52 protein-coding genes and 5 tRNA genes (2 of these 57 cut by a window edge) are annotated in these 55561 nt (G+C 66.8%); 43 read left to right on the forward strand and 14 right to left on the reverse strand.

Annotated features, from left to right (window positions below):
- From AC6CH2_RS10865 to AC6CH2_RS10875, 3 genes are all read left to right on the forward strand, one after another.
- Window positions 1-768, forward strand: the 3' end of a protein-coding gene (locus tag AC6CH2_RS10865; RefSeq protein ID WP_498269265.1) for a proprotein convertase P-domain-containing protein. The gene continues 1248 nt to the left of window position 1, outside the view; only the last 768 of its 2016 coding nucleotides appear in the window; the start codon falls outside the window, past its left edge; it ends in the stop codon at window positions 766-768.
- Window positions 769-1071: 303 nt separating this feature from the next.
- The gene (locus tag AC6CH2_RS10870) at window positions 1072-3354 is read left to right on the forward strand and encodes a M14 family zinc carboxypeptidase (RefSeq protein ID WP_498269266.1); all 2283 of its coding nucleotides are present in this window, start codon (window positions 1072-1074) and stop codon (window positions 3352-3354) included.
- A 485-nt stretch (window positions 3355-3839) separates the two neighbouring features.
- A complete protein-coding gene (locus tag AC6CH2_RS10875) occupies window positions 3840-5486 on the forward strand; it encodes a M20/M25/M40 family metallo-hydrolase (protein WP_498269267.1) in 1647 nt (548 codons plus the stop codon).
- 167 nt (window positions 5487-5653) lie between these two features.
- Here AC6CH2_RS10875 and AC6CH2_RS10880 read toward each other — a convergent pair whose 3' ends face one another.
- The 4 genes from AC6CH2_RS10880 to wrbA form a co-directional block, all read right to left on the reverse strand.
- The gene (locus AC6CH2_RS10880; protein ID WP_498269268.1) at window positions 5654-6304 is read right to left on the reverse strand and encodes a hypothetical protein; all 651 of its coding nucleotides are present in this window, start codon (window positions 6302-6304) and stop codon (window positions 5654-5656) included.
- A 179-nt stretch (window positions 6305-6483) separates the two neighbouring features.
- A complete protein-coding gene (locus AC6CH2_RS10885) occupies window positions 6484-6969 on the reverse strand; it encodes an asparaginase domain-containing protein (protein ID WP_498269269.1) in 486 nt (161 codons plus the stop codon).
- A gap of 131 nt (window positions 6970-7100) precedes the next feature.
- A complete protein-coding gene (locus tag AC6CH2_RS10890; RefSeq protein ID WP_498269270.1) occupies window positions 7101-7454 on the reverse strand; it encodes a DUF2069 domain-containing protein in 354 nt (117 codons plus the stop codon).
- Complete coding sequence (wrbA, locus tag AC6CH2_RS10895) at window positions 7451-8044, reverse strand: NAD(P)H:quinone oxidoreductase (RefSeq protein ID WP_435395316.1); 594 nt, start codon at window positions 8042-8044, stop codon at window positions 7451-7453. The genes AC6CH2_RS10890 and wrbA overlap by 4 nt, the downstream gene beginning before the upstream one ends.
- A gap of 344 nt (window positions 8045-8388) precedes the next feature.
- On the opposite strand from wrbA, the gene AC6CH2_RS10900 reads away from it, so the two are divergent.
- Genes AC6CH2_RS10900 through AC6CH2_RS10910 form a run of 3 tightly spaced genes read left to right on the forward strand, consistent with a single transcriptional unit; the run spans window position 8389 to window position 10561 of the window.
- The gene (locus tag AC6CH2_RS10900; protein WP_498269271.1) at window positions 8389-9660 is read left to right on the forward strand and encodes a YihY family inner membrane protein; all 1272 of its coding nucleotides are present in this window, start codon (window positions 8389-8391) and stop codon (window positions 9658-9660) included.
- Entirely contained in the window at window positions 9657-10295 is a 639-nt protein-coding gene (locus AC6CH2_RS10905; protein ID WP_498269272.1) for a TlpA family protein disulfide reductase, read from the forward strand. Before AC6CH2_RS10900 ends, AC6CH2_RS10905 begins: the two co-directional genes overlap by 4 nt.
- Window positions 10292-10561, forward strand: coding sequence for an acylphosphatase (locus AC6CH2_RS10910; RefSeq protein ID WP_498269273.1), 270 nt, complete (start codon window positions 10292-10294; stop codon window positions 10559-10561). Before AC6CH2_RS10905 ends, AC6CH2_RS10910 begins: the two co-directional genes overlap by 4 nt.
- A gap of 41 nt (window positions 10562-10602) precedes the next feature.
- On the opposite strand, the gene AC6CH2_RS10915 is transcribed toward AC6CH2_RS10910, so the two are convergent.
- Complete coding sequence (locus AC6CH2_RS10915; RefSeq protein ID WP_498269274.1) at window positions 10603-11469, reverse strand: DUF2145 domain-containing protein; 867 nt, start codon at window positions 11467-11469, stop codon at window positions 10603-10605.
- Window positions 11466-11909, reverse strand: a complete 444-nt coding sequence (locus AC6CH2_RS10920; RefSeq protein WP_498269275.1) for an AbrB/MazE/SpoVT family DNA-binding domain-containing protein — start codon at window positions 11907-11909, stop codon at window positions 11466-11468. Before AC6CH2_RS10920 ends, AC6CH2_RS10915 begins: the two co-directional genes overlap by 4 nt.
- A 113-nt stretch (window positions 11910-12022) precedes the next feature.
- Between AC6CH2_RS10920 and AC6CH2_RS10925 the strand changes: the two genes are divergently transcribed.
- Entirely contained in the window at window positions 12023-12766 is a 744-nt protein-coding gene (locus AC6CH2_RS10925; protein ID WP_498269276.1) for a helix-turn-helix domain-containing protein, read from the forward strand.
- Window positions 12767-14253: 1487 nt separating this feature from the next.
- On the opposite strand, the gene AC6CH2_RS10930 is transcribed toward AC6CH2_RS10925, so the two are convergent.
- The 8 genes from AC6CH2_RS10930 to hemA all read right to left on the reverse strand — a co-directional run bounded on the left by AC6CH2_RS10930 (window position 14254) and on the right by hemA (window position 21357).
- Window positions 14254-14466, reverse strand: coding sequence for a hypothetical protein (locus AC6CH2_RS10930; protein ID WP_498269277.1), 213 nt, complete (start codon window positions 14464-14466; stop codon window positions 14254-14256).
- Window positions 14467-14612: 146 nt separating this feature from the next.
- Entirely contained in the window at window positions 14613-15392 is a 780-nt protein-coding gene (ppk2, locus tag AC6CH2_RS10935) for a polyphosphate kinase 2 (protein WP_498269278.1), read from the reverse strand.
- Window positions 15389-15769: a helix-turn-helix domain-containing protein gene (locus tag AC6CH2_RS10940; protein ID WP_498269279.1), complete on the reverse strand. Its 381-nt coding sequence runs from the start codon at window positions 15767-15769 to the stop codon at window positions 15389-15391. Before AC6CH2_RS10940 ends, ppk2 begins: the two co-directional genes overlap by 4 nt.
- Window positions 15770-15774: 5 nt before the next feature.
- A complete protein-coding gene (gene moaB, locus AC6CH2_RS10945; RefSeq protein WP_498269280.1) occupies window positions 15775-16293 on the reverse strand; it encodes a molybdenum cofactor biosynthesis protein B in 519 nt (172 codons plus the stop codon).
- Between the two features lie 94 nt (window positions 16294-16387).
- Window positions 16388-18112: an O-linked N-acetylglucosamine transferase, SPINDLY family protein gene (locus AC6CH2_RS10950; RefSeq protein ID WP_498269281.1), complete on the reverse strand. Its 1725-nt coding sequence runs from the start codon at window positions 18110-18112 to the stop codon at window positions 16388-16390.
- A 66-nt stretch (window positions 18113-18178) separates the two neighbouring features.
- Complete coding sequence (locus AC6CH2_RS10955; protein WP_498269282.1) at window positions 18179-18637, reverse strand: GNAT family N-acetyltransferase; 459 nt, start codon at window positions 18635-18637, stop codon at window positions 18179-18181.
- A gap of 243 nt (window positions 18638-18880) precedes the next feature.
- Entirely contained in the window at window positions 18881-19963 is a 1083-nt protein-coding gene (gene prfA / locus AC6CH2_RS10960) for a peptide chain release factor 1 (RefSeq protein ID WP_435395304.1), read from the reverse strand.
- A 68-nt stretch (window positions 19964-20031) separates the two neighbouring features.
- Complete coding sequence (hemA, locus tag AC6CH2_RS10965; protein WP_498269283.1) at window positions 20032-21357, reverse strand: glutamyl-tRNA reductase; 1326 nt, start codon at window positions 21355-21357, stop codon at window positions 20032-20034.
- Window positions 21358-21689: 332 nt separating this feature from the next.
- Here hemA and AC6CH2_RS10970 point away from each other — a divergent pair, with 332 nt between their 5' ends.
- The 36 genes from AC6CH2_RS10970 to rplP all read left to right on the forward strand — a co-directional run.
- Window positions 21690-23354, forward strand: a complete 1665-nt coding sequence (locus AC6CH2_RS10970; protein WP_498269529.1) for a tetratricopeptide repeat protein — start codon at window positions 21690-21692, stop codon at window positions 23352-23354.
- Window positions 23355-23359: 5 nt separating this feature from the next.
- Window positions 23360-24043 carry a lipoprotein insertase outer membrane protein LolB gene (gene lolB, locus AC6CH2_RS10975; RefSeq protein WP_498269530.1) on the forward strand — a complete coding sequence of 228 codons (684 nt, stop codon included), beginning with the start codon at window positions 23360-23362 and terminating at the stop codon, window positions 24041-24043.
- 76 nt (window positions 24044-24119) lie between these two features.
- On the forward strand, window positions 24120-25058 hold the full coding sequence (gene ispE / locus AC6CH2_RS10980; protein ID WP_498269284.1) for a 4-(cytidine 5'-diphospho)-2-C-methyl-D-erythritol kinase: 939 nt from the start codon (window positions 24120-24122) through the stop codon (window positions 25056-25058).
- Window positions 25021-25097 (forward strand) — tRNA-Gln (locus AC6CH2_RS10985). Before ispE ends, AC6CH2_RS10985 begins: the two co-directional genes overlap by 38 nt.
- An 84-nt stretch (window positions 25098-25181) precedes the next feature.
- Window positions 25182-26141: a ribose-phosphate diphosphokinase gene (locus AC6CH2_RS10990; RefSeq protein ID WP_057918906.1), complete on the forward strand. Its 960-nt coding sequence runs from the start codon at window positions 25182-25184 to the stop codon at window positions 26139-26141.
- Between the two features lie 171 nt (window positions 26142-26312).
- The gene (locus AC6CH2_RS10995) at window positions 26313-26972 is read left to right on the forward strand and encodes a 50S ribosomal protein L25/general stress protein Ctc (RefSeq protein ID WP_498269285.1); all 660 of its coding nucleotides are present in this window, start codon (window positions 26313-26315) and stop codon (window positions 26970-26972) included.
- 59 nt (window positions 26973-27031) lie between these two features.
- On the forward strand, window positions 27032-27613 hold the full coding sequence (pth, locus tag AC6CH2_RS11000) for an aminoacyl-tRNA hydrolase (RefSeq protein ID WP_498269286.1): 582 nt from the start codon (window positions 27032-27034) through the stop codon (window positions 27611-27613).
- A gap of 85 nt (window positions 27614-27698) precedes the next feature.
- Window positions 27699-28790: a redox-regulated ATPase YchF gene (ychF, locus tag AC6CH2_RS11005; RefSeq protein ID WP_498269287.1), complete on the forward strand. Its 1092-nt coding sequence runs from the start codon at window positions 27699-27701 to the stop codon at window positions 28788-28790.
- Window positions 28791-28917: 127 nt separating this feature from the next.
- Window positions 28918-29003, forward strand: a tRNA-Tyr gene (locus AC6CH2_RS11010).
- 184 nt (window positions 29004-29187) lie between these two features.
- A tRNA-Gly gene (locus AC6CH2_RS11015) sits at window positions 29188-29262 on the forward strand.
- 95 nt (window positions 29263-29357) lie between these two features.
- A tRNA-Thr gene (locus AC6CH2_RS11020) sits at window positions 29358-29433 on the forward strand.
- Window positions 29434-29506: 73 nt separating this feature from the next.
- The gene (tuf, locus tag AC6CH2_RS11025; protein WP_498269288.1) at window positions 29507-30697 is read left to right on the forward strand and encodes an elongation factor Tu; all 1191 of its coding nucleotides are present in this window, start codon (window positions 29507-29509) and stop codon (window positions 30695-30697) included.
- Window positions 30698-30847: 150 nt separating this feature from the next.
- Window positions 30848-30923: transfer RNA gene (locus AC6CH2_RS11030), tRNA-Trp, on the forward strand.
- 96 nt (window positions 30924-31019) lie between these two features.
- On the forward strand, window positions 31020-31397 hold the full coding sequence (secE, locus tag AC6CH2_RS11035; RefSeq protein ID WP_435395130.1) for a preprotein translocase subunit SecE: 378 nt from the start codon (window positions 31020-31022) through the stop codon (window positions 31395-31397).
- A 13-nt stretch (window positions 31398-31410) separates the two neighbouring features.
- Window positions 31411-31986, forward strand: coding sequence for a transcription termination/antitermination protein NusG (gene nusG, locus AC6CH2_RS11040; RefSeq protein WP_031373755.1), 576 nt, complete (start codon window positions 31411-31413; stop codon window positions 31984-31986).
- Window positions 31987-32235: 249 nt separating this feature from the next.
- Entirely contained in the window at window positions 32236-32664 is a 429-nt protein-coding gene (gene rplK / locus AC6CH2_RS11045) for a 50S ribosomal protein L11 (protein ID WP_031373756.1), read from the forward strand.
- 2 nt (window positions 32665-32666) lie between these two features.
- A complete protein-coding gene (gene rplA / locus AC6CH2_RS11050; protein WP_435395129.1) occupies window positions 32667-33365 on the forward strand; it encodes a 50S ribosomal protein L1 in 699 nt (232 codons plus the stop codon).
- A 483-nt stretch (window positions 33366-33848) separates the two neighbouring features.
- The gene (rplJ, locus tag AC6CH2_RS11055) at window positions 33849-34382 is read left to right on the forward strand and encodes a 50S ribosomal protein L10 (RefSeq protein WP_031373758.1); all 534 of its coding nucleotides are present in this window, start codon (window positions 33849-33851) and stop codon (window positions 34380-34382) included.
- Window positions 34383-34453: 71 nt separating this feature from the next.
- The gene (rplL, locus tag AC6CH2_RS11060; protein ID WP_435395128.1) at window positions 34454-34825 is read left to right on the forward strand and encodes a 50S ribosomal protein L7/L12; all 372 of its coding nucleotides are present in this window, start codon (window positions 34454-34456) and stop codon (window positions 34823-34825) included.
- 274 nt (window positions 34826-35099) lie between these two features.
- A complete protein-coding gene (rpoB, locus tag AC6CH2_RS11065) occupies window positions 35100-39263 on the forward strand; it encodes a DNA-directed RNA polymerase subunit beta (protein WP_435395127.1) in 4164 nt (1387 codons plus the stop codon).
- 118 nt (window positions 39264-39381) lie between these two features.
- Entirely contained in the window at window positions 39382-43620 is a 4239-nt protein-coding gene (rpoC, locus tag AC6CH2_RS11070; RefSeq protein WP_435395126.1) for a DNA-directed RNA polymerase subunit beta', read from the forward strand.
- Between the two features lie 306 nt (window positions 43621-43926).
- A complete protein-coding gene (gene rpsL / locus AC6CH2_RS11075) occupies window positions 43927-44301 on the forward strand; it encodes a 30S ribosomal protein S12 (RefSeq protein ID WP_031373762.1) in 375 nt (124 codons plus the stop codon).
- Between the two features lie 85 nt (window positions 44302-44386).
- Window positions 44387-44854: a 30S ribosomal protein S7 gene (gene rpsG, locus AC6CH2_RS11080; RefSeq protein WP_036115439.1), complete on the forward strand. Its 468-nt coding sequence runs from the start codon at window positions 44387-44389 to the stop codon at window positions 44852-44854.
- Window positions 44855-44997: 143 nt separating this feature from the next.
- Window positions 44998-47118 (forward strand): elongation factor G, encoded by a 2121-nt coding sequence (gene fusA / locus AC6CH2_RS11085; protein WP_498269289.1) that lies wholly within the window; start codon window positions 44998-45000, stop codon window positions 47116-47118.
- Between the two features lie 169 nt (window positions 47119-47287).
- A complete protein-coding gene (gene tuf / locus AC6CH2_RS11090; protein ID WP_498269290.1) occupies window positions 47288-48478 on the forward strand; it encodes an elongation factor Tu in 1191 nt (396 codons plus the stop codon).
- Window positions 48479-49404: 926 nt separating this feature from the next.
- Window positions 49405-50091 carry a hypothetical protein gene (locus AC6CH2_RS11095; RefSeq protein WP_498269291.1) on the forward strand — a complete coding sequence of 229 codons (687 nt, stop codon included), beginning with the start codon at window positions 49405-49407 and terminating at the stop codon, window positions 50089-50091.
- Between the two features lie 20 nt (window positions 50092-50111).
- Window positions 50112-50702: a papain-like cysteine protease family protein gene (locus AC6CH2_RS11100; RefSeq protein ID WP_498269292.1), complete on the forward strand. Its 591-nt coding sequence runs from the start codon at window positions 50112-50114 to the stop codon at window positions 50700-50702.
- 686 nt (window positions 50703-51388) lie between these two features.
- Window positions 51389-51700 (forward strand): 30S ribosomal protein S10, encoded by a 312-nt coding sequence (rpsJ, locus tag AC6CH2_RS11105; protein WP_031373837.1) that lies wholly within the window; start codon window positions 51389-51391, stop codon window positions 51698-51700.
- 10 nt (window positions 51701-51710) lie between these two features.
- On the forward strand, window positions 51711-52367 hold the full coding sequence (gene rplC / locus AC6CH2_RS11110) for a 50S ribosomal protein L3 (RefSeq protein WP_435395122.1): 657 nt from the start codon (window positions 51711-51713) through the stop codon (window positions 52365-52367).
- A 2-nt stretch (window positions 52368-52369) separates the two neighbouring features.
- On the forward strand, window positions 52370-52975 hold the full coding sequence (rplD, locus tag AC6CH2_RS11115) for a 50S ribosomal protein L4 (protein ID WP_435395121.1): 606 nt from the start codon (window positions 52370-52372) through the stop codon (window positions 52973-52975).
- A complete protein-coding gene (gene rplW, locus AC6CH2_RS11120; protein WP_031373834.1) occupies window positions 52972-53268 on the forward strand; it encodes a 50S ribosomal protein L23 in 297 nt (98 codons plus the stop codon). The genes rplD and rplW overlap by 4 nt, the downstream gene beginning before the upstream one ends.
- Window positions 53269-53278: 10 nt before the next feature.
- A complete protein-coding gene (rplB, locus tag AC6CH2_RS11125; RefSeq protein WP_031373833.1) occupies window positions 53279-54106 on the forward strand; it encodes a 50S ribosomal protein L2 in 828 nt (275 codons plus the stop codon).
- Window positions 54107-54112: 6 nt separating this feature from the next.
- Window positions 54113-54382, forward strand: coding sequence for a 30S ribosomal protein S19 (gene rpsS / locus AC6CH2_RS11130; protein ID WP_031373832.1), 270 nt, complete (start codon window positions 54113-54115; stop codon window positions 54380-54382).
- A gap of 10 nt (window positions 54383-54392) precedes the next feature.
- A complete protein-coding gene (rplV, locus tag AC6CH2_RS11135) occupies window positions 54393-54728 on the forward strand; it encodes a 50S ribosomal protein L22 (protein ID WP_036149638.1) in 336 nt (111 codons plus the stop codon).
- Window positions 54729-54742: 14 nt separating this feature from the next.
- The gene (rpsC, locus tag AC6CH2_RS11140) at window positions 54743-55486 is read left to right on the forward strand and encodes a 30S ribosomal protein S3 (protein WP_031373830.1); all 744 of its coding nucleotides are present in this window, start codon (window positions 54743-54745) and stop codon (window positions 55484-55486) included.
- Between the two features lie 6 nt (window positions 55487-55492).
- A protein-coding gene (gene rplP / locus AC6CH2_RS11145; protein ID WP_031373829.1) for a 50S ribosomal protein L16 crosses the window boundary here: on the forward strand, window positions 55493-55561 show its 5' portion. The gene runs 345 nt beyond the window's last position; only the first 69 of its 414 coding nucleotides appear in the window; the start codon lies at window positions 55493-55495; the stop codon falls past the right edge of the window.

Raw genomic sequence — 55561 nt, forward strand, 5'->3', positions numbered from 1 at the left:
GGCCCGTCGAGCTGCAGCGCCACCGGCACCAACCGCAGCGACTACTACGGCCGCGTGTTCACCTCGTGGACCGGCGGCGGCACGGCGGATTCGCGCCTGAGCAACTGGCTCGACCCGGGCAACACCGGTGCGCAGTTCATCGACGGCCTGGATTCGGGCGGCGGCACGCCGAACAATCCGCCGGTAGCGAACTTCACCTCGTCGGTCAGCGGGCTCACCGCGACCTTTACCGACAGCTCCAGCGACAGCGACGGCAGCATCGCCTCGCGTAGCTGGAACTTCGGCGACGGCACCACCTCGACCGCGACCAACCCGTCCAAGACCTACAGCGCCGCCGGTACCTACACCGTCACGCTGACCGTCACCGACGACGATGGCGCAACCAACACCAAGACCGGTACGGTCACGGTGTCGGGCGGCCCGGGTGCGCAGACCTACACCAACGAGACCGACGTGGCGATCAGCGACAACGCCACCGTGGAAAGCTCGATCACCGTGTCCGGCCGCAGCGGCAACGGCTCGGCGACCACGCCGATCCAGGTGACGATCTACCACACCTACAAGAGCGACCTGAAAGTCGACCTGGTGGCGCCGGACGGCACGGTCTACAACATCCACAACCGCACCGGCGGCAGCGCCGACAACGTCATCGGCACCTTCACCAAGAACCTGTCGAGCGAGCCGCTCAACGGTACCTGGAAGCTGCGCGTCAACGACAATGCGAACCTGGACACCGGCCGCATCGACAAGTGGAGCATCACGTTCTGATCCGCCGACGCCGCGCGCCGTAACGGCGCGCGGCGTTTCTGCGCGAAAGCAGGCGCCGTCCGCGCAGACGTCGCCCGGCCGCGACGGCGGCGCAGCACGACGTTGCCGCATGCGCTACAAGCCATCGCCTCAACGACGCGCGATGCCTCGCCGCCGATCATTGCGCCGTTCTGCCGTACGCATCACGAAAGCGCGGCATCGCCGCGACAGGGGACGCTTGTCAGTCCGCGTGCCGCGTACCCAGCATGGTGGCCGCACCCACCGCTTCGCTGTCCAACGTACCGGTACATGGAGAGTTTCCCAATGCGCTTCCAATACGCCGCGCTGCCCTTGTTGCTGGCCCTGTCCGCCGGCGCCAAGGCGGCCGATGACCTGCCTGTGTTCGTCACCGCCAAATACACCAACAGCGCGCAGTTGCAACGCATCGCGTCGCGCTTCCAGCATCTGATCGTCGACCGCGAGGCCAAGACCGTCCGCGTCGAGGCCATGCCCGAGGACCTGGCCGCGCTGAGCCGCGCCGGCTTCAAGTACGAGGTCGACCGCGAGGCGACCGAAAAGCTGCGGCGGCTGCAGACTGCGCTGCAGAGTTCCTCGCTCGGCATCAAGAGCATTCCCGGCTACGCCTGCTACCGCACGGTCGAGGAAACCTATACGACCATGGACCAGCTGGCCGCGAGCAAGCCGCAGCTGGCGCGCGTGACCAACATCGGGCCCAGCTGGCAGAAGACCCAGAATGCCGGCACCGGCTACGAGATGAAGGTGCTCAAGCTGACCAACTCGGCGACCGACGCCGCGCTGCCGAACAAGCCGACCCTGGTGCTGTTCGGTTCGATCCACGCGCGCGAGTACACCCCCGCCGAGACCGTCACCCGTTTCGCCGAATGGCTGGCCAACGGCTACGGCAGCAGCGACGAGGCGACCTGGCTGCTCGACAATTTCGCCTTCCAGTTCGTGCTGCAGGCCAATCCCGACGGCCGCAAGAAGGCCGAAGCCGGCTCGTCCTGGCGCAAGAACGTCAACAACAGCAACGGCGCCTGCAGCGCCTCGTCGATCGGCGTCGACCTCAACCGCAACTTCCCCTATCACTGGAACAGCGCCGCCGGCGGCTCCAGCGGCAACGCCTGCGCCGAAACCTATCGCGGCCCGCTCGCCGCCTCGGAACCGGAAACCCAGAACCTGATGCGCCTGGTCGCCGGCACCCGCAACAGCAGCGGCGTGTACACCGGCGGCATCTTCCCCGACCGCCGCCCCGACGACGTCAACACCGCCGCGCCCGAGGATTACCAGGGCATCTTCATGGACATCCACAGCGCCGCCCAACTGGTGCTGTGGTCGTGGGGCGACACCAGCAACCCCGCGCCGAACAGCGCGGCGTTGCGCGCGCTCGGCCGGCGCATCGCCTTCCACAACAACTACCGTCCGCAGCAGTCCGACGAGCTCTATGCCACCGACGGCACCACCGACGACACCATGTACGGCCTGCTCGGCGTGCCGGCGTACACCATCGAGCTGGGCGTGTCGTTCTTCGAGAGCTGCAGCACCTTCCAGGGCACGACCCTGCCGGACAACCTGAAGTCGCTGCGCTACGCGGCGCGCAGCCTGTGGGCGCCGTACAAACTGCCGTCCGGGCCCGACACCACCGCGCTCAGCCTGTCGGCGACGACGGTGCCGGCCGGCACCCCGGTCACCCTGACCGCGACCGTCGACGACAGCGTGTTCAACCAGAGCAACGGCACCGAGCCGGTGCAGAACATCGCCTCGGCGCGGGCCTATCTGGACGCGCCGCCGTGGGCCGCCGGCGCGGTGTCGTATCCGCTCAGCGCCAGCGACGGCAGCTTCAACAGCAGCCGCGAAGTGGTGACCGCAAGCATCCCGACCGCCGGCCTGGCCGACGGCGTGCACACCTTGTACGTGCAGGGCACCGACGCCGCCGGCAAACCGGGCACTCCGAATGCGGTGCGCTTCACCGTCGGCGGCACCGGCCCGGGCAATACGCCGCCGGTGGCGAACTTCACCTCGTCGGTCAGCGGCCTCAGCGTCAACTTCACCGATGCTTCCAGCGACAGCGACGGCAGCATCGTCGCGCGCAGTTGGAACTTCGGCGACGGCACCACTTCGACCGCGACCAGCCCGAGCAAGACCTATGCCGCGTCCGGCACCTATACCGTCACCCTGACGGTCACCGACGACGACAACGCCAGCCACAGCAAGACCGCTTCGGTCACCGTCAGCGCAGGCGGCGGCACCCAGACCTACAGCAACGGCACCGACGTGCAGATCCCCGACAACGCCACCGTCGAAAGCAGCATCGTGGTGTCCGGCCGCACCGGCAACGCACCGAGCGACGCGTCGGTGGCGGTCAACATCCTGCACACCTACAAGAGCGATCTGAAGGTCGACCTGGTGGCGCCGGACGGCACCCTCTACAACATCCACAACCGCACCGGCGGCAGCGCCGACAACGTCGTCGGCACCTTCGTCAAGAACCTGTCGAGCGAGCCGCTCAACGGCACCTGGAAGCTTCGCGTCAACGACAACGCTACGCAGGACACCGGCCGCATCGACAGCTGGAGCATCACCTTCTGATCGTCGTAAGCGAGCAGCAAGGCGACATCGCGCATCCCCGGCTTCGGCCGGGGATGCGCGTTTGTGCGGACAGCGTTCATGCGGCGGATTACGGCGCAGTCGCGTGCCGCGTTGCACGGCGACGGTATCCGACCTGCGCGCCGGCGATGTTTCCATCGTCGAAACAGTGAAAATTCCGCGGTTTTCCTGTCGGATTCGCCGTGCGCACGTGCACGGTAAGCGGTTACTGCGCGTATGCATGACCGAAGTCACGAACGCGAATGTGCGCTCGAACAGGTTGTCGCTTGTCGGTCATGTCCGATCGCGCATAGGGTCGAATCCCGGGCGTATCGGAACGTTTCCCCCCGCACCGTTCGGCGCCGCTTTCACGCGCAGCAAACTCTCGCGACGTCCCGCATTCTGCGCGGCCGTCATCCCAGTCCATCGCGTCCCCGCGCCGATGCCGCCCGCATCCGGCCGGGCGGCGCCGAACAGGAGCGCCTTCCGTGAACAAGCACCTAGCCCCGTTGCCCGCCTTGCTCGCCCTCGCATTGTCCGCCGCCCTCGCACCGGCGATGGCGCAGACGCACAGTCACGACCACGCGCGTCCGGCCGATGCCACCGATAATCCGTTCCAGCCGGTGTTCATCGTCACCTCTCGCGAGACCTTCGATGCCGGCGTGCAGACCCTGGCGCGCAGCGCCACCGGCGTCAGCAACCCGGCCGGCGTCAAGCTGGTGGTGGCCGAACTCAAGACCCATCAGCTCGCCGACGTGACCCGGCACGTCCACGAGAAGGAAAAGCGCTGCGGCGGTTTCGTAGCGTTCGAAACCCGCGAAGAGGCCGAAGCCTTCGTGCGCAGCGAACGCAGCGTCGAAGCGATGAACACCAAGTTCGCCACCTACACCATCGATAACCAGGCCACGGTCACGCCGTGGCTGAGCCAGGTCGCCGAAGCCAACATCCGCGGCACCATCAATCACCTGTCCACGCAGTATCCGAACCGCTACTACGCCTCGACCCACGGCCGCACCTCGGCGACCTGGATCAAGGACACCTGGGCCGGCCTGGCCAACGGGCGCAGCGACGTCAGCGCCGAGCTCTACACCGGTTGCACCACCTGTTCGACCCAACCCTCGGCGATCCTGACCATCCAGGGCAGCGAGCTGCCGAACGAAGTGGTCGTGCTGGGCGCGCACCTGGACTCGATCTCCAGCAGCGGCAGCGGCGATTCGATGAACGCACCGGGCGCCGACGACGACGCCTCCGGTATCGCTACCCTGACCGAAGTGTTGCGCGTGGCGATGGCGAGCGGCTACAAGCCCAAGCGCACGATCAAGTTCATGGGCTATGCCGCCGAGGAAGTGGGCCTGCGCGGCTCCAAGGCGATCGCCACCGATTTCAAGAACCGTGGCGTCAACGTGGTCGGCGTGCTGCAGTTGGACATGACCAACTATCGCACCAGCGGCGCGCCGGCGGTGCGCCTGGTCAGCGACTACTCGAACTCCAGCCTGCAGCAGTTCCTGCGCGACCTGTACACGACCTACCTCGGAGGCACCGTGGGCAGCTACACCTGCGGCTACGGTTGCTCCGACCACGCCTCGTGGACCTCGGCCGGCTTCCCCGCGGCGATCTACTTCGAGGGCGGCAACTCCAGCGGCGGCTACTTCGGGTCCATCCACACGCCCAACGACACCCTCGCCAACATGGGCGGGTCGGCCGCCAACAGCGTGCCCTTCGCCAAGCTCGGCCTGGCCTTCCTCGGCGAACTGGGCAAGACCGCCGGCACCGGCCCGGGCCCGGGGCCGGGCACCCAGACCTATACCAACGGCACCGACTACGCGATCAACGACAACGCCACCGTCGACAGCCCGATCACCGTGTCCGGCCGCACCGGCAACGCACCGACCAGCGCCTCGGTGTCGGTCAACATCATCCACACCTATCGCGGCGACATTAAGGTCGACCTGGTCGCCCCGGACGGCTCGCTCTACAACATCAGCAACCGCGCCGGCGGCAGCGCCGACAACCTCAGCGGCACCTTCACCTTCAACCTCTCCAGCGAACCGCTCAACGGCACCTGGAAGCTGCGGGTGAACGACAATGCCAACAACGACGTCGGCCGCATCGACACCTGGAGCATCACCTTCTGACGATAGCCCCCGCACGAGGGAAGGGGACGGGTTCCGCGAGGGGCCCGTTTCCTTTTGCGGCGGCCGATAGCGAAGGCTGGTGAACAGTCCGCCGGCCCGGCACCGGCCGGCGCGCGTCGGCGCCGGAGGCCGGGCTGCGCCTCAGGCGGTTTTCGGGGAAGCGCGCTTCAGCGCGTGCAGCTCTCGCTGGCTTCGAGGGCGCCGCGTTGGCTGATGCGCCAATGGGTGACCGTGCCGAGCGCGTCGGTCTCGAAGGTCAACTGGCTGTGCTTGGCATGCGGCGCGGCGACTTCGATGAAGGCCGAGCCTTCGAAGGTCGGGTTCGGGACCTGTCTGGTCTGGCCGGCATAGGTCTGGTTGATCTCGGCGATGCTCATGCCGATGCGGCCGCCGCCCGGGGCGATGGCCTTCGGGTCGTAGACGTCGATGCCGGCCAGCTTGTCGCCGGCCATCAGGAAGGCGTACTGGTGGGTGACCGCGCCGCGCACCGGATAGAGCAGATGGCAGGCTGCGTCCGGGCGCTGACCGCGGTTGTCCTTCATCTCGCCGCCCCATGCCTGGCGGACGCTCGCGCCGTCGGCGCCGAACCTGGCGGTGACGGTGCCGGCCTGGTCGCTGCCGTTGAAGCCGTCGTAGCCGATCGCATCGCTGCGCAGTACGCGTTCGGGCGGCAACAGCGGGTTGGCCGACGCCGCGGGCGATGCGGCGGGGGCCTGGCCGGTGTCGTTCGTGGCCGCCGGGTTGGGGTCCGCGTTGCCGGCGGGTTGCTGACAAGCCGACAGGGCCGACACCGCCAAGGCCAGAACGAATACGCGCATCGCGATCACCATTGCTATCGGGCAGCCCCAATCCTAACTCGATCTAACTCGGTCCTGACCCGATCCTAATACATCGCGCTGATACACCGAACTGATACGCCGAACTGATACATCCAGCCGATGCATCGGCGGGCGGACGCCGCAATGCAGCAGGGCGCGCGCGGCGCACGGCTTCTCTCTCAGATCGCTTCGAAGCGGTTCGCGTCGACGTTCTTGCGCACCTTGCGCGGGTCCCAGATGCGGCCGTTCATGGCGATGTACACGCCCGGCGGCAGCGACTGCACCGCGCCGACCGCGGTGCCGATGTTGAACTCGGCGTCGGAACCGCGGAACCGCGCCGGGTTCAGCGCGCCGGTCATGACGATGGTCTTGTTCGGGATGGTCGCCAGCACCTTGGCCGTCTCGACCATGCTGTCGGTGCCGTGGGTCACCAACACGTGCTGCGCGTCCTGCGCGGCGATCGCGGCGCGGATCAGCTCGCGGTCGCCGGCGTTGATGTGCAGCGAGTCCTTGCGGATGATCGGGATCACGCTGTAACGGAAGGCCACGCCGAGCTCGTCGAGAATGCGGCCGATCTGCGGTTCGCCGATCTGGTAGTCCGACTTGTCGTCGAAGTAGATCTTGTCGATCGTGCCGCCGGTGGTGACGATGCAGAGCTGGTCCATCGTGGGTAAGGTCGCGAGGTCGGGGAGGCGAAGATTATAGGCCCAGCGCCGCGGCCGGGCTTGTGCGGCCTTGGCCGGGGCCCCGACTCAGGCGGCCCAAGCCCATGGTCAAGCGCCTCCTCAAGCGGCCTCTATCGAGACTTCCTGCCGAACCGCGCCTGGATGCCGGGCAGGTTGGCGGCGAACACGACGGTCACCGCCAGGGCGAGTTCGATCCAGCCCTGCAGGCGTTCCGGCGGCCGCGACCACGCGACCATGACCCCGTGGCTGAACCAGCCCAGCGCCAGCACGCCGGCCCAATAGGCAGCGTGGCGGTTCTGCCACCACACGCCGATCGCGAGCAGCAGCGGCGGCAGCACGAATACCACCACGGTCGCGGCCAGATGCCGCTGCGACAGCATCCACGCCGCGTACAGCGCGCTCAGGGCCAGCAAGGCCAGCAGCAGGACCAGATTGGAGCGGGGGCGCGGCGAAGCGACGCTCATCGGCTCACCTTGGCGACCAACTCGGCGACGCGGCGTCCGAGCGCACGCGCCAGTACGGCCTCGTCGTCGCTGAGCTGCGGGTCGTCCTGGGGCCCGGCGACGTGGCTGGCGCCATAGGGGCTGCCGCCGCCGCGGGTGGTGCTGAGCAAGGGCTCGGTATACGGAATGCCGACGATCACGCAGCCGTGGTGCAGCAGCGGCACCATCATCGTCAGCAGGGTCGACTCCTGACCGCCGTGCTGGCTCGCAGTGGAAGTGAACACGCCGGCCGGCTTGCCGACCAGGGCGCCGCTGGCCCATTCGGCGCCGAGCCCGTCGAGCCAGTGCTTGACCGGTGCGGCCATGTTGCCGAACCGGGTCGGGCTGCCGAGCACGAGCCCGGCGCATTCGGCCAGGTCGCGCGCTTCGACGTAGGGCGCGCCGTCCTCGGGCACCGGCGGCGCGGCGGTCTGGGTGATCGCGGCCACCGGCGGCACGCTGCGCACTCGCGCGACGATGCCGTCGACCTCGCCGATCCCGCGCGCGATCTGCCGCGCCAGCCGCGCCACCGACCCGCCGCGGCTGTAATAGAGCACCAGAACTTCGGTCATCGATCTCTCCTGTTGACGGCAAGGATAGAGGAAGAGGCGAGGGCGGTTGGGGGTTTGGCGAACCAGGGCGGCTGGGGGGCGTTGCGGGTGGGCGCCTTGTCTGGTGCCGCTCCGGCAAGCGCCCCTCGCCCCGAGCCTCTTCCACAAGGGGGAGGGGGATGCCCTGGATCCCCGCCTGCGTTGCGGGGACGACTGGCCATGGCGTGTGCAGGCCACCCCATCTCCACGGTTTCGCGGCGGTCGGTCGCTCCTGTGTCGCCTCGTGCGAACGCAGGTCACTCGATGCCCTGCGCTCAAGCTGATGCCCATGCCCCCGTGACGCCCCATCGGTTACCCTGCGCCGGATGGAACCTTTGGACTCGATCTATCGCTGGAGCGACCGGGTGCGCGACCGCGCCCGCGCCGGCACGTTCTTCCGCTTCCTGGCCCGCCGCTTTCTCGACGACAACCTGTTCCAGGCCGCCGGCGCGCTGTCCTACACCACCGTGTTCGCGCTGGTGCCGCTGTCGATGGTGGTGTTCGGGGTGTTGTCGGCGTTCCCGATGTTCGGCGAATGGAGCGACCGGCTCAGCGACTACATCTTCTCCAACTTCGTGCCCTCGGCGGCGCGCTCGGTGGAGAGCTACCTCAAGCAGTTCTCGGCCAATGCCGGCCAGCTGACCACCGCCGGCGTGATTGCCCTGGTGGTGTCGCTGCTGATCACCCTCAACGGTGTCGAGTCGGCGTTCAACCGGATCTGGCGCATCCATTCGCCGCGCCCGCGCCTGGGCCGTTTCCTGGTGTATTGGACGGTGCTGACGCTCGGCGCGCTGATCGCCGCGGCCAGCCTGGCGATTTCGGCGCGCTTCTTCGCCATGGACGTGTTCTCGACCCAGCCCGGGCGCTGGCTCGAAAGCCTGTTGCTGCGCGTCGCGCCGATGCTGCTGGAATGGCTGGCCTTCGCCGCGATCTACCGGGTCGTGCCGCACCGGACGATCAAATGGCGACACGCCGTCGCCGGCGCCTTCCTGGCGATGGTGCTGTTCGAGACGGTCAAGGGCGGCATCGGCCTGTACCTGGGCAATTTCGGTTCCTACTCGAAGATCTACGGCACCCTGGCGTTCGTGCCGATCTTCCTGTTGTGGATCTACCTGAGCTGGATCGCGGTGCTGCTCGGCGCGTCGCTGGCCTCGTCGATCTCGGCGTTCCGCTACCAGCCGGCGTCGATGCGCCTGCCGCTGGGCTTCGAGATATACGGCCTGCTGCGCCTGCTCGCCCGGTTCAACGAAGCGCGCAAGCGCGGCCGCGGCCTGCACATCGACGACATCCAGCAACTGGAGCCGATGCTGACCGATTCGCTGGTCCAGCAAATGCTCGAACAGCTCGGCGAGATCAGCGTGGTGCGCCGCGCCGAGGACGGCGAATGGTTGCTCGCGCGCGATCTCGATGAGCTGACCCTCGGCGAGCTGTACGAAGCCTGCAACCTGCGCATCCCGATCGCCGAGGCGATGCTGCCCTGCCGCGACGACTCGCTCGGCCAGTCCGCGGTCGCGGCGATGGACGAATTGCGCGTGCCCCTGCGCGCGCTGATGAAACGACGCGTGTCCAGTATTCACGCCGAAGAGGAAGGAACATGATCCCGAGTCATCCGAAACCCGCGTTGCGTCCGCTGTTGGCGCTGGCGCTCGCCGCCGCCATGGTGACGCTCGGCGCCTGCGATAGATCGCAGACGCCGGCCGCCGACACCACGCCGGCGACGACGAGCAGCGCCAAACCCGCACCGGCTGCAGACGCCAAGCCCGCCGACGCCGAGCCTGCCGCTGCCAAGCCGGCCGATGCCGCGACCGACACGCCCGAGCTGCGCATCGCGACCATCGACGGCAAGACCTACGACCTGGCCGAGCGCCGCGGCCGTTGGGTGGTGGTGAATTTCTGGGCGACCTGGTGCGCGCCCTGCATCAAGGAAATGCCCGAGTTGTCGGCGCTGGACACCATGCGCGACCACATCGAGGTGGTCGGCCTGGCTTACGAGGAAATCGAGCTCGCCGACATGCAGGCCTTCCTCGAGAAGCATCCGGTGTCGTACCCGATCGCGATCCTCGACGTGGCCGACCCGCCGAAGGCGTTCGACACCCCGCGCGGCTTGCCGATGACCTATCTGATCGGGCCCGACGGTAAGGTCGCAGAGAAATTCCTCGGCCCGGTCGACGCCAAGAAGATCGAGGCCGCGATTGCCAAGGCCTCGGCCCAGGTCGCCGTGCCGAAGGCGTGAGCGCGGCGCGTTTCTTTGTTGCCGGCAGGGTCCAGGGCGTGTGGTTCCGTGCCTCGGCCCGCGAGCAGGCGCTCGCGCTCGGCTTGCGCGGCTACGCCAATAATCTCGCCGACGGCCGGGTCGAAGTGCTCGCGGTCGGCGACGAGGCTGCCGTGGCGCGCCTGGCCGACTGGCTGGGCCACGGCCCGGCCCAGGCGCGCGTCGACCGCTTGATCCGCGAGCCGGCGCGCGAAGACGAAGCCGGCGACGGTTTCGTTTGCGGTTGAGCCGCGCCGACCGACGCTGAGCGATAGCCGGCCGGATCGGATTACAACGCGCCCGGCGTCGCCATCAAGCGGCCGTTGCGCCATTCGCGCTGCTCGCTGACGTGGCCGCTGCGCGCCAGGTATTCGACGATCGAACGCACCGTCACCACCGGGTAGTCGCCGGCGAGGCGGGTGCCGATCGGGTGATCGCCGAAAGCGATATTGGCGCTGAACAAGCCGCCGAGCACCCGCTTGGGGTAAGGGATCTGGATGCGATCCGGACGAAACCCGTCGTCGAGCGCGGCGCGATAGGCCTCGCGCCGATGCGCGGCCGCGGAGGCGTCCGCGAGGGTGGCGGCGAACAGCTCTAGCACCCAGGCGGTGGAGTTCTGGTAGTCGGCGCTGCCGGGCCGTGCGATCAGGTTGTAGCGGGGCTGATGCAGGCTGCGGTCCGGCAGGCCGTGCAGGCGCGCGGCGAGGCGTTCGGCTTGGGCCGGTTGCAGCCAGATGATGCGCGCGTCCTGGGTGACCAGGTCGTCGGCGAAGAAATTGACCAGGCCCTGCGCGTACAGGCTGGAGCGGTCGCTGCCGCATTCGTTGAGCAGATGCACTGCGGTCCAGCGGCCGGCGGCATGGTCGCGCACGACGAAACCGACATGGCTGTAGACCAGGCCCTGCGCCGACAGGTCGGTGCCGACCCGGGCCACCAGCGCGGCGGGCGCGTCGCGTTGCTCGAGCGCGGCGGCGACGGTCAGCGCGGTCTGCGCCGCCGCGGCCAGTTTCTGCGGGGTGACGGCCTGGCTCTCGCAGCGAGTGCCCGCACGTCCCTGTGCAGGCAACACTCCCAGCACCACCACCGCCAAGGCGACCATCAGCGTCCTGCAGGTCGCGAATCCGTAGGAGCCCATCACGGCGCGCTGAGCGCTCATGCGCCGATCCGTTCGCTGTGCAGCAGCGCGCGGGCGCGTTCGTTGGGGATGAAGCACAGCGCGCCGCCGTCGGCGCCGCTGAGCAGCCAGCCGCCGGCGACCGCCGACACGGTAAGGGCCTCGCCGACCCGGAGGCCGAGCCGCTTGGCCGCCTGCGCCGACAGCGTCACCGCGAACGAGGTGCCGATGCCGACCGCCGAGACGGTCAGCGTCACGCCCTCGGCGCTGGCCTCGACGCCGGCGACCGAGAAGGCCGCGCCGGCCGACAGGGCCCGTGCCGCCGCGGCCGGCACCTCGACCGAGGCGTTGAGGCTGAGCTCGGACTGACGGCTGAGGCCGTCGGACTGCACCGCAGCAAAGGCCGGCGTCCCTGCCGGCAGGCCAGCGGCGGCCGAAACGGACAGGGCGAGGGTCAGCAACCGGTTCGCAATCCTTGGCATCTCGCTCCGTCCCGTGAAGGTTCGGGGCCAGCCTCGGCGGGGTACACGGCGAATGCAATAATCATCGACAAAGTGTCTCGGAATTCGCCATGCAGTAGCGTATTTTGATACGCATGGCGATTTCCATCGAACTGATCGACGGCCTGAAGCGCTTCCTGCGCGCCCAGGACCTGACCTACCGCGACCTGGCCGTGCGCCTGAGGCTCAGCGAAGCGGCGGTCAAGCGGATGTTCTCGCGGCGGGCGATGAGCCTGCAGAGGCTGGAGCAGATCTGCGACGTGCTCGATATCGGCCTGGTCGAACTCAGCGCCGAGGCCGGCCGCGGCCGCGCGCCGATGGCCACGCTCAGCGAAGAGCAGGAGCAGGCCCTGGTCGACGATCCGGCCCTGCTGCTGGCCTTGTTCCTGACCCTGAACCGCTGGAAGCAGGCCGACGTGCAGGCGCATTTCACCTTCGACGACGTCAAGTGGACGGCCTTGCTGGTGCGGCTGGACCGCCTCGGCATCATCGAGCTGATGCCCGGCAACCGCGGCCGGCCGTTGACCGCGCGCAATTTCCGCTGGCGCGCCGACGGCCCGATGGAGCGGCACTTCCGCCTGCGCATGCTCGGCGACTATTTCGCCGACCCTTTCGACGGCGAACAGGACGTGCTGTTGCTACTGAGCGGCGCGCTCAGCATCGCCGGTATCCGCCAACTCAAGCAGCGCCTGGGCGAAGTCGCGCGCGAGTTCGACGCCCTGCTGGCGCGCGATGCCTCCCTGAGCGCGCAGGAGCGGGTCGGCGTGAGTCTGGTACTGGCGCAGAAGCCGTGGTTGCTGCAGTTGTTCCAGCCGTATCGGCGGTCGCAGGGCGATTGAGGAGTGGGGTGGCTGTGCATCGGCCTCGCGCAATCATCCGGTAGTCCCTTGTAGGAGCGGCGTAAGCCGCGACCGCTGGACGCGCATAGGTAGCCAGGCTGTCGTCAGCAGCCGAAGCGGCGTGTCATCGCCAGGGTAGGAGTGACGCAAGTCGCGACCACGCTGTCTACCGTTGCGGCGCTTCTTGCCGTCGGGCTTTGAAGCAACATCAACATCCAAAGCTTCCGTCCGCTGGCGCGGCCGGGTGACTTTCTTTTGCTGGCCCAAAAGAAAGCCAACCAAAGAAATGGCCTTCCTTGCCGGCAGTACCCCTGTAGGAGCGGCGTAAGCCGCGACCGCTGGACGCGCATGGGTAACCAGGCTGTCGTCAGCAGCCGAAGCGGCGTGTCATCGCCAGGGTAGGAGCGACGCAAGTCGCGACCACGCTGTCTACCGTTGCGGCGCTTCTTGTCGTCGGGCTTTGAAGCAACACCAACATCTAAAGCTTCCGTCCGCTGGCGCGGCTGGATGACTTTCTTTTGCTGGCCCAAAAGATAGCCAACCAAAGAAAAGGCCTTCCTTGACAGAGCTCTCCTGCGAGTTCGCAGCTGTCGCCGGGAGATTCCGATAAGACGTCCCTGCCTTATCGGAAAACGCCGCACGTCCTGCGCGGCGCCCTTTGGGCCTACGGTCGCATCGCGAGTTCGACATTGCGCCAAGCTTCAACAGCAACAGCAACAGCCGCCGCCGGAGGCTTCTACCCTGCGATAGGCGACGATTCGATCAGTGGCAGGCCCTGTCTCTCTGGGCGTTCCGTGGTCGCGGCTCACGCCGCTCCTACAGGGGATGGCGGCGACGTGCTGCTCACTTCGCCTTTTGCTGTTGCTGTTGCTGTGCGCCGCCGCGAACTAGCGAAGGCCAAAGAAGACCCGGAGGGCGGCCCGCAGGGATGCGGGCCGTTTTTCATCGGGACAGGGAGGTCCCGTATGAAAAAACACCGCGGATGCACCGCTCGTGCGGGCCTGTGATTCAAAACAAAGCATTTTTCTTTGGTTACCTTTCTTTTGTTGCTTTAGACAAAAGAAAGTAACCCGCCGCTTTAGTGGCGGAAGCTTTGGATTTTGATCTTGATCTTTGATCATCGTTCGATGAACGATGCGCCGCGAGACCGTAACGACGCGGTCGCGGCTTGCGCCGCTCCTACCCTGGCGAGAGTTCGCCGCTTCGATGGACGACATCCGCCCTGGCACCTCTGCGCGTCCCGTGGTCGCGGCTCACGCCGCTCCTACAGGGATGGTCTCGCCGCACCTGATTCCCCATGCCGGCTTTAGTCTTGGCCGCTGTTGCTGTGCGTAGCCGGGCATTCGCGAAGGCAATCGAAGACCCGGAGGGCGGCCCGCAGGGATGCGGGCCGTTTTTCATCGGGACAGGGATGTCCCGTATGAAAAATCCCTGCGTCGGCATCGCTCGTGCGGGCTTGTGATTCAAAACAAAGCATTTTTCTTTGGTTACCTTTCTTTTGTTGCTTTAGACAAAAGAAAGTAACCCGCCGCTTTAGTGGCGGAAGCTTTGGGTTTGATCTTGATCTTGATCTGATCCAGATCCAGATCCAGATCTTTCCTGAAAGATGCGCTGCAAGACTGTGGCGGCGATGTCGCGGCTTGCGCCGCTCCTACCCTGACCAGGCTGCGGCCAGAATCGGCGCGATAGTGCGAGGTCACGGTCGCGACTCACGTCGCTCCTGCAAAGAGCCCAAGTCGGCGAAGCGAGACCGTAGCACTGCGGTCGCGACTGCGTCGCTTCTACAGACGGAAGACTCGCATGGAATCGGGCTGCCGCGAGCGCCCGCCGCGCCCGCGCGAACGTCTCAGCCCTTCTTGGCCGCCCGAATCGGCTTCAGCATCCCGTATTTCTCTTTCGACGGCTTGCCCTTGAGCGGCTCGAACTCGAGCTCGGACGGCGGGAGATCGGTGTCCGGCAGGCGCGACAGCAGGTCGCGGATCAGAGTCAGCCGGCCCTGGCGCTGGTCGTTGAAATCGACCAGAGTCCACGGCGCATGACGGCTGTGGGTGGCCTTGAGCATGGCCTCGCGGGCACGGGTGTAGTCGTCGTAATGATGACGCGCCTGCAGATCGATCGGCGACAGCTTCCAGCGCTTGAGCGGGTCGTCGAGGCGTTCGGCGAAGCGTTCTTCCTGCTGTTCCTGGTCGCAGCACAGCCAGTACTTGAACAGCAGGATGCCGTCGTCGACCAGCAGTTTCTCGAACACCGGCGCCTGCCGCAGGAAAGCCTTGACCTGTTCGGGCTTGGCGAAGCCCATGACCTGCTCGACGCCGGCGCGGTTGTACCAGCTGCGGTCGAACAGGCTGATCTCGCCCGCGGCCGGCAGATGCGGCACGTAGCGCTGGAAATACCATTGGCCGCTTTCGCGCTCGCTGGGCTTGGACAGGGCGACGATGTGGCATTGGCGCGGATTGAGGTGCTCGGACAAGGCGCCGATCGCGCCGCCCTTGCCGGCGGTGTCCCGGCCTTCCAGCAGCACCACTACGCGGCGGCCGCTGTGTTGCAACCAGCGCGCCATGGCGACCAGTTCCAATTGCAGGGCTTCCAACTGCGCTTCGTAGTCCTTGCGCTTGAGCTTGCTCATCGCCTGGCCTTCTTTGCCGTGCCCGTGCCCGTGCCCGTGCGCGGTGCGGCGCTGCGCTTGGTGCCGGCCAGGCCGGTGGCGACTTCGAGCAAGGCGCTCTGCTGGCGTGTGTTGAGCGCGCGATACGCGGCGAGCAGGTCGTGCTCGCCCTGGGTGCGGGCCGGGTCGAGCGTGCTCGCGAGTTCCGACAGCAGCGCCCCGGCCGGCACGCCGAAGGCGCGCGCCAGGGCGTCGAGCTGGTCCTTGCCGGGCAGCTTGTCGCCGCGCAGCCAGGCGCTGACCGTGGCCACGCCGGCGCGCGGAATCGCGGTGGCGATGTCGGTGGCGTTGAGGCCGCGAGCCTTGGCCAACAGACGCAGGGTGGTGTCGAGCGGCATGCCGATCACTCCTTGAGGCGGGGACGCAGGGTGGCGAGGTTGCAGGGGCGGGTGCGTGCGTCGAGCTGGGCGCTGACGATCTTTTCCCAGGCGGTGCGGCAGGCCGAGGTCGAGCCCGGCAGGCAGAACACGAAGGTCGCGTTGGCCAAGCCGGCGAAGGCGCGCGATTGCAGGGTCGAGGTGCCGATTTCGTCGTAGCTGATCGCGCGGAACAGCTCGCCGAAGCCGGGCATTTCCTTGTCGAGCAAAGGCAGCAGGGCCTCGGGGGTGGAGTCGCGACCGGTGAAGCCGGTGCCGCCGGTGACCAGGATGCCGTCGATGCCGTCGTCGGCGATCCACTGCGACACCGCGGCGCGCAGTTTGTAGCGGTCGTCGGGCAGCAGCTTGCGCTCGGCGAGGCGATGGCCGGCCTGGGTGAGGGATTGGACGAGATAGTCGCCGGAACTGTCTTCGGCCAGGGTGCGCGAGTCCGAAACGGTCAGCACGCACAGCGAGAGGGGGATGAAATCGCGTTCTGCGGTCATGCGCGCAGCCTAGCGCAAAGCGGGTGGAGGTGGGGCGAGCCGACATCGGCGACGGAGCACCGGCGAGCCGGTCGAGCGCGCCGCATTCGCTGCGTCAGCGCGCCGGACCGCGCAGTGGCGCGGGCGCTTCGCCCTTGCGCTGCCTGCGCGCCATCGCCATGGTCATCGCGGCGAAATCGACGGCGAAGGCGTCCATGTCGAACAGGCCGCTGTCGCCGCGGCGCGCGGCGAGTTCGGCGCGCAGGGCCTGCAGCGCGGCCGGGTCGTTGCCGAGCGCGACCGCGCGGGCGACGAAGGCCCCGTCGTCGGCGACGTTCATCGATTCCAGGCCGAGGTGATGATTGAGGCTGCCGGCCACGCGCGCGGCGAAGGTCGCGCCGGGCCGGGTCAGCACCGGGCAGCCGGCCCAGATCGCATCGGAAGCGGTCGTGTGGGCGTTGTAGGGATCGGTGTCGAGGAACAGGTCGGCATGGCGCAGCCGCGCCAGATAGTCGGCATGCGGCTGTTTGCGCATGAACACCAGGCGCTCGGGCGCGATGCCCTGGCGGGTCGCGAAATCGCGCAGGCGCTGGTCGGCGCGGCCCGGGCCGGACAACAGCCACAGCACGCTGCCGGGCACGCCGCGCAGCACCGCCAGGGCGCGGGCGACGCTGCGCGGATTGAGCTTGTAGCTGTTGTTGAAGCAGCAGAACACCACGCCGCGGTCGGGCAGGCCGCAATCGCCGCGGCTCGGCGGCGCGGCCGCTTCGCGGGTGGTGTCGGACGGCTGGAAGCAACGCGGCAGCCAGGCCACAGTCTCGCTGAAATCGGTGCCGAGCGCTTCCGGCAATACGTAGCGGTCGGCCAATACGTAGTCGATCCACGGCGCCGCCGATGTGCCCGGATAGGCGAGCCAGTTGACCTGCACCGGGGCCGGCCGCATCGCCAGGACTTCCGGCGCGCCGCCGCCGCCCCAACCGCGCAGGTCGAACAGCACGTCGATGCCGGCGCGGCGGATGGCCGCGGCGACCTGGACATGCGGTTGCATGGCGACGTCGTGCAGGGCGGTGGCCGCGGCATGCAGGCGGCGGCGGATGGCGCTGTCGTCGTCGCGGTTGAGCGCGAACAGATGCAGCTCGATGCCGCCGCGCCGGCGCAGCGCCTCGAACAGGGCGACGGTCAGCAGGCCGGTCGGATGGGCGCCGAAGCCATTGGAGAGAAAGCCGACCCGGATCGGCGCCGAGGCGTCTTTATGCGGCGCCGGCGGCAGCGGCCGCACGCTGGCGGCGATCACGCTCGCGCGCAGTGCGGCGCAGCGGCGTTGCTCGGCGGCGCTGGCGTCCTCGCTGAGGAAGGCGAAGGGTTCGACCGAGGCCAGACCGCGCGCGACTGCGTCGCGGACCTGGCCGGCGAGGGCGTCGAGATCGCGCCAATCGCACAGCTTGCGTCGCCACGCTAGCAAATAGGCCGCCAGCTGCGGTTCGCGCGGCGCCAGGGCATAGGCATGGGTATAAGCCTCAAGTGCGCTCTCGGCATCGCCGACGTCTTCGAGCGCATGCGCCAGCCACACCGCGATGCCCGGATGCTGCGGCGCGTTGCGCGCGGCCGCGCGCAGGCTGGTGACGGCGTCGTCGCGGCGGCCCTGCATCCACTGCGCCCGGCCCAGGCGCGCGAGCGCCTCGGGATGGCCCGGGCGCAGGCCCAGGGCGCGCCGCGCCGCCGCTTCGCCGCCACGCGCATCGCCGGCATCGAGTTCGTGCTCGGCCAGCATGATCCAAGCCATGGCGTCGCCGGGATTGCGCTGCAGCGCATGGCGCAGCGCCGGGCGCGGGTCGCTCATGGCGCCAGTGCCTTGATCGCGGCGGACAGGCCGGGGGTCGGCACGCAAGCGTGGCCCATGGCGCGGTCAGGCCGCATCGAGCGGCAGGTGATAGCGCAAGGTGCCGTCGTAGCGTTGCCAGCCCACCCGGTCGTACAGCGCCTGGGCGCTGAGGTTGTCGTGGTCGGTTTCCAGTTCCAGCCGCGCCGCGCCGTCGGCGCGGGCGAAACCGGTGGCGGCGTCGAGCAGGGCCTGGGCGACGCCGCGCCGGCGCGCGGCCGGATCGACGAACAGATCGTTGAGCACCCAGACCCGCGCGGCGCGCACCGAGGAGAAGGTCGGGTACAACTGGGTGAAGCCGGCGCCGTCGGCGCCGTCGAGCGTCGCGAGCAGCACGACCGAGTCGCCGCGGCCGAGGCGCTCGCCGATAAAGGCGCGCGAGACGCTTTCGTCGTGGCGCTGGGTGTAGAAGTGCCGGTAGTGATCGAACAGCCGGGCCAGCAGATCGAGATCGTCGAGAGTTGCGCGGCGAACTGAGAGGCTCATGGCGGCGATCCGGCGGGAGAAGTCGGATTATGGCCGTTGGACGCGCGCGGCGTCATGACGGCGTGGCGCGACTTCGACGAATCGCGCAGCCGCGCACAAGGCGCGGGCGTCGCGGAGGCTTTGGCTCAGCTCGTCGGCGCAATATGGCTCCATTCGGCGCGGCGTCATGCGCGGCGGAATGGGGCTTCGGTTTGAGAGCGGCGGCAGGGCGAGCCCTCACCTGGCCCCTCCCGAGAGCGGGCCTCAACCCGCCGACAAGCGCGCCAGTTCGTCGGCCTGGTGCTCGTGGATCAGCCGCCCGATCAAGCCGTCCAGATCGCCGGCGACGATGTTGGGCAGGTCGTACAGGGTCAGGCCTTCGACCCGGTGGTCGGTGATGCGGCCCTGCGGGAAGTTGTAGGTACGGATGCGCTGACTGCGGTCGCCGCTGCCGACCTGCAGGCGCCGGTCCTGGGCCTGCGCGGCCGCGGCCTTCGCCGCCGCGGCGTCGGCGAGCATCGCCTGCAGGCGTTTGAGCGCCTTGTCGCGATTCGCGTGCTGGCTGCGCTCGGTCTGGTTCTCCACCACCACGCCGCTCGGGATGTGGGTGATGCGGATCGCCGACTCGGTCTTGTTGACGTGCTGGCCGCCCGCACCAGAAGAGCGGAAGGTGTCGACTTTCAGGTCGGCCGGATTGATCTCGATCGGCTCGCCCTCCGGCTCGACCGCGATGATCGCCACGGTCGCCGCCGAGGTGTGGATGCGGCCCTGCGATTCGGTTTCGGGCACGCGCTGGACGCGGTGGGTGCCGGATTCGAACTTGAGCTTCGAGTACGCGCCGCGGCCTTCGACGCGGGCGATGATTTCCTTGTAGCCGCCGTGCTCGCCGGGATTGGACGACTCGACCTCGACCTTCCAGCCCTGGCGCTCGGCGTAGCGCGCATACATGCGAAACAGGTCGCCGGCGAAGATCGCCGCTTCGTCGCCGCCGGTGCCGGCGCGCACTTCCAGGTACAGGTCGCCTTCGTCGCGCGCGTCCTTCGGAATCAGATGCGCCAGCAGTTCGACGTCGAGCTGCTCCAGGCGCGCCTGCGCTGCGGCGATTTCCTCGTCGGCCAGTTCGCGCAGCTCTGGATCGTTGCGCATCGCCTCGGCGGCGGCGAGGTCGGCCTTGGCCCGCGCTTCCTCGGCCAGGGCCACGGCGACCGGTTCGAGCTGGGCGAATTCGCGCGAGAGCTTGCGGAACCGGTCGTTGTCGCCGATCACGCCGGGATCGGCGAGCAGGCGCTCGAGTTCTTCGCGGCGTTCGGCCAGGGCTTCGAGCTTGCGGCGTAGGGTAGGCGACATTCTGGCGGGGCTCGGGGGACTGGGGACTCGTAACGGCAACAGCGAAGCAGGGCGCTCGTGGCGCGTCGCTAACGCTCGTCGTTCGGTTCCGTATCGCCGGCCCTGGTTTCGCCGGCCCTGGCTTCTGGCCCCGAGTCCCCGGTCCCGAGTCCGGCTGCCGGAAACAACTTGTCCGCGGCCCGCGCCAGCTCCGGGTTGCCGGTCAGCGCGGCTTCGCGCAGGGCCACGGTCGGGGCGTGCAGCAGGCGGTTGGTCAGGGTGTGGGCGAGGAAGTTCAGCACCTCGGCCGGATCCTGGCCGGCGCCCAGCTGCTGGCGCGCCTTCGCCAGCACTTCCTCGCGCGCGGCGTCGCCGTGGTCGCGCAGGCGCTTGATCGGGGCGGTGCGCGTGCTCGCGGCCAGGGTCTCGACGAAGCGGGCGACCTGCAGCTCGACGATGGCCTCGGCTTCGGTGGCGGCCTCGCGGCGGCTGCGGCGGTTGTCTTCGATCGCGCGTTCCAGGTCGTCGACGGTGTAAAGGAACACGTCCTTGAGTTCGGCCACGTCGGCGGCGATGTCGCGCGGCACGGCCAGGTCGAGCAACAGCATCGGCCGGTGCTTGCGGGTGGCGAGCGCGGCGGCGACCTGGGCGCGGTGCAGGATCGGCTCGCGGCTGGCGGTCGCCGACAGCACGATGTCGGCTTCGCCCAGGTGGCGTTCGAGCTCGCTCAGCGGCAGGGCTACGCCGCCGTGGCGAGTGGCGAGGTCCTGGGCGTGGGCGAGGGTTCGGTTGGCGATCAGCAGGCGCCTGGCCCTGGCCTGGACCAGATGCCGCGCGGCCAGTTCGACGGTTTCGCCGGCACCGACCAGGAGCACGGTCGAGTCTTCCAGGCGCGCGAACGATTCCTGCGCCAGGCGCACCGCGGCCGAGGCGACCGACACCGGGTTGGCGCCGATGCGGGTGTCGGTGCGCGCGCGCTTGGCGGTGGAGAAGGCCTGCTGGAACAAGCGGTCGAGCTGGCTGCCCAGGGTGCCGGCGGCGCGCGCGGTCGCCCAGGCGTCCTTGACCTGGCCGAGGATCTGCGGCTCGCCGAGCACCAGCGAGTCGAGCCCGGTCGCGACCCGGAACAGGTGGCGCACGGCGTCGGCATCGCGATGACGATACAGGTAGGCGTGCAGATCGCCGGCGTCGTCCGGGTGGGTGGCCAGCCAGTCGGCGAGCGCGCGGCCGTCGTCGTCGGCGACCGCGTAAAGCTCGGTGCGGTTGCAGGTCGACAGCAGGGCCACCTCGCGCACCGGGGCGAGCGCGCGCAGGGCGTCGAGCGCGGCGGCGACGGCCTCGCCGGAAAACGCCACTCGCTCGCGCAGGCTGACCGGCGCGGTCTGATGGTTGATGCCTAGGACGAACAGACTCATCGGTGGGCGCGCCTGGATCCCGGGCGGCGGACGCAGTACACCGCCGTCGCGGCGACGCTGAAAAGTTTCATCTGGCGGCGTGCGTCGCGGGACATCGGTTCAGGTGCTTGCGATAAGCTGCGGGCTGCTGAAGGCCGCCATTCTACCGGCCCACTGGTCCCGACGTGGTTCTCTACGATTCGATTTGCTCGATCGGTCCAATAGACGGCAGCGATGAGCGCAGCGAAGGCCCGGCCGAGGCCGTGCGCAGCGCCGGCGCCGAGGCCGGTTCGCGCCGGATTCTGCGCTGCGCCGCGCTGGCCCTGGCCCTGAGCGGCTGGCTCGGCAGCGCGGTGGCCGAGCCGGCGACGCCGGTGCCGGCCGCCGCCCTGGCCACGGCCAAGTCGACGATCCAGGCGCGCGCCGCCAAGGACCCGACCGGGGCCTCGCTCGAACCGCTGTTGAGCGGCGAATTCGCGCTGCAGTCCGGCAAGCTGAACGAAGCCGCCGAGGCCTATCTGAAGGCCGCGCGCGCCGCCGACGACGTCGGCCTGGCCGAGCGCGCGACCAGCATCGCCGTGATCGCCAAGCAGGACGCGCTGGCCGCGGACGCGTTGGCGCTGTGGCGCAAGCTCGGCGGCAAGGGCAGCTCGATCGGCGCCGCCGAGGCGACCCTGTCGCTGCGCCGCGGCGACGACCGCGCCGCCCTGCGCCAGCTCAATACTCTGATGGAGAGCGACCCGGAGGCCGGCTGGCGCCAGGCCCTGATCGTGCTGACCACCGGCTCGAAGGACCCGAAACAGGCCGCGCGCGTGCTCGAGAAGCTCGTCGACGGCGGCAAGATCCCGTCCGGCAACCTGATGGCCTGGGTCGCGTTCGGCGGCCTGTCCCAGCGTCTGGACCAGCCGCAACTGACCGAACGCATCGTCGCCGAAGTGGTCGACCGCTTCCCCGGCGAGCCGCGCGTGGCGCTGTTGCGGGTGAGCCAGTTGCGCGAGTCGGGCAAGAACGACGAAGCCCGGCAGATGCTGCAGAGCATCGCCGGCCTGGCCGATCGCGACAGCAACCTGCGCGCGCTGATCGCCGAGCAGTACGAGGCGATGAACGATTTCCAGGCGGTCGCCGCGACCCTGGCGCGCGGCCCGCAGGACGAGCAAACCTATTCGCTGCGCGCGTCCTACCTGGCACGCGCCGAAGACAAGCCGACCCTGACCAGGCTCTACGACGAGCTGCGCGCGAATGCGGCCAAGCCGGATCCGTCGCGGCGCCTGCTGCTGGGGCAGTTGGCCGAATTCCTCGAACGCTACGAAGAGGCGCTGGCCTGGTACCAGGGCGTGCCGGCCGGGCAGCCGCGTTCGATCGCGCGCCTGCGCAGCAGCAACGTGCTGCACAAGCTCAAGCGCAACGACGAGGCCTACGCCAATCTGCGCGCGATCCAGTCCGACGCTTCGACCGGCGACGACGCGCGCCGCGACGCCTACATCGTCGAGGCCAACCTGCACGCCGAAGACAAGAACGACGCCGGCGAGAACGATGCCTTCGCGCGCGGACTGGCCGCGTTCCCGGACGAGCCGGAAATCCTCTACGCCCGCGCGCTGAGCTGGGAGCGCCGCGACGAGATCGACCGCGCCGAGGCCGACTTCCGCCGCATCCTGGTGGCCGAGCCCGACAACATCGCCGCGCTCAACGCACTCGGCTACACCCTGGCCGACCGCACCACGCGCTTCCAGGAAGCGCTGGAGCTGATCGAGCGCGCGCGCAACGCCGAGCCTGATAATTACGCGATCGTCGACAGCTACGGCTGGGTGCTGTATCGCATCGGCCGCATCAAGGAGGCCGAAACCGAGCTGCGCCGCGCCCTGACCATGCAGAAGGACGCCGAAATCGCCGCCCACCTCGGCGAGGTGCTGTGGCAGAGCGGCAAGCGCGAAGAAGCGCGCAAGTATTTCGAGCAGGCGCGCAAGATCGACCCCGACAACCGCTCGCTGCTGCGAGCGCTGAAGAAGCTCGGCCTGTGAGCGCGCTGTCGTCCGGTTCGCGCGCCTGGGCGTCCGCTGCTTCGCGTGCGGCGAAGTCGGTCGCGCTCGTCGCATTGGCCGTGGTGCTGAGCGCCTGCGCCGGACACGGCGTCAAACGTCCGGCGCCCGAGGCCTTGCCGGCCGCTGTCGCGGCCGAGCGCGAAGCCGGGCGCATCGCCCGGGTCCGCGCCGACGGCGAGTGGTCGCTGACCGGCCGCATCGCCGTGTCCAACGCCGGCAAGGGCGGCAGCGGCCGGATCGAATGGAACCAGCGCGGCGAGCGCTATGAAGTCGCGCTGAGCGCGCCGGTCACCCGGCAGAGTTGGCGCCTCGCCGGAGGCCCCGGCGCGGCGCGGCTGGAAGGCCTCGAAGGCGGCCCGCGCGAAGGCGCCGATGCCGCCGCGGTGCTGCACGAGGCCACCGGCTGGGACATTCCGGTCGAGGCCCTGGCCGACTGGCTGCGCGCCGTGCCGGCCGCCGCCGGTGCCGCGCCGCGGATCGTCGCCGGCCCGGACGGCCGTCCGCGGTCGATCGAGCAGGCCGGCTGGAGCATCGCTTACGAGTGGGCGCCGGTCGGCGACCTGCCGTCGCGCCTGGACGCGCGCCGCGGCGAGGCCCGCGTGCGCCTGATCGTCGACGAGTGGCAAGGCGCCCAGGCCGTGCCGGCGCCCGACGCCGCCGGACGCTGATCGCGCGTCCTCGCCCCGGCGCTTTCGAGTCCGATCCTTAACGCCCCGACACTCCCGACCGAGCCGCGATCCGATCATGTCCGTCCCTTTTGCCGTGTCGAGCGAGCCGGCCCAGCCGACCGAGTCGAACTGGTCGGTCTGGCCTGCGCCGGCCAAGCTGAACCTGTTCCTGCGGATCACCGGCCGCCGGGCCGACGGTTACCACTTGCTGCAGACCGTGTTCCGTCTCCTCGACTGGGGCGACACGATTCGCCTGCGTCCGCGCGCGGACGGGCGGGTGATACGCCACGGCGCCTCGGTGGCGGGCGTGGCCGAGCGCGACGACCTCGCCGTGCGCGCCGCTCTGCTGCTCAAAAGTGAAGCCAAAAGCTCTAAAGGTGCGGATATCGTCGTCGAAAAGCGCATTCCGGCCGGCGGCGGCTTCGGCGGCGGCTCGTCCGATGCGGCCACCGTCCTGGTCGCCCTGGACGCCTTGTGGGGCACGAATCTCGGCGTCGATCGCCTGGCCGAACTCGGGCTGCGCCTCGGCGCCGACGTGCCGGTCTTCGTGCGCGGTGAGAACGCTTGGGCCGAAGGCATCGGCGAGACGTTGCAGCCGCTCGCGCTGGCGCCGGCCTGGTATGTGCTGGTCGACCCGGGGGTGCATGCGCCGACCGCGGCCCTGTTTCAATCGTCCGAATTGACGCGGGATGCCGCGCCCGCGACAATGTCGGACTTCGTTTCGGGTAAGCCGCTCGGGAATGCGTTCGAGCCGGTGCTGCGCAAGCGCGAAGCTGCCGTAGAGGCCGCCTTCGCCGCTTTGTCGCAGATCGGTTCGCCACGCCTGACCGGCTCTGGCAGCGGGTGTTTCGTCGAGTTCGCGCAGCGCGAATCCGCCGAGGCAGCGCTGGCGGAACTGCCTTCCGGCCTGCGAGCCTGGACGGCGGGCGGTGCAGGGCGTTCCGCGCTGTGCGCCGCACTCGAGGCAAATCTTCCGCAGGGGCGTCGCCAAGAGGCCCAAGGCACCAGGTTTTGATCCTGGCATTCGTAGGTTCGAATCCTACCGCCCCTGCCATCGAATGCCGGAAGTTGGGAATCGTGGATTTCCCGCCTTCCCATCGTCACCAGCCGCCACGGTCAGAGCGAAGCGGAGAAAACAGTGCAAAACGATCGAAACCTGCTGGTATTCAGCGGTAATGCCAACCGTCCGCTCGCCGAGGCCGTGTGCAAGGAGCTCGGCATCCGCCTCGGCAAGGCCCTGGTGGGGCGTTTCTCCGACGGCGAGGTGCAGGTCGAGATCGAAGAGAACGTGCGTCGCCAGGAGGTGTTCGTCATCCAGTCGACGAACGCGCCGACCGCCGAGAACTTCATGGAGCTGCTGGTCCTGATCGACGCGCTCAAGCGCGCCTCGGTGGCCAACGTGACCGCGGTGGTGCCGTACTTCGGCTACGCCCGCCAGGATCGCCGCCCGCGCTCCTCGCGCGTGCCGATCACCGCCAAGGTCGCGGCCAAAATGTTCGGCGCCGTCGGCGCCGACCGGGTGCTCACGGTCGATCTGCATGCCGACCAGATCCAGGGCTTCTTCGACATCCCGGTCGACAACGTCTACGCCTCGCCGCTGCTGCTCGCCGACATCTGGCGCGCGCACGGCACCGACAACATGGTCGTGGTGTCGCCCGACGTCGGCGGCGTGGTCCGCGCCCGCGCGATCGCCAAGCGCCTCGACGACGCCGACCTGGCGATCATCGACAAGCGCCGCCCGCGCGCCAACGTCGCCACGGTGATGAACATCATCGGCGACGTGTCGGGCAAGACCTGCGTGCTGGTCGACGACATCGTCGACACCGCCGGCACCTTGTGCGCCGCCGCGGCGGCGCTGAAGGCGCAGGGCGCGCTGAAGGTCGTCGCCTACTGCACCCATCCGGTGCTGTCGGGCGCGGCGATCGACAACGTGATGAAGTCGCAGCTGGACGAGCTGGTGGTGACCGACACCATTCCGCTGACCGCCGCGGCCCGCGCCACCGGCCGCATCCGCCAGCTCAGCGTCGCCGAGCTGCTGGCCGAAACGATCCGCCGCATCGCCTTCGGCGAGTCGGTCAGTTCGTTGTACGTGGATTGAATCCAGGGGCTCGGGGCTCGGGACTCGGGACTCGTGAGCGCTGAAGCGTCGGCTTTTGCCTTTCGAGTCCCGAGTCCCGAGTCCCGGGTCCCGATCCAGGCTCATCTGGTCGCGGATGAGTCTCCAAATCGCCGCGAGGCGATCCTAATGTTGCAAAGTGAGTAAATAAAAATGTCCGAACACATCATCAAGGCCACTGGCCGCAACGTCGAGGGGAAGGGTGCGAGCCGCCGCCTGCGTCGTGCCGCCAGCATCCCGGCCATCATCTACGGCGGCAAGGCCGCGCCGCAGCCGGTCCAGCTCGATCACGAGAAAGTGTGGCTGGCCAGCCAGCACGAGTGGTTCTACTCCTCGATCCTGACCCTCGATGTCGACGGCAAGAGCGAGAGCGTGCTGCTGCGCGATATGCAGCGCCACCCGTACAAGCAGATCATCATGCACCTGGACTTCCAGCGCGTGGACGAGAACCAGGCCATCCGCGTCGCAGTGCCGCTGCACTTCCTCAACGAAGACAAGTCGCCGGCCGGCAAGGCTGCCGACGTCGTCGTGACCCACGAGCTCAACGAAGTCGAAGTCAGCTGCCTGCCGAAGGACCTGCCGGAGTTCATCGAGATCGACCTGTCCGCGCTCGCCGTCGGCGACATCGTCCACCTGTCGGAGCTCAAGCTGCCGAAGGGCGTCGAGATCCCCGAGCTGAAGCTGGGCAAGGAACACGACGTCGCCGTCGTGATCGCCAAGCACGGCAAGGAAGAGGCCGAAGAGGCCGTCGACGCGCCGGTCGCCGAAGTGCCGGCCGCGAAGGTCGCCAAGAAGGACGAAGACAAGAAGTGATCGCGGACCGGCGCGCCCCGACCGGCGCGCCGGTTTGCGTACACGGATAGTCTTACGCGATGGCAGACCTGCGCCTGATCGTCGGCCTCGGCAACCCGGGGCCGGAACACACCCGGACCCGGCACAATGCCGGGTTCTGGTTTGTGGACGCCCTGAACGAAAAGTTCGGCGGCCGGTTCGGCCTGGAATCGAAATTGTTCGGCGAAACCTCGAAGATCGAGATCGCCGGGCGCCCGGTCTGGCTGCTCAAGCCGGCCACCTTCATGAATCTGTCGGGCAAGTCGGTCACCGCGGCCCTGCGCTACTGGAAGATCGAACCCGAGCAAGCGCTGCTGGCGCACGACGAGCTCGACCTCGCCCCGGGCACCGCCCGGCTCAAGTTCGACGGCGGCCACGGCGGCCAGAACGGTCTGCGCGACACCATCCAACTGCTCGGCCACGGCAAGTTCCACCGCCTGCGCATCGGCATCGGCCACCCCGGCCACAAGGACAAGGTCACCCCCTGGGTGCTCGGCCGCCCCGGCAAGGACGACGAGGCGACGATCCTGCGCGCGATCGACGACGCCATCGAGGTCATGCCGTTGGTCGTGCAGGGCAATCTGATGGACGCCATGACCCGGTTGCATACGCCTCGTAGTTAGGCATTCGGGATTGGGGATTCGCCAGGCGCCGTCGCCCCGGAGTTCCCAATCCCAAATCCCGAATCACGAATCCCGGATCTAAACCATGGGTATCAAATGCGGCATCGTCGGCCTGCCCAACGTGGGCAAGTCGACCCTTTTCAACGCCCTGACCAAGGCCGGGATCGCCGCGGCCAACTTCCCGTTCTGCACGATCGAGCCGAACGTCGGCGCCGTGCCGGTGCCGGACCCGCGCCTGAACGCGCTGGCCGAGATCGTCAAGCCGCAGAAGCTGCTGCCGACCGCGGTCGAATTCGTCGACATCGCCGGCCTGGTCGCCGGCGCCGCGAGCGGGCAGGGCCTGGGCAACAAGTTCCTCGCCCACATCCGCGAAGTCGACGCGATCACCCACGTGGTGCGCTGCTTCGAGAACCCGGACGTCATCCACGTCAACAACAAGGTCGACCCGATCGCCGATATCGAGACCATCGATACCGAGCTGGCCCTGGCCGACCTGGAAAGCGTCGAGAAGGCCTACCAGCGCGCCGAGCGCTCGGCCAAGACCGGCGACAAGGAAGCGATCGTGCGCAAGGAGGTCCTCGGCCGCGTGCGCGAGGGCCTGGACGCCGGCAAGGCGGCGCGCGCGCTGAACCTGTCGGAGGACGACAAGGCCGCGCTGCGCGACCTGTTCCTGCTGACCCTCAAGCCGGTGATGTACGTCGCCAACGTGCTCGAGGACGGTTTCGAGAACAACCCGCACCTGGACGCCGTGCGCGAGCGCGCCAAGCTCGAGGGCGCCCAGGTGGTGCCGGTCTCGGCCGCGATCGAGGAAGAGCTGAGCCAGCTCGACGACGCCGACCGCGACACCTTCCTGGCCGACCTGGGCCTGGCCGAGCCCGGCCTCAACCGGGTGATCCGCGCCGGCTACGAGCTGCTGGGCCTGCAGACCTACTTCACCGCCGGGGTCAAGGAAGTGCGCGCCTGGACGGTCAAGGCCGGTTCGACCGCGCCGCAGGCCGCGGGCGTGATCCATACCGACTTCGAGAAAGGCTTCATCCGCGCCGAAACCATCTCCTACGACGATTTCATCAAGTACAAGGGCGAGGCCGGGGCCCGCGATGCCGGGCGCCTGCGCCTGGAGGGTAAGGAATATCGCGTCCAGGAGGGCGATGTACTGCACTTCCGGTTCAATGTCTGAGTACACTATGCGGCCGTTTCGGGGCTGCCCGGCGGCCGGTTCGGCCGGCGCGGCAAGATTCCGGAAAAAGTTGTGTGAAAACGCGTTGACTTCCTGAAGAACGCGCGCCAGAATTACGGGCTCTTTTGGAGGGATACCCAAGCGGCCAACGGGGGCAGACTGTAAATCTGCTGGCTTACGCCTTCGGTGGTTCGAATCCACCTCCCTCCACCAGTTTCATCGCGACAGGCAATCGTTCGTCGGGTTTCGCAGTTCGACGGATGCTGGCGCGGAGGCACGAGTGGATCGGTTCGTCGATATCGCGGCAAGGATATCGCCGGCGCCGGTTTCGGTTTAAAGTTGCACGTTCTTCGAAGTTGCGCGTCCGAGTTCCAACGCTGTAGCGGCTGTATGCGGCGCGGGAGTAGTTCAATGGTTAGAGCCTCAGCCTTCCAAGCTGATAATGCGGGTTCGAATCCCGTCTCCCGCTCCATTGGACGACTCGATCGACGATAGCTGTTGAATTCGCGCGCACCGGTCCCATTGCAGTACAGCCCGCGCAGGCGGGCGGCGACAACCAGGTTTCACGCTCACGTAGCTCAGTCGGTAGAGCACCTCCTTGGTAAGGAGGAGGTCGAAGGTTCGATTCCTTTCGTGAGCACCATCCAACGCAAGACTAAGGCTGCTTTACCAACAGCCGCCGCGACATACAGACCCACATACGAGAAGCGACAGCCATGGCTAAGGGTAAATTCGAGCGCACCAAGCCGCACGTGAACGTCGGCACGATCGGCCACGTCGACCACGGCAAGACGACGCTGACGGCGGCGCTGACCAAGGTGGGCGCCGAGCGTTTCGGTGGCGAGTTCAAGGCTTACGACGCGATCGACGCGGCGCCGGAAGAGAAGGCGCGCGGCATCACGATCTCGACGGCGCACGTGGAATACGAATCGGCGACGCGCCACTACGCGCACGTCGACTGCCCGGGCCACGCCGACTACGTGAAGAACATGATCACCGGTGCGGCGCAGATGGACGGCGCGATCCTGGTGTGCTCGGCCGCTGACGGCCCGATGCCGCAGACCCGCGAGCACATCCTGCTGTCGCGTCAGGTCGGCGTGCCGTACATCGTCGTGTTCCTGAACAAGGCCGACATGGTGGACGACGCCGAGCTGCTCGAGCTGGTCGAGATGGAAGTGCGCGAGCTGCTGAGCAAGTACGAGTTCCCGGGCGACGACACCCCGATCATCCACGGTTCGGCGCGTCTGGCGCTGGAAGGCGACCAGAGCGAAATCGGCGTGCCGTCGATCCTGCGCCTGGTCGACGCGCTGGACAGCTTCATCCCGCAGCCGGAACGCGACGTCGACAAGCCGTTCCTGATGCCGGTGGAAGACGTGTTCTCGATCTCGGGCCGCGGCACCGTGGTGACCGGCCGTATCGAGCGCGGCATCGTCAAGGTGGGCGACGAAATCGAAATCGTCGGCATCCGTCCGACCCAGAAGACCACGGTCACCGGCGTGGAAATGTTCCGCAAGCTGCTCGACCAGGGTCAGGCGGGCGACAACGCCGGTCTGCTGCTGCGCGGCACCAAGCGCGACGACGTGGAGCGCGGCCAGGTGCTGTGCAAGCCGGGTTCGATCAAGCCGCACACCGAGTTCGAAGCCGAAGTCTATGTGCTGTCGAAGGACGAAGGCGGCCGTCACACCCCGTTCTTCAAGGGCTACCGTCCGCAGTTCTACTTCCGCACCACCGACATCACCGGCGCTTGCGAGCTGCCGGAGGGCGTCGAGATGGTGATGCCGGGCGACAACGTGAAGATGGTGGTCACGCTGATCAACCCGGTGGCGATGGACGAAGGCCTGCGCTTCGCGATCCGCGAAGGCGGTCGTACCGTCGGCGCCGGCGTCGTGGCCAAGATCATCAAGTAATCGCACCATCGCGGCGGTCGCAAGGCCGCCGCAAGCCGCGAACGGCGGGCCGGCAACCCGGTCCGCCTTCGTTGTTTAGTACACCTTGGAATATCCGCCCGGTCCGGGCCCGATTCGGGCGCCGCGCCGGGTTGAAGACTTCAAAGACGTACGCCAGTAGCTCAATTGGCAGAGCAGCGGTCTCCAAAACCGCAGGTTGGGGGTTCGAGTCCCTCCTGGCGTGCCACTCGATACCGAGCCGGCTCGGACGATCCGGCGACTGGAATGCATTGAAAGGGCCGCGCAGGGATGGGCGGGCTTTCGCGAGGGAATCGCCCCGAGAATGAACAGCAAGGCCGAACAACATAAATCCGGCGGTGCCGGTGATATCGCCAAGTACGCGCTCGCGCTGGCGCTTGCGCTGGGCGGTGTGTTCGCCTACCTCTGGTTCGAGAACTGGAGCGGCCCGCTGCGCAGCGGCGTGGTCGTGGCCGGCCTGCTCGCCGGCGCGGTGGTGTTCATGTTTTCCACCAAGGGTGCACAGACCCGCGAATTCCTCTCGGAATCGCGCTTCGAGTTGCGCAAGGTGGTCTGGCCGACCCGCGAAGAAGCGCTCAAGACCACCTGGGTGGTCATGATCGCGGTCGCGATTCTCAGCCTCATCCTGTCCGGCTTCGATTATGTGATCCAGGCTGCGGTCAAGTTCCTGCTGTCGCGTTGAGGAGACGACCGACGTGAATTCGCAAGATAACAAGCGCTGGTACGTGGTACATGCGTATTCCGGCTTCGAAAAGTCCGTAGCGCAGGCGCTGCGCGACCGTATCGTCCGTTTCGAGATGCAGGACCGCTTCGGCGACGTCCTGGTGCCGACCGAAGAGGTCGTCGAAATGCGTTCCGGCCAGAAGCGCCGGTCCGAGCGTAAGTTCTTCCCGGGCTACGTCCTGGTCCAGATCGCAACGCACGACGAAGCCGGCATCCCGCGCATCGACAGCGAAAGCTGGCATCTGATCAAGGAAACCCCGAAGGTCATGGGCTTCATCGGCGGCACCGCCGATCGCCCCCTGCCGATCCAGGACCGCGAAGCGGACCGGATCCTGCAGCGCGTTCAGGAAGGCGTCGAAAAGCCGCGTCCGAAGGTGCTGTTCGAGCCGGGCGAAATGGTCCGCGTGGTCGATGGCCCGTTCGTCGACTTCAACGGCGTGGTCGAGGAAATCAACTACGAGAAGAGCCGCCTGCGCGTCGCGGTGCTGATCTTCGGCCGCTCGACCCCGGTCGAGCTGGAATTCGGGCAGGTCGAAAAGGCCACCTGAGCCCGGTCCCGGCCTGGCTGACCGCATCGCACGAGGCCCGGCTTGCCGGGCCTCGTCGTGTTGCATTCCGCAAAACCTGATATAGTGCGCGGCTCACTGCCCAGGTGCGGTGGCCCAACTCATGCAGCTGCCCCCTCTCAAAAGGTCCGGGGCGGCTGTCTGCGCAAGCAAAACGCGATGCCGGAACGCGCGATTTCCGGCCCGATGGGGAGCCTGAGGTCCAGGCGCTAGCACCCGGAGAGCAGAGCAATGGCAAAGAAAGTAGTCGGTTACATCAAGCTGCAGGTGAAGGCCGGTCAGGCCAACCCCTCGCCGCCGGTCGGTCCTGCGCTGGGTCAGCGCGGCCTGAACATCATGGAGTTCTGCAAGGCGTTCAACGCCGCGACCTCCAAGCTCGAGCCGGGTCTGCCGACCCCGGTCATCATCACGGCCTACTCGGACCGTACCTTCACCTTCGTCACCAAGAGCACCCCGGCTTCGGTCCTGCTCAAGAAGGCCGCCGGCATCTCGTCGGGCTCCAAGCGCCCGAACACCGAGAAGGTGGGCAAGGTCACCCGCAAGCAGCTCGAAGACATCGCCAAGGCGAAGGAAGCGGATCTGACCGCGGCCGACCTGGAAGCGGCAGTGAAGACGATTGCGGGTTCGGCCCGCAGCATGGGTCTGGTGGTGGAGGGCTGATCATGGCAATCACGAAGCGCGAAAAAGCAATCAAGGCAGCCGTCGTTCCGGGCAAGGCCTACTCGTTCGAAGAAGCGGTCAAGATCGTCAAGACCGCCACCAAGGCCAAGTTCGTCGAGTCCGTCGACGTCGCCGTGCGCCTGGGCGTGGACGCGAAGAAGTCCGACCAGCAGGTCCGCGGCTCGACCGTGCTCCCGGCCGGTACCGGCAAGACCGTGCGCGTGGCGGTGTTCGCCCCGGCCGGCGCGAAGGCCGACGAGGCCCTGGCCGCAGGCGCCGAAGCCGTCGGTATGGACGACCTGGCCGAGAAGATGCAGGCCGGCGATCTGAACTACGACGTCGTCATCGCCACCCCGGACGCCATGCGCGTCGTCGGTAAGCTGGGCCAGGTGCTCGGCCCGCGCGGCCTGATGCCGAACCCGAAGGTCGGCACCGTCTCGCCGAACCCGGCCGAAGCGGTCAAGAACGCCAAGGGCGGCCAGGTGCGTTACCGCACCGACAAGGCCGGCATCATCCACTGCACCCTGGGCAAGGCCACCTTCGAAGACGCCTCGCTGAAGGACAACCTGCAGGCGCTGCTGCTCGACCTGATCAAGGCCAAGCCGGCGACCGCCAAGGGCCAGTACCTGCAGAAGATCTCGATCAGCTCGACCATGGGTCCGGGCGTGACCGTCGATCTGACCTCGCTGTCGCTGAAGTAATCGAACAACAGGAATGAGCGAAGGGGAATGAGGAGTCGGCGGCAAGCCCAGTCGCTCCAACTCGTTTCTCGTTCCTCTCAACTCGTTCCTAGCATTTGAGGGCGTCGCAAGGGAGTCCGCTCCCGACCGATAGCCGTCAAAGACCGCAGGCGCGGTCTGCGCATACCGACGACGGGCACGGAAGCTCGACACGGCAAGGAGTCGCCGTCGGTACAGCGGGATCGCTTAATTCGGACTCTTCGGAGCCGGGCCGGCGTAGATGGTGCCGCCCCTGAAACCTTTTCAGGAAAGGCCACCACCCGGGATGCCTTCGGCGTCCCCGGCGACAAGGACGGTCGCCGCCCAGGACCGCAAGCGGCAGGAGCCGTAAGCGGAGTTAACAGTGCCGGGATGGGTAGTACGGGATCGGGGATCGGCCGCAGGCGCAAGCCGCTGTGCCGGTTTCCTCTCACGAATCCCGAATCCCGGCCTTGGAGGAGTGCAATGGCTCTTAATCTGTCTCAGAAGCAAGAAGTAGTCGCCGAACTGGCAGAAGTCGCCGCCAAGGCTCACTCCTTGATTGCTGCCGAGTACGCAGGCATCACGGTCGGTCAAATGACCGCGATGCGCAAGAAGGCTCGTGAAACCGGTGTGTACTTGCGTGTCGTCAAGAACACCCTGGCTTCGCGTGCCGTCGCCGGTACCGAATACGAGTGCGTCCAGGACAAGCTCGTCGGTCCGTTGCTGTATGCGTTCTCGACGGAAGAACCCGGCGCCGCCGGTCGTCTGATCAAGGAATTCGCCAAGGGCAACGACAAGCTGCAGGCCAAGGTCGTCGCGTTGGGAGGCCAGGTGTACCCGGCCAGCCACGTCGACGTGCTCGCCTCGCTGCCGACCCTCGACCAGGCTCTGGCCATGCTGGCCCGCGTCCTGTCCGAACCCGCCAGCATGTTCGCCCGCGCCGTCAAGGCCGTGGCCGACCAGCAGGGCGGCGGCGAAGTCGCTGTCGAAGCTCCGGCCGAAGCGGAACCGGCGTAACCGCCGCCCCGCATTCGCGACCGCTTCACTGAATCCGATTCGTAAGATCAATATTTCCTGAGGTTATTCAAATGTCCCTTTCCAACGAACAAATCGTCGAAGCCATCGCCGAAAAGAGCCTGATGGAAGTCATGGAGCTCGTCCGCGCGATCGAAGAGAAGTTCGGCGTTTCCGCCGCTGCTCCGGTTGCCGCCGGCGTCGCCGTGGCCGATGCCGCTCCGGTCGAAGAGCAGACCGAGTTCAACGTCATCCTGAAGGCTGCCGGCGAGAAGAAGGTCGAAGTCATCAAGGCCGTCCGCGCCATCACCGGCCTGGGCCTGAAGGAAGCCAAGGACCTGGTCGAAGGCGCTCCGCAGACCGTCAAGGAAGCCGTCTCGAAGGCCGATGCCGAGAAGTTCAAGAAGGACCTCGAAGCCGCTGGTGCAGCTGTCGAAGTCAAGTAAGCCGTACTTGCGTCGCCGAGTCACTTTGGCGACCACCCAAGGCTGGGGACGAAAGTCCCCGGCCTTTGGCCGTTCCACGGGGATCGATATTCCCGGCGTCATCCGAGTTACCAGTCGGAAGTAGCGGGAGAAGGCGTGCTGGTGCCGGCAATACCAGCGACTTCCCACTGGCAATTTTCCCTTGTTCCCCCGGACCGCGGACGCGCGGTTCGCCCGGAAGGACGCTACGGCGGCTTTCCCGGCCCATCAAAGTTAATCGAGGCGGTAGCTCACCATGACCACAGCTTCCACGAACTATTCGTTCACCGAAAAGAAGCGCATCCGCAAGGACTTCGGCAAGCGCAAGTCCATCCTCGAAGTGCCGTTCCTGCTCGCGATCCAGGTCGACTCCTATCGCGAATTCCTGCAGGAACACACCGACCCGGCCAAGCGCGCCGACCGCGGCCTGCACGCCGCCCTGAAGTCGGTGTTCCCGATCTCCAGCTACAGCGGCAACGCTGCTCTCGAATACGTCGGCTACAAGCTCGGCGATCCGGTGTTCGATGAGCGCGAGTGCCGCAACCGCGGCCTGTCCTACGGCGCCCCGCTGCGCGTGACCGTGCGCCTGGTGATCTACGACCGCGAGTCGTCGACCAAGGCCATCAAGTACGTGAAGGAGCAGGAGGTCTACATGGGCGAGATCCCGCTCATGACCGACAACGGCACCTTCATCGTCAACGGCACCGAGCGCGTCATCGTCTCGCAGCTGCACCGTTCGCCTGGCGTGTTCTTCGACCACGACCGCGGCAAGACCCACAGCTCGGGCAAGCTGCTGTACAGCGCCCGCATCATCCCGTATCGCGGTTCCTGGCTCGACTTCGAGTTCGACCCGAAGGACGCGCTGTTCACCCGCATCGACCGCCGCCGCAAGCTGCCGGTCACCGTGCTGCTGCGCGCGCTCGGCTACAACAACGAAGAAATGCTCGCCGAGTTCTTCGAGATCAACACCTTCCACATCATGTCCGAGGGCGTGCAGTGGGAGCTGGTCTCCGAGCGCCTGCGCGGCGAAACCCTGGACTTCGATCTGGCCGACGGCGACAAGGTCATCGTCGAAGCCGGCAAGCGCATCACCGCGCGCCACGTCAAGCAGCTCGAGCAGTCCGGCATCGCCGCGCTGGCCGTGCCCGACAGCTACCTGGTCGGCCGCATCCTGTCGCACGACGTCGTCGACACCCGTTCCGGCGAACTGCTGGCCTCGGCCAACGACGAAATCAGCGACGACCAGCTGGCCGCGTTCCGCAAGGCCGGCATCGAGTCGGTCGGCACGATCTGGGTCAACGACCTCGACCGCGGTCCGTACATCTCCAACACCCTGCGCATCGATCCGTCGAAGACGCAGCTGGAAGCCCTGGTCGAAATCTACCGGATGATGCGTCCGGGCGAGCCGCCGACCAAGGACGCCGCGCAGAACCTGTTCCACAACCTGTTCTTCACCTTCGAGCGCTACGACCTGTCGGGCGTCGGCCGGATGAAGTTCAACCGCCGCATCGGCCGCAAGGAGACCCTCGGCGCCTCGGTGCTGTACGACGCCAAGTACTTCGCCGAGCGCAAGGACGACGAGTCCGTGCGCCTGCGCAGCGAGCTGGGCAAGACCTCCGACATCCTCGACGTCATCCGCGTGCTGACCGAGATCCGCAACGGCCGCGGCGTGGTCGACGATATCGATCACCTGGGCAACCGCCGCGTGCGTTCGGTCGGCGAAATGGCCGAGAACACCTTCCGCGTCGGCCTGGTCCGGGTCGAGCGCGCGGTCAAGGAGCGCCTGTCGATGGCGGAATCCGAAGGCCTCACGCCGCAGGAACTGATCAACGCCAAGCCGGTGGCCGCCGCGATCAAGGAGTTCTTCGGCTCCTCGCAGCTGTCGCAGTTCATGGACCAGAACAACCCGCTGTCGGAAGTCACGCACAAGCGTCGCGTGTCGGCCCTCGGCCCGGGCGGTCTGACCCGCGAGCGCGCCGGCTTCGAAGTGCGCGACGTGCATCCGACCCACTACGGCCGCGTGTGCACCATCGAAACGCCTGAAGGCCCGAACATCGGCCTGATCAACTCGCTGGCCGTGTTCGCCCGCACCAACAAGTACGGCTTCCTCGAGACGCCGTACCGCAAGGTCGTGGACGGCAAGGTCACCGACGACGTCGAGTTCCTGTCGGCGATCGAAGAGAACGAGTACGTCATCGCCCAGGCCAACGCGCCGCAGGACGACAAGGGCATGATCACCGCCCAGTTCGTCGCCTGCCGTTACCAGGGCGAAACCCTGCTCAAGCCGCCGTCCGAGATCCACTTCATGGACGTCTCGCCGATGCAGACCGTGTCGGTCGCGGCCGCGCTGGTTCCGTTCCTCGAGCACGACGACGCCAACCGCGCGCTGATGGGCGCGAACATGCAGCGCCAGGCCGTCCCGACCCTGAAGGCGCAGAAGCCGCTGGTCGGCACCGGCATCGAGCGCGCCGTGGCGCGCGACTCGGGCGTGACCGTGAATGCGCTGCGCGGCGGCACGATCGAGCAGATCGACGCGGCCCGCATCGTGGTCAAGGTCAACGAGTCGGAAATCTCCGGCGTCACCGACGCCGGCGTCGACATCTACAACCTGATCAAGTACACGCGTTCGAACCAGAACACCTGTATCAACCAGAGCCCGCTGGTCAAGGTCGGCGACGTCATCGCCCGCGGCGACGTGCTGGCCGACGGCCCTTCGACCGACATCGGCGAGCTCGCGCTCGGCCAGAACATGCTGGTCGCGTTCATGCCCTGGAACGGCTACAACTTCGAAGACTCGATCCTGCTCTCCGAGCGCGTGGTCGAAGAGGATCGCTACACCACGATCCACATCGAAGAGCTGACCTGCGTCGCGCGCGACACCAAGCTGGGGCCGGAGGAAATCTCCGCCGACATCCCGAACGTTTCCGAGCAGGCGCTGAACCGCCTCGATGAGTCGGGCGTGGTGTACATCGGCGCCGAAGTCCGCGCCGGCGACATCCTGGTCGGCAAGGTCACGCCGAAGGGCGAGAGCCAGCTGACCCCGGAAGAGAAGCTGCTGCGCGCGATCTTCGGCGAGAAGGCTTCGGACGTTAAGGACAGCTCGCTGCGCGTGCCCCCGGGCATGGACGGCACCGTCATCGACGTGCAGGTCTTCACCCGCGACGGCATCGAGAAGGACAAGCGCGCCCGCCAGATCGAAGAGTCGGAAATCCGTCGCGTCAAGAAGGACTTCGACGACCAGTTCCGGATCCTCGAAGCGGCGATCTACGACCGTCTGCGTTCGCAGCTGATTGGCAAGACCGCCAACGGCGGCGCCGGCCTGAAGAAGGGCGACACGGTCACCAGCCTGGTGCTGGACGGCCTGAAGAAGTCCGACTGGTTCACCCTGCGCATGAAGGACGAGGAAGCGATCGAGGCGATCGAACGCGCCCAGAAGCAGATCGACGTCCACCAGAAGGAATTCGACCGCCGCTTCGCCGACAAGCGCGGCAAGATCACCCAGGGCGACGACCTCGCGCCGGGCGTGCTGAAGATGGTCAAGGTGTTCCTGGCGGTCAAGCGCCGCATCCAGCCGGGCGACAAGATGGCCGGCCGTCACGGCAACAAGGGCGTCGTGTCGACCATCGTGCCGGTCGAGGACATGCCGTACGCGGCCGACGGCCAGACCGTCGACATCGTGCTGAACCCGCTGGGCGTGCCGTCGCGCATGAACATCGGCCAGATCCTCGAAGTGCATCTGGGCTGGGCCGCCAAGGGCCTGGGCCAGAAGATCCAGCGCATGCTGGAGGCGCAGCAGAAGATCGCCGAACTGCGCAAGTTCCTGGACGACATCTACAACCACGACCAGAAGCTGCACGGCCAGCGCGTCGACCTGAAGCAATTCACCGACGAAGAGCTGCTGACCCTGGCGCACAACCTGGTCGACGGCGTGCCGATGGCGACCCCGGTGTTCGACGGCGCGGCCGAGTTCGAGATCAAGCGCATGCTCGAGCTGGCCGAACTGCCGAGCAGCGGTCAGACGATCCTGCACGACGGCCGCACCGGCGAAGCGTTCGAGCGTCCGGTCACGATCGGCTACATGCACATGCTGAAGCTGAACCACCTCGTCGACGACAAGATGCACGCGCGTTCGACCGGTCCGTACTCGCTCGTCACCCAGCAGCCGCTTGGCGGCAAGGCGCAGTTCGGCGGCCAGCGTTTCGGCGAAATGGAAGTCTGGGCGCTGGAAGCCTACGGCGCGGCCTACACCCTGCAGGAAATGCTGACGGTGAAGTCCGACGACGTGCAGGGCCGCAACCAGATGTACAAGAACATCGTCGACGGCGAATACGAAATGGTCGCCGGCATGCCGGAGTCCTTCAACGTGCTCGTGAAGGAAATCCGCTCGCTCGCGATCAACATGGAGCTGGAAGAGAACTGAGAGCGGTGATTGGGGATTCGGGTTCGGGATGGGTCCAGGCGAACGCCGACCGTCCCGATCCCCCGGATCCCCGCTTTGACGAATCTCAGATCTCTAATCCCGAATCCCGGAGTCAAAAATGAAAGACTTGCTCAATCTCTTCAACCAGCAGCGTCCCGCGCTGGACTTCGACGCGATCAAGATCGCGCTGGCTTCGCCCGACCTGATCCGTTCGTGGTCGTTCGGCGAAGTGAAGAAGCCGGAAACCATCAACTACCGCACCTTCAAGCCCGAGCGCGACGGCCTGTTCTGCGCCGCGATCTTCGGACCGATCAAGGACTACGAGTGCCTGTGCGGCAAGTACAAGCGCATGAAGCACCGCGGCGTGGTCTGCGAGAAGTGCGGCACCGAAGTGACCCTGGCCAAGGTGCGCCGCGAGCGCATGGGCCACATCGACCTGGCCTCGCCGGTCGCGCACATCTGGTTCCTCAAGTCGCTGCCCTCGCGCATCGGCCTGATGCTCGACATGACCCTGCGCGACATCGAGCGCATCCTGTACTTCGAAGCGTATGTCGTGACCGAGCCGGGCCTGACCCCGATGGAACGCGGCAACCTGCTGACCGAAGAGCAGTACCTGACCGCGCGCCAGGAACATGGCGACGACTTCGAAGCCGCGATGGGCGCCGAGGCCGTGTACGACCTGCTGCGCACGATCGACCTGCAGGCCGAAATGCTGCAGCTGCGCGAGGAGATCGCCTCGACCAACAGCGAAACCAAGCTCAAGCGCCTGACCAAGCGCATCAAGCTGGTCGAAGCCTTCCTCGAGTCCGGCAACCGTCCGGAGTGGATGGTCATGACCGTGCTGCCGGTGCTGCCGCCGGACCTGCGTCCGCTGGTCCCGCTGGACGGCGGCCGCTTCGCGACCTCCGACCTGAACGATCTGTACCGCCGCGTCATCAACCGCAACAACCGCCTGCGCCGCCTGCTCGAGCTCAACGCGCCCGACATCATCGTGCGCAACGAAAAGCGCATGCTGCAGGAATCGGTCGACGCCCTGATGGACAACGGCCGCCGCGGCCGCGCCATCACCGGCACCAACAAGCGTCCGCTCAAGTCGCTCGCCGACATGATCAAGGGCAAGCAGGGCCGGTTCCGTCAGAACCTGCTCGGCAAGCGCGTCGACTACTCGGGCCGTTCGGTCATCGTGGTCGGCCCGACCCTGCGCCTGCACGAGTGCGGCCTGCCGAAGAAGATGGCGCTGGAGCTGTTCAAGCCCTTCATCTTCGCCAAGCTGCAGCGTCGCGGCCTGGCCACCACGATCAAGGCCGCCAAGAAGCTGGTCGAGCGTGAAGAGGCCGAGGTTTGGGACATCCTCGAAGAGGTGATCCGCGAGCACCCGGTGCTGTTGAACCGCGCGCCGACCCTGCACCGTCTGGGCATCCAGGCGTTCGAGCCGGTGTTGATCGAAGGCAAGGCGATCCAGCTGCATCCGCTGGTCTGCACCGCGTTCAACGCCGACTTCGACGGCGACCAGATGGCCGTCCACGTACCGCTCTCGCTGGAAGCCCAGCTGGAAGCGCGCGCGCTGATGATGGCGTCCAACAACATCCTGTCGCCGGCCAACGGCGAGCCGATCATCGTGCCGTCGCAGGACGTCGTGCTCGGCCTGTACTACATGACCCGCGCCCTCGAGAACAAGGCGGGCGAGGGCATGGTGTTCGCCAACGTCGCCGAAGTGAAGCGCGCCTACGACAACCGCGTCGTGCAGATCCACGCCAAGGTCAAGGTCCGCATCAGCGAGATCGTGATCAACGAGGACGGCACCCGCGAGCCCAAGACCTCGATCGTCGACACCACCGTCGGCCGCGCCCTGCTGCGCGAGATCCTGCCGGACGGCCTGCCGTACGCGCTGGCCAACACCGAGCTGACCAAGAAGAACATCAGCCGCCTGATCAACTCGTGCTACCGCATGCTGGGTCTTAAGGACACGGTCGTGTTCGCCGACCGCCTGATGTACACCGGCTTCGCTTACGCGACCCGCGCCGGCGTCTCGATCGGCATCGACGACATGATCATCCCGGGCGAGAAGAAGGGCATCCTGGCCGAGGCCGAGACCGAAGTGCTGGAAATCCAGCAGCAGTACCAGTCCGGTCTGGTCACCGCCGGCGAGCGCTACAACAAGGTCGTCGACATCTGGTCGCGCACCAACGAGCGCGTGGCCAAGGCGATGATGGACGCGATCGGCACCGACACCGTCGAGAACGCCGAAGGCAAGCGCGTCCCGCAGAAGTCGATGAACTCGATCTACATCATGGCCGACTCCGGCGCCCGCGGTTCGCAGGCGCAGATCCGCCAGCTGGCCGGTATGCGCGGCCTGATGGCGCGTCCCGACGGCTCGATCATCGAGACGCCGATCACCGCGAACTTCCGCGAAGGCCTGAACGTTCTCCAGTACTTCATCTCGACCCACGGCGCGCGCAAGGGCCTGGCCGATACCGCGTTGAAGACCGCCAACTCCGGTTACCTGACCCGCCGACTCGTCGACGTGGCCCAGGACGTGGTCATCACCGAGGACGATTGCGGCACGCTCGAGGGTCTGATGATGACCCCGATCGTCGAAGGCGGCGACGTGGTCGAACCGCTGCGCGACCGCGTGCTGGGCCGCGTCGTGGCCGAGGACGTGTTCCTGCCGGGCAACGACGAGGATCCGATCGTCACCCGCAACACGCTGCTCGACGAAGCCTGGGTGGCCAAGCTCGAAGAGGCCAGCGTCCAGTCGATCAAGGTCCGCTCGACGATCACCTGCACCAGCAGCTTCGGCGTCTGCGCCAACTGCTACGGCCGCGATCTGGGCCGCGGTCACCTGGTCAACCACGGCGAAGCGGTCGGCGTCGTCGCCGCTCAGTCGATCGGCGAGCCGGGCACCCAGCTGACCATGCGTACCTTCCACATCGGTGGTGCGGCATCGCGAGCTGCGGCGATCGACAACGTCACGGTCAAGACCACCGGTTCGATCAAGTTCAACAACCTCAAGCACGTCGCGCACGCCAACGGCCATCTGGTCGCGGTGTCGCGTTCGGGCGAACTGTCGGTGCTCGATCCGCACGGCCGCGAGCGCGAGCGCTACAAGCTGCCCTACGGCGCGACCGTCGCGGTCAAGGACGGCGCCGAGATCAAGGCCGGCCAGACCGTCGCCAACTGGGATCCGCATAACCACCCGATCGTTTCGGAAGTCGCCGGTTTCATCCGCTTCATCGACTTCGTCGACGGCGTGACCGTGATCGAGAAGACCGACGAACTGACCGGTCTGGCGTCGCGCGAGATCACCGATCCGAAGCGTCGCGGCTCGCAGGGCAAGGACCTGCGCCCGATCGTGCGCATCGTCGACAAGAACGGCAAGGATCTGACGATCCCGAACACCGACCTGCCGGCGCAGTACCTGCTGCCGCCGCGTTCGATCGTCAACCTGCAGGACGGCGCCGCGGTCGGCGTGGGCGACGTGGTCGCCAAGATCCCGCAGGAAGCCTCGAAGACCCGCGACATCACCGGCGGTCTGCCGCGCGTGGCCGACCTGTTCGAAGCGCGCAAGCCCAAGGACCCGGCGATCCTCGCCGAAGTCTCGGGCATCGTCAGCTTCGGCAAGGACACCAAGGGCAAGCAGCGCCTGATCATCAAGCAGGCCGACGGCGAAGAGCACGAAGAGCTGATCCCGAAGTACCGCCAGATCATCGTGTTCGAAGGCGAGCACGTGGAGAAGGGCGAGACCGTGGTGGACGGCGAGCCGAGTCCGCAGGACATCCTGCGCCTGCTGGGCGTCGAGCCGCTGGCCGTGTACCTGACCAAGGAGATCCAGGACGTCTACCGCCTGCAGGGCGTGAAGATCAACGACAAGCACATCGAGGTGATCGTTCGCCAGATGCTGCGCAAGGTCGAGATCACCGACCAGGGCGACAGCAAGTTCCTGCACGGCGAGCAGATCGAGCGTCAGCGCTTCGTCGAAGAGAACGCCCGCCTGCTGGCGCGCAACGAGATCCCGGCGAAGTACGATCCGGTCCTGCTCGGCATCACCAAGGCCTCGCTGGCGACCGAGTCGTTCATCTCGGCCGCCTCGTTCCAGGAGACCACCCGCGTGCTGACCGAGGCCGCCGTGCGCGGTACCCGCGACGGCCTGCGCGGCCTCAAGGAAAACGTGATCGTCGGCCGCCTGATCCCGGCCGGTACCGGCCTGGCGTACCACACCCAGCGCCGCAAGAACGCCTCGGGTCTGACCGACTCGGAGATGGAAGCCCTGTCGGGCCCGGTCTCGGCCCCGGTGGCCGAGGCTCCGGCCGCGGTGGCTGCGGTCGCCGAGGGCGGCGAGGAGTCCAGCGCCTCCTGAGGCGCTGCGGCTCGTAATCGCGCGGAAATACAGCTAAACTAGGTAATTCGGACGGCCTTCGGGCCGTCCCAGATCACGAAATGAGGCGCATGGAGCGCCTCGTGTTCGGCCCAGGGCAGGGCGGGATCAATCGGAATTGGGACGGATTGGCGCTGATTGGCGCCGATTCCGTTCGTCCGCGTCGCTCGCGTTGACGGCCACGTCAAACGCGAGCTATACTTTTTCGTCTCGGTGGGTCGGGTGTATTCGGCTTGCCGTTCGTTTCTCACGAAGCGGCCGCCCGGCCCCTCATCAATAGAGTTCTAGATGGCAACCATCAATCAGCTCGTCCGCAAGCCGCGGCAGGCGACCACCTACAAGAGCGCCTCGCCGGCGCTGGCGAATTGCCCGCAGCGTCGCGGCGTTTGCACCCGCGTTTACACCACGACCCCGAAGAAGCCGAACTCGGCTCTGCGCAAGGTCGCCAAGGTGCGCCTCACCAACGGCTACGAAATCATTTCGTACATCGGCGGCGAAGGCCACAACCTGCAGGAGCACTCGGTGGTCCTGATCCGCGGCGGTCGCGTCAAGGACCTGCCGGGCGTGCGCTACCACACCGTGCGCGGCTCGCTCGATGCCGCCGGTGTCGCCAAGCGTCGCCAGAGCCGTTCCAAGTACGGCGCCAAGCGTCCGAAGTCCTAAGCGCGTCGTTTCGACGGCCGGCGCTTCGTACAGGCGCCCGCTCCCGGAATACGTCTACCAAGAATCACGAGAATAGGTACGCACCATGTCGCGTAAAGGTTCCACCCCGCAGCGTTCGGTTCTGCCCGATCCCAAGCACGGCAGCGAGACGATCGCGCGCTTCATCAATATGGTCATGCAGAGCGGCAAGAAGTCCGTCGCCGAGAAGATCGTTTACGGCGCGATGGACGTCATCGGCGAAAAGAGCCCCAACGCTCTCGAGCTGGTCGAAAAGGCGTTGACCAACGTCTCTCCGTCGGTCGAAGTGAAGTCGCGTCGCGTCGGCGGCGCCACCTACCAGGTGCCGGTCGAAGTGCGTACGTCGCGCCGCATGGCGCTGGCGATGCGTTGGCTGATCGAGTCGGCGCGCAAGCGCGGCGAGAGCAGCATGCCGCGCAAGCTCGCCGCCGAACTGCTCGACGCCTCCGAAAACCGCGGCGCCGCGATCAAGAAGCGCGAAGAGACCCACCGCATGGCAGAAGCGAACCGCGCGTTCGCTCACTACCGCTGGTGATCGCGCGCCCTGGCGACAGGGCCTTCGCAACATCCGCATGAGATGTTGCCGCGGCGGCTTAAAGGCCGCCTAGCGAACCGGAGGCCGCCGATAAGGCGGCGTCCGGCCATTTGGAATTCGAAAACTTATTACGAGAGGGTCCCGTGGCTCGCACCACTCCCATCGAGCGTTACCGCAACTTCGGCATCATGGCGCACATCGACGCGGGTAAGACCACCACGTCCGAGCGCATCCTTTTCTACACCGGCGTCAGCCACAAGATCGGCGAAGTGCACGAAGGTGCCGCGACGATGGACTGGATGGAGCAGGAGCAGGAACGCGGCATCACCATCACGTCGGCAGCGACGACCGCGTTCTGGAAGGGCATGGACAAGTCCCTGCCCGAGCACCGCTTCAACATCATCGACACCCCCGGACACGTCGACTTCACCATCGAAGTCGAGCGCTCGCTGCGCGTGCTCGACGGCGCGGTGTTCGTGCTGTGCGCGGTCGGCGGCGTGCAGCCGCAGTCCGAGACCGTGTGGCGCCAGGCCAACAAGTACTCCGTGCCGCGCATGGCCTTCGTCAACAAGATGGACCGCACCGGCGCCAACTTCGACAAGGTCGTCGAGCAGCTGAAGGCCCGTCTGGGCGCCTACGCCGTGCCGATGCAGGTGCCGATCGGCGCCGAAGAAGGCTTCGAAGGCGTGGTCGACCTGCTCAAGATGAAGGCCATCCACTGGGATGTCGCTTCGCAGGGCACGAAATTCGAATACCGCGACGTGCCGGCCGATCTGCAGGCCACCGCCGAAGCGGCTCGCGCGTTCATGATCGAAGCCGCGGCGGAAGCCTCGGAAGAGCTCATGGACAAGTACCTCAACGAGGGCGAGCTGAGCGAAGAAGAGATCGTCGCCGGTCTGCGCGCGCGCACCCTGCGCGTCGAGATCGTGCCGGTGTTCTGCGGCTCGGCGTTCAAGAACAAGGGCGTGCAGGCCATGCTCGACGGCGTGATCAACCTGCTGCCGTCGCCGTCCGACCGTCCGCCGGTCGCCGGCATCGACGAGGACGAGAAGGAAGACACCCGCAAGGCGTCCGACACCGAACCGTTCTCGGCGCTGGCGTTCAAGATCATGACCGACCCGTTCGTGGGTTCGCTGACCTTCTTCCGCGTCTACTCGGGCGTGCTGAATTCCGGCGACCAGGTGTACAACCCGGTCAAGTCGAAGAAGGAACGCGTCGGCCGCATCCTGCAGATGCACGCCAACCAGCGCGACGAAATCAAGGAAGTCCGCGCCGGCGACATCGCCGCGGCGGTCGGCCTGAAGGACGTGACCACCGGCGACACGCTGTGCGCGCAGGATCACATCATCACCCTCGAGCGCATGGTGTTCCCGGAGCCGGTCATCTCGATGGCGGTCGAACCGAAGACCAAGTCGGACCAGGAAAAGATGGGTATCGCCCTGGGCCGCCTGGCGCAGGAAGATCCTTCGTTCCGCGTGCGCACCGACGAAGAATCGGGCCAGACCATCATCGCCGGCATGGGCGAGCTGCACCTGGACATCCTCGTCGACCGCATGAAGCGCGAGTTCAACGTCGAAGCCAACGTCGGCAAGCCGCAGGTCGCTTACCGCGAGACCATCCGCAAGGCGGACGTCAAGTCGGACTACAAGCACGCCAAGCAGTCCGGCGGTAAGGGTCAGTACGGTCACGTCGTGATCGAGCTGTCGCCGATGGACGAGAAGGACCGCGCGAACGAGGACGTCGAGAACGATTTCCTGTTCATCAACGACATCACCGGCGGCGTGATTCCGAAGGAATTCATCCCGGCGATCGAGAAGGGCCTGCGCGAAACCATCACCAGCGGTCCGCTGGCCGGCTTCCCGGTCGTGGGCGTCAAGGTCAAGCTGGTGTTCGGCTCGTACCACGACGTCGACTCCTCGGAAATGGCGTTCAAGCTCGCCGCGTCGATGGCGTTCAAGGAAGGTTTCCGCAAGGCCGATCCGGTCCTGCTGGAGCCGATGATGAAGGTCGAAGTCGTGACGCCGGAAGAGTACGTCGGCGACGTGATGGGCGACCTGAGCCGTCGTCGCGGCCTGTTGCAGGGCCAGGACGACACGCCGTCGGGCAAGACCATCAACGCGATGGTGCCGCTGGGCGAAATGTTCGGTTACGCGACGACCATCCGCTCGCTGACCCAGGGCCGCGCGACCTTCACGATGGAATTCGATCACTACGCCGAGGCGCCGAACAACATCGCCGAGACCGTGATCAAGAAGGGCGGCTGATCCAGGCCGGGCTCCGGGAGCGGGGCGGGGTTCGCACAGCGGATGCCGCCTGCTTCCCCGGCCCTTGCCGGCTCTGATCCAGTGCAAGTTTAGTTAAAGGGATTGGGCGGCTTCGTTCGTCGAATCCCCAATCCCGAATCACGAATCACAGAACTTTGAGAGAGACATCATGGCTAAGGGTAAATTCGAGCGCACCAAGCCGCACGTGAACGTCGGCACGATCGGCCACGTCGACCACGGCAAGACGACGCTGACGGCGGCGCTGACCAAGGTGGGCGCCGAGCGTTTCGGTGGCGAGTTCAAGGCTTACGACGCGATCGACGCGGCGCCGGAAGAGAAGGCGCGCGGCATCACGATCTCGACGGCGCACGTGGAATACGAATCGGCGACGCGCCACTACGCGCACGTCGACTGCCCGGGCCACGCCGACTACGTGAAGAACATGATCACCGGTGCGGCGCAGATGGACGGCGCGATCCTGGTGTGCTCGGCCGCTGACGGCCCGATGCCGCAGACCCGCGAGCACATCCTGCTGTCGCGTCAGGTCGGCGTGCCGTACATCGTCGTGTTCCTGAACAAGGCCGACATGGTGGACGACGCCGAGCTGCTCGAGCTGGTCGAGATGGAAGTGCGCGAGCTGCTGAGCAAGTACGAGTTCCCGGGCGACGACACCCCGATCATCCACGGTTCGGCGCGTCTGGCGCTGGAAGGCGACCAGAGCGAAATCGGCGTGCCGTCGATCCTGCGCCTGGTCGACGCGCTGGACAGCTTCATCCCGCAGCCGGAACGCGACGTCGACAAGCCGTTCCTGATGCCGGTGGAAGACGTGTTCTCGATCTCGGGCCGCGGCACCGTGGTGACCGGCCGTATCGAGCGCGGCATCGTCAAGGTGGGCGACGAAATCGAAATCGTCGGCATCCGTCCGACCCAGAAGACCACGGTCACCGGCGTGGAAATGTTCCGCAAGCTGCTCGACCAGGGTCAGGCGGGCGACAACGCCGGTCTGCTGCTGCGCGGCACCAAGCGCGACGACGTGGAGCGCGGCCAGGTGCTGTGCAAGCCGGGTTCGATCAAGCCGCACACCGAGTTCGAAGCCGAGGTCTATGTGCTGTCGAAGGACGAAGGCGGCCGTCACACCCCGTTCTTCAAGGGCTACCGTCCGCAGTTCTACTTCCGCACCACCGACATCACCGGCGCTTGCGAGCTGCCGGAGGGTGTCGAGATGGTGATGCCGGGCGACAACGTGAAGATGGCGGTCACGCTGATCAACCCGGTGGCGATGGACGAAGGCCTGCGCTTCGCGATCCGCGAAGGCGGCCGTACCGTCGGCGCCGGCGTCGTGGCCAAGATCATCAAGTAATTGCAGCAAGCAGTCTGCGGCGCGCCGGTCTGACCCGGCGCGTCGAACGCACTGGCGGCCTTCGGGCCGCCAGTGTCGTTTTGGGGGAACGCTTCTGTGCGGATGGCCCAAAGTGCGCCGATGCGCCGTACCCGCAACCTGCCGGGAGCTCGGTCGCCGCGCAAAGGCAGGCAGGGCGGGAGCGCCGCTGTCTGCGCATTGCGGCAGCAGCGGTCCGGCGTGGCGCCGGCAGCGGCTCTTCGCCGTCGCGATGGCGCGCCGATGCGCCCGCCACGACCGATATTCTTTCCCGAGCTCCAGCTCCGAAACCGGCCCTGGCGGTCCTGCGAGACGGGTGGCCGGCTCGCGTTGTGGCCGGGCTCTCGGCGCCCGCGGTCGTTGCGCCGCAGGTCATTATCCACGCGCCGTTGCGGTCCGTTGCGCCGGCCTGGCGGTCCGATAATTTCCCCTGATTCCGTCGCGCCGGCCCGGCGCTGCCCGGAAGTCGAATCCCATGGAGCGCGTGAGTTTCGGCACGCGCCCATCTGCCGGCTTGTTTCATGACGCGCGATCACGCGGTTCGATCTAGCTTAGCTCCCGCATTTTTGGCGCGGCGGGTCGTCGGATTTTATAGAGGCGGCATTATCTTGTAATGTGCCGACGCGTGCCTGGATCGGGCGCTGTGGCGTCTGATGGCCTGTTTTATAGGGGTTTTCACTTAATATGATTGGATTATCACTCAGCTGAAACTGTGGTGCACAGCACCAAGGCATATTTTCCGATGGTGCGCTGCGTCACGCGTTACCGGGGTTTTATTGGGTTAAATAATGGTAATTGTCGAAAGGGTTGGTATTTATTTGTTTTTCGCTTGACTACCGGTGCGGAGAAACTCAATTTCGACCTGGGGCGCGGCCGCGCACTTTCCCCAATAATCGAAAGGAGTTTTTATGAAGTATGTAAATCTCGCCTGCGCGCTCGCCCTGGGCTTGGCGCTGCAGGTGCCATCGCCGGGGCAGGCGCAGGCGTCGAACGCGGCGGTGTCCGCGCCGGCTCTCGAGGATGCGCAAGCCCGGCGCCTGATCCAGGACTGGCTCGCCGCTCAATCGGGCTCGGCCGAGCGGGTCGCGAGTCTGGCCAAGGTGCTCAGCCTGGACGGCGGCCGCTCGCCGCGGGGGCTGCGGGTCGGTCGCACGGTTCCGGTCGCTTTCGTCGACCCCGCCCTGCTGTTGGCGGGTAAGGACATTACCCAGTCCGCCCGAAGCGCGCCGACCCTGCGCTACGTTCTCTGGGACGGGCAGGTGCCGGTGGGGCTGGCCACACTGGAGCCCGATACGCAGGGCCGCTATCAAGTGGTCGCTGTCGGCGCCTCTGGCCTGGCCAACGAGATCGAAGCCGTGGCCCTGCAGCGGAGCGGGCAGGAGGGCTTGCGCCTGGTGCGCAGCCGCCAGGGCGTGGCCGACTTTCTGGAGGTGAGCGGCGTCAGTCGCGCTTCTCGTTATGTCCCGCTGGCCGCGGCCCGCGCCAACCTCTCGCTGGATCAGGCCGAGGCCGCCTCGGCTTCGCAGGGCCTGACCGCTGCCCAGGCCACCCCCGCCTTGCGTGCCGCCGTGGCCGCAGCCCTCAAGCGCCTTTGAGCCGACAGGAGCACTCCATCATGTCCAATCGCACACGCTTACGCTCCATCCTGGCGCCTTTGGCGCTGACCCTCGCCGCGCTGGCCCCGGCCCACGCCGGGTACCTGGTGAACTGGTCGACCCAGGAGCAGCAGCACAGCAACTGGTGCTGGGCGGCGACCGCCAGCAGCATCCTCGGTTTCTACGGTGTCGGCGCCAGCCAGTGCGCCACGGCTAACTACGACTTCGCGATCAACTACGCCTGCCAGAACCAGCCCTTCTACTGGAACGACAGCGCCAACCGAACCAATGCCCTGTTCGGCGGCGCCTACGACGGTGTCGACCATATCCTTTGGCATTGGGGGGTTTCGACCGTCAGTTACAACCGCTCGTTGAGCTATTCCGAGATCGCCAACCAGATCGACTATCGCGGGCCCCTGGCCGTCCGCTGGGGCTGGGACGGCGGCGGAGGACATGCCCTGGCCATCTACGGTTACCAGGTGTTCGATGGGGTCGGTTACGTGACCCTGGCCGACCCCTGGCCGGGCGAAGGTAATTCGTGGGTCACCCACAGCTGGGCGACGAAGGGTGGCGGCCACACCTGGACCCATTCGCTAACCGCCTACCGCTGAGGCTGCACGCGGGCGCCCCGAGTGCTCGGGGCGCCTCGTCCGCCGGCCGTTTCGGGGTGCCGTCTCCGGCGAGCGGGTTTCGTCTACAATGCCCGGCCGTCCGCTCGACCTGCCGGCCAATGGCCTGCCTTTGGCACGTGGCACGGATGGATTCCCGGCCCTCGATCCGCGGCCGGCCGGAATCGAAGCGGTGCTCGCAGGGTCCGGGTAGCGTCGGGCGGCCGCACCGCCCGGCGGCGATCCGGACCCGATCCGAACCCGGCGCGCGCGCAGTGCGAGGCCTTCGCGCCAGCCTGGACGCCCGGCTCGACGTTCCCGAAACCATGGGCTTGCACCTGCCGCGGCAGTGCGTGTAGAATGCGCGACCACCGTGCCGCCCTTGTTCACGCCAGGGCGGCACGACCAGCGAAATGAGGTGCAGGACGCGCCTCGTATTCGCCAGACAAGGACATGTCGCACGGCTGCGCTCCGTACGTTCCGGGCCCTCGGGCTTCCAAGGAACAGTAAACGGGGCCTTTCGTGCGTTCCAATCCTTTCTGGGCGGGTCGGGTAACCGGCCTGCCTTATGTTTTTACCAGGCAAGGAGGCTCCGGGACGTGGGTGTAGTCCTGGAGTGTTTGCGTTTTCGTGGGGTTCGGCACACCCAGAGGCCGGCCCGTCGCTCTTTTAACCAAGGAATTCCGTTCATGGCGGACCAAAAGATCCGGATTAGGCTGAAGGCGTACGATCATCGTCTGATCGACCGCTCGGCCAGCGAGATCGTCGAGACAGCTAAGCGGACCGGCGCGCAAGTGCGCGGCCCGATCCCGCTGCCGACCAAGATCGAGCGCTACACCATCCTGGTGTCCCCGCACGTCGACAAGGACGCGCGCGACCAGTATGAAACCCGCACGCACAAGCGCGTGCTCGACATCATCGACCCGAACGACAAGACCGTAGACGCGCTGATGAAGCTCGAGCTGGCGGCTGGCGTCGATGTGCAGATCAAGCTGACCTGAGGCCACCACCATGACCGCGAAGAAATATTCGTTGGGCATCGTCGGTCGCAAGGCCGGCATGAGCCGCTTCTTCACTGAAGACGGCAAGTCGGTTCCGGTGACCCTGATCGAGGCGACCCCGAACCGTATTACCCAGATCAAGACCACGGACACCGACGGCTACAGCGCCGTGCAGGTCACCGTCGGCGTGCGCCGCGCTGCGCTCGTCAACAAGCCCGAAGCCGGACACCTCGCCAAGGCGAAGGTCGAAGCCGGTCGCGGCCTGTGGGAGCTGCGCGTGGAAGAAGACAAGATCGGCGCGTTCGAAGTCGGCGGCGAGATCAAGGCCGACATCTTCGAAGTGGGCCAGATCGTCGACGTCCAGGGCATCACCAAGGGCAAGGGCTTCCAGGGCACGATCAAGCGCTGGAACTTCAGCATGGGCGACGCGACGCACGGTAACTCGTTGTCGCACCGTTCGCCGGGTTCGATCGGCCAGCGCCAGACGCCGGGCCGCGTTTTCCCGGGCAAGAAGATGTCCGGCCACATGGGCGCCGTTCAGCAGAGCACGCAGGGCCTGGAAGTGGTCAAGGTCGACGCCGAGCGCGGCCTGATCGCGATCAAGGGCGCCGTGCCGGGCGCTCCGGGCGGCGACGTGATCGTCCGTCCGTCGAGCAAGGGAGTATGACGATGGAACTTGCCATCAACGGTAGCGACAAGAAGCTGTCGGTTTCCGACGCCATCTTCGATCGCGAATTCAGCGAAGACCTGGTCCACCAGGTCGTTGTGGCCTACCGCAACGCGGGCCGCGCCGGCACCAAGGCGCAGAAGACGCGTTCGGAAGTCAACGGCACCACCAAGAAGTCGAAGAAGCAGAAGGGCGGCGGTGCGCGTCACGGCGCGCTGACGGCTCCGATCTTCGTCGGCGGCGGCGTGACCTTCGCGGCCAAGCCGCGCAGCTTCGCCCAGAAGGTGAACCGCAAGATGTACCGCGCAGCGATGGCTGCGATCCTGTCGGAATTGAACCGTCAGGGCCGCATCACCGTCGTCGAGAAGCTGGACATCGAGACGCCGAAGACCTCGGGCATGGTCGCCATGCTGAAGTCGCTCGAAATGGGCCGTCGTCCGCTGCTCGTCACCGAGGAAGCCTCCGAGAATCTGTACCTCTCGGCTCGCAACCTGCCCTATGTGGAAGTCCGCGACGTGCAGGGACTCGATCCGGTGGCCCTCGTCGGCGCCGATTCGATCGTGTTCACCGCCGATGCGGTCAAGAAGATCGAGGAGTGGCTGGCATGAACGAGGCCAAGCTCTACAGCATCATCCGTGCGCCGCGCGTGTCCGAGAAGACCGCCCGTCTGCAGGAAGTATCCAACCAATACGTCTTCGAAGTCGCGACGGACGCTACCAAGGCCGACATCAAGGTCGCCGTGGAAAAGCTGTTCGACGTTAAGGTCGAGGCGGTGAATGTGGTCAACGTGAAGGGCAAGAACAAGGCCTTCAAGTTCCGCATGGGCCGTCGCGCCGACTGGCGCAAGGCGTACGTGAAGCTGGCCGAAGGCCAGTCGATCGACGTAATGGCCAAGGCCTGAGGAAAGACCCATGGCATTGATGACTTTCAAGCCCACTTCCGCCGGCCGCCGCAACGCGGTCCGCGTCGTGACGCCGGGCCTGCACAAGGGCGCGCCGCACGCGGCGTTGGTCGAAAAGCAGAGCAAGAGCGGCGGCCGTAACCACCACGGCCGCATCACCACCCGTCACATCGGTGGTGGTCACAAGCAGCACTACCGCATCATCGACTTCAAGCGCGACAAGGAAGGCATTCCGGCGCGCGTGGAGCGGATCGAATACGATCCCAACCGCACCGCGCACATCGCGCTGCTGTGCTACGTCGATGGCGAGCGCCGTTACATCATCGCCCCGAAGGGCCTGAAGGACGGCGATCAGGTGATCGCCGGCCGCGATGCTCCGATCCGCGTCGGCAACACGCTGCCGCTGACCAACATCCCGGTCGGTTCGACGGTGCATTGCATCGAAATGAAGCCCGGCAAGGGCGCCCAGATCGCCCGCGCCGCCGGTGCCGGCGTCCAGCTGGTCGCTCGCGAGCAGGGTTACGCCACGCTGCGTCTTCGCTCCGGCGAAATGCGCAAGGTGCCGGTCGAGTGCCGCGCCACCATCGGCGAAGTCGGCAACGACGAGCACAGCCTTGAGAAGCTGGGCAAGGCCGGCGCCAAGCGCTGGCGCGGCATCAAGCCGACCGTCCGCGGCGCCGCCATGAACCCCGTCGACCACCCGCACGGTGGCGGTGAGGCGAAGGCTGGCCAGGGCAACCCGCATCCGGTCACCCCCTGGGGTGTTCCGACCAAGGGTTACAAGACGCGCAAGAACAAGCGCACTTCGCAATTCATCGTGCGCGATCGCAGGGGTTAATCGGCCATGGCACGTTCACTCAAAAAGGGTCCGTTCGTCGACCACCATCTCATCAAGAAGGTGGAGACCGCGGGCAACAACAAGAAGCCGATCAAGACCTGGTCGCGCCGCTCGATGGTGCTGCCGGAAATGGTGGGCTTCACCATCGCCGTGCATAACGGCAAAAACCACATCCCGGTGCTGGTCAACGAGAACATGGTTGGCCACAAGCTTGGCGAATTCGCTTTGACCCGTACGTTCAAGGGTCACGGCGGCGACAAGAAGTCGGGTAAGTAAGGAGATGACCATGGAAGCGAAAGCCATCCTGCGCACCGCGCGCATCTCCCCGCAGAAGGCCCGCCTGGTCGCCGACCAGGTGCGCGGTCTGTCCGCCGAGCGCGCCGTCAACCTGCTGAAGTTCTCGGACAAGAAGGCGGCTGCACTGATCCGCAAGGTCGTGGAGTCCGCCATCGCGAACGCCGAGAACAACCAGGGCGCCGACGTTGACGAACTCAAGGTCACGACCATCATGGTGGACGAGGGTCCCGCACTGAAGCGCTTCATGGCTCGTGCGAAAGGCCGCGGCACCCGCATCCTCAAGCGCACCAGCCACATCACTGTGGTTGTGGGCGCGGGCAAGTAAGGCGGAGTCAGACAATGGGTCATAAAGTACATCCGACCGGAATCCGCCTGGGCATCGCCAAGGACTGGAATTCGAAGTGGTTTGCCGGCAAGAAGCAGTACGCCGAGTACCTCGCAGCCGACCTCAAGGTCCGCGAGATGCTCCGCAAGAAGCTCGCTCAGGCCGGTATTTCCAAGATCTTCATCGAGCGTCCGGCGAACAACGCCCGCGTGACGATCCACACCGCCCGTCCGGGCGTGGTGATCGGCAAGCGCGGCGAGGACATCGAGAAGCTGCGTAAGGAAGTCAGCGCACTGATGGGCGTCCCGGCGCACATCAACGTGACCGAGGTCCGCAAGCCGGAACTCGACGCGCAGCTGGTCGCCGAATCGATCGCGCAGCAGCTCGAGCGTCGCATCATGTTCCGCCGCGCGATGAAGCGTGCCGTCGGCAACGCGATGCGCCTGGGTGCCCTCGGCATCAAGGTCAACGTCGCCGGCCGTCTCAACGGCGCCGAAATCGCGCGTTCGGAGTGGTACCGCGAAGGTCGCGTGCCGCTGCACACGCTGCGCGCCGACATCGACTACGGCTTCGCAGAAGCCAAGACGACGTACGGCATCATCGGCATCAAGACCTGGATCTACAAGGGCGAAGTGTTCGACTTCTCCCAGGTGGGCCAGGAGAAGCAGGACGACTCCCCGCGCAGCGATCGTGGTGACCGCGGCGACCGCGGTGATCGTAACGACCGTCCGGGCCGTCCCGCCCGCGAACAGAGGTAATCCGTCATGTTGCAACCCAAGCGAACCAAGTACCGCAAGGTACACAAGGGCCGCAATGATGGCCTGAGCTGGAGC

The sequence above is a fragment of the Lysobacter sp. GQ73 genome (assembly GCF_059758755.1).

Excerpts from the sequence above, each read along its gene's own strand:
- AC6CH2_RS10870 (WP_498269266.1), top strand. The coding sequence starts at position 1,072 with ATGCGCTTCCAATACGCCGCGCTGCCCTTGTTGCTGGCCCTGTCCGCC.
- AC6CH2_RS10880 (WP_498269268.1), bottom strand. The coding sequence starts at position 6,304 with ATGCGCGTATTCGTTCTGGCCTTGGCGGTGTCGGCCCTGTCGGCTTGT.
- AC6CH2_RS10885 (WP_498269269.1), bottom strand. The coding sequence starts at position 6,969 with ATGGACCAGCTCTGCATCGTCACCACCGGCGGCACGATCGACAAGATC.
- AC6CH2_RS10890 (WP_498269270.1), bottom strand. The coding sequence starts at position 7,454 with ATGAGCGTCGCTTCGCCGCGCCCCCGCTCCAATCTGGTCCTGCTGCTG.
- wrbA (WP_435395316.1), bottom strand. The coding sequence starts at position 8,044 with ATGACCGAAGTTCTGGTGCTCTATTACAGCCGCGGCGGGTCGGTGGCG.
- AC6CH2_RS10900 (WP_498269271.1), top strand. The coding sequence starts at position 8,389 with ATGGAACCTTTGGACTCGATCTATCGCTGGAGCGACCGGGTGCGCGAC.
- AC6CH2_RS10905 (WP_498269272.1), top strand. The coding sequence starts at position 9,657 with ATGATCCCGAGTCATCCGAAACCCGCGTTGCGTCCGCTGTTGGCGCTG.
- AC6CH2_RS10915 (WP_498269274.1), bottom strand. The coding sequence starts at position 11,469 with ATGAGCGCTCAGCGCGCCGTGATGGGCTCCTACGGATTCGCGACCTGC.
- AC6CH2_RS10920 (WP_498269275.1), bottom strand. The coding sequence starts at position 11,909 with ATGCCAAGGATTGCGAACCGGTTGCTGACCCTCGCCCTGTCCGTTTCG.
- AC6CH2_RS10925 (WP_498269276.1), top strand. The coding sequence starts at position 12,023 with ATGGCGATTTCCATCGAACTGATCGACGGCCTGAAGCGCTTCCTGCGC.
- ppk2 (WP_498269278.1), bottom strand. The coding sequence starts at position 15,392 with ATGAGCAAGCTCAAGCGCAAGGACTACGAAGCGCAGTTGGAAGCCCTG.
- AC6CH2_RS10940 (WP_498269279.1), bottom strand. The coding sequence starts at position 15,769 with ATGCCGCTCGACACCACCCTGCGTCTGTTGGCCAAGGCTCGCGGCCTC.
- moaB (WP_498269280.1), bottom strand. The coding sequence starts at position 16,293 with ATGACCGCAGAACGCGATTTCATCCCCCTCTCGCTGTGCGTGCTGACC.
- AC6CH2_RS10950 (WP_498269281.1), bottom strand. The coding sequence starts at position 18,112 with ATGAGCGACCCGCGCCCGGCGCTGCGCCATGCGCTGCAGCGCAATCCC.
- AC6CH2_RS10955 (WP_498269282.1), bottom strand. The coding sequence starts at position 18,637 with ATGAGCCTCTCAGTTCGCCGCGCAACTCTCGACGATCTCGATCTGCTG.
- prfA (WP_435395304.1), bottom strand. The coding sequence starts at position 19,963 with ATGTCGCCTACCCTACGCCGCAAGCTCGAAGCCCTGGCCGAACGCCGC.
- hemA (WP_498269283.1), bottom strand. The coding sequence starts at position 21,357 with ATGAGTCTGTTCGTCCTAGGCATCAACCATCAGACCGCGCCGGTCAGC.
- ispE (WP_498269284.1), top strand. The coding sequence starts at position 24,120 with ATGTCCGTCCCTTTTGCCGTGTCGAGCGAGCCGGCCCAGCCGACCGAG.
- AC6CH2_RS10995 (WP_498269285.1), top strand. The coding sequence starts at position 26,313 with ATGTCCGAACACATCATCAAGGCCACTGGCCGCAACGTCGAGGGGAAG.
- pth (WP_498269286.1), top strand. The coding sequence starts at position 27,032 with ATGGCAGACCTGCGCCTGATCGTCGGCCTCGGCAACCCGGGGCCGGAA.
- ychF (WP_498269287.1), top strand. The coding sequence starts at position 27,699 with ATGGGTATCAAATGCGGCATCGTCGGCCTGCCCAACGTGGGCAAGTCG.
- tuf (WP_498269288.1), top strand. The coding sequence starts at position 29,507 with ATGGCTAAGGGTAAATTCGAGCGCACCAAGCCGCACGTGAACGTCGGC.
- secE (WP_435395130.1), top strand. The coding sequence starts at position 31,020 with ATGAACAGCAAGGCCGAACAACATAAATCCGGCGGTGCCGGTGATATC.
- rplK (WP_031373756.1), top strand. The coding sequence starts at position 32,236 with ATGGCAAAGAAAGTAGTCGGTTACATCAAGCTGCAGGTGAAGGCCGGT.
- rplA (WP_435395129.1), top strand. The coding sequence starts at position 32,667 with ATGGCAATCACGAAGCGCGAAAAAGCAATCAAGGCAGCCGTCGTTCCG.
- rplJ (WP_031373758.1), top strand. The coding sequence starts at position 33,849 with ATGGCTCTTAATCTGTCTCAGAAGCAAGAAGTAGTCGCCGAACTGGCA.
- rplL (WP_435395128.1), top strand. The coding sequence starts at position 34,454 with ATGTCCCTTTCCAACGAACAAATCGTCGAAGCCATCGCCGAAAAGAGC.
- rpoB (WP_435395127.1), top strand. The coding sequence starts at position 35,100 with ATGACCACAGCTTCCACGAACTATTCGTTCACCGAAAAGAAGCGCATC.
- rpoC (WP_435395126.1), top strand. The coding sequence starts at position 39,382 with ATGAAAGACTTGCTCAATCTCTTCAACCAGCAGCGTCCCGCGCTGGAC.
- rpsL (WP_031373762.1), top strand. The coding sequence starts at position 43,927 with ATGGCAACCATCAATCAGCTCGTCCGCAAGCCGCGGCAGGCGACCACC.
- rpsG (WP_036115439.1), top strand. The coding sequence starts at position 44,387 with ATGTCGCGTAAAGGTTCCACCCCGCAGCGTTCGGTTCTGCCCGATCCC.
- tuf (WP_498269290.1), top strand. The coding sequence starts at position 47,288 with ATGGCTAAGGGTAAATTCGAGCGCACCAAGCCGCACGTGAACGTCGGC.
- AC6CH2_RS11095 (WP_498269291.1), top strand. The coding sequence starts at position 49,405 with ATGAAGTATGTAAATCTCGCCTGCGCGCTCGCCCTGGGCTTGGCGCTG.
- AC6CH2_RS11100 (WP_498269292.1), top strand. The coding sequence starts at position 50,112 with ATGTCCAATCGCACACGCTTACGCTCCATCCTGGCGCCTTTGGCGCTG.
- rpsJ (WP_031373837.1), top strand. The coding sequence starts at position 51,389 with ATGGCGGACCAAAAGATCCGGATTAGGCTGAAGGCGTACGATCATCGT.
- rplC (WP_435395122.1), top strand. The coding sequence starts at position 51,711 with ATGACCGCGAAGAAATATTCGTTGGGCATCGTCGGTCGCAAGGCCGGC.
- rplD (WP_435395121.1), top strand. The coding sequence starts at position 52,370 with ATGGAACTTGCCATCAACGGTAGCGACAAGAAGCTGTCGGTTTCCGAC.
- rplW (WP_031373834.1), top strand. The coding sequence starts at position 52,972 with ATGAACGAGGCCAAGCTCTACAGCATCATCCGTGCGCCGCGCGTGTCC.
- rplB (WP_031373833.1), top strand. The coding sequence starts at position 53,279 with ATGGCATTGATGACTTTCAAGCCCACTTCCGCCGGCCGCCGCAACGCG.
- rpsS (WP_031373832.1), top strand. The coding sequence starts at position 54,113 with ATGGCACGTTCACTCAAAAAGGGTCCGTTCGTCGACCACCATCTCATC.
- rplV (WP_036149638.1), top strand. The coding sequence starts at position 54,393 with ATGGAAGCGAAAGCCATCCTGCGCACCGCGCGCATCTCCCCGCAGAAG.
- rpsC (WP_031373830.1), top strand. The coding sequence starts at position 54,743 with ATGGGTCATAAAGTACATCCGACCGGAATCCGCCTGGGCATCGCCAAG.